General features: G+C 43.7%; 40 protein-coding genes. 12 read left to right on the top strand and 28 right to left on the bottom strand.

The window, feature by feature from the left end; genetic code table 11:
- Positions 1 to 392: 392 nt before the first annotated feature.
- From purL to OFY17_RS14695, 6 genes are all read right to left on the bottom strand, one after another.
- Positions 393 to 4,289: a phosphoribosylformylglycinamidine synthase gene (purL, locus tag OFY17_RS14720; RefSeq protein WP_263531495.1), complete on the bottom strand. Its 3,897-nt coding sequence runs from the start codon at positions 4,287 to 4,289 to the stop codon at positions 393 to 395.
- 113 nt (positions 4,290 to 4,402) lie between these two features.
- Positions 4,403 to 4,894, bottom strand: coding sequence for a tRNA adenosine(34) deaminase TadA (gene tadA / locus OFY17_RS14715; RefSeq protein WP_263531494.1), 492 nt, complete (start codon positions 4,892 to 4,894; stop codon positions 4,403 to 4,405).
- Positions 4,895 to 4,952: 58 nt separating this feature from the next.
- Positions 4,953 to 5,210 carry a cold-shock protein gene (locus tag OFY17_RS14710; RefSeq protein ID WP_263531493.1) on the bottom strand — a complete coding sequence of 86 codons (258 nt, stop codon included), beginning with the start codon at positions 5,208 to 5,210 and terminating at the stop codon, positions 4,953 to 4,955.
- Positions 5,211 to 5,295: 85 nt separating this feature from the next.
- Positions 5,296 to 8,079 (bottom strand): valine--tRNA ligase, encoded by a 2,784-nt coding sequence (locus OFY17_RS14705; protein ID WP_263531492.1) that lies wholly within the window; start codon positions 8,077 to 8,079, stop codon positions 5,296 to 5,298.
- A gap of 130 nt (positions 8,080 to 8,209) precedes the next feature.
- A complete protein-coding gene (locus OFY17_RS14700; protein WP_263531491.1) occupies positions 8,210 to 8,560 on the bottom strand; it encodes a hypothetical protein in 351 nt (116 codons plus the stop codon).
- Between the two features lie 204 nt (positions 8,561 to 8,764).
- Complete coding sequence (locus OFY17_RS14695) at positions 8,765 to 10,225, bottom strand: leucyl aminopeptidase (RefSeq protein WP_263531490.1); 1,461 nt, start codon at positions 10,223 to 10,225, stop codon at positions 8,765 to 8,767.
- A 136-nt stretch (positions 10,226 to 10,361) separates the two neighbouring features.
- On the opposite strand from OFY17_RS14695, the gene lptF reads away from it, so the two are divergent.
- Entirely contained in the window at positions 10,362 to 11,477 is a 1,116-nt protein-coding gene (gene lptF / locus OFY17_RS14690; RefSeq protein ID WP_263531489.1) for an LPS export ABC transporter permease LptF, read from the top strand.
- A gap of 3 nt (positions 11,478 to 11,480) precedes the next feature.
- Entirely contained in the window at positions 11,481 to 12,545 is a 1,065-nt protein-coding gene (lptG, locus tag OFY17_RS14685; protein ID WP_263531488.1) for an LPS export ABC transporter permease LptG, read from the top strand.
- 61 nt (positions 12,546 to 12,606) lie between these two features.
- Here the strand turns inward: lptG and OFY17_RS14680 are convergent, their stop codons facing one another.
- Complete coding sequence (locus OFY17_RS14680; protein ID WP_263531487.1) at positions 12,607 to 13,776, bottom strand: aminotransferase class I/II-fold pyridoxal phosphate-dependent enzyme; 1,170 nt, start codon at positions 13,774 to 13,776, stop codon at positions 12,607 to 12,609.
- Between the two features lie 160 nt (positions 13,777 to 13,936).
- On the opposite strand from OFY17_RS14680, the gene dksA reads away from it, so the two are divergent.
- The 8 genes from dksA to pgi all read left to right on the top strand — a co-directional run bounded on the left by dksA (position 13,937) and on the right by pgi (position 22,577).
- A complete protein-coding gene (gene dksA, locus OFY17_RS14675) occupies positions 13,937 to 14,371 on the top strand; it encodes an RNA polymerase-binding protein DksA (protein WP_263531486.1) in 435 nt (144 codons plus the stop codon).
- 3 nt (positions 14,372 to 14,374) lie between these two features.
- The gene (gene gluQRS, locus OFY17_RS14670) at positions 14,375 to 15,256 is read left to right on the top strand and encodes a tRNA glutamyl-Q(34) synthetase GluQRS (protein ID WP_263531485.1); all 882 of its coding nucleotides are present in this window, start codon (positions 14,375 to 14,377) and stop codon (positions 15,254 to 15,256) included.
- A 76-nt stretch (positions 15,257 to 15,332) separates the two neighbouring features.
- A complete protein-coding gene (locus OFY17_RS14665) occupies positions 15,333 to 16,715 on the top strand; it encodes a sigma-54-dependent transcriptional regulator (protein ID WP_263531484.1) in 1,383 nt (460 codons plus the stop codon).
- A gap of 570 nt (positions 16,716 to 17,285) precedes the next feature.
- The gene (pcnB, locus tag OFY17_RS14660) at positions 17,286 to 18,722 is read left to right on the top strand and encodes a polynucleotide adenylyltransferase PcnB (RefSeq protein WP_263531483.1); all 1,437 of its coding nucleotides are present in this window, start codon (positions 17,286 to 17,288) and stop codon (positions 18,720 to 18,722) included.
- A 12-nt stretch (positions 18,723 to 18,734) separates the two neighbouring features.
- Entirely contained in the window at positions 18,735 to 19,220 is a 486-nt protein-coding gene (folK, locus tag OFY17_RS14655) for a 2-amino-4-hydroxy-6-hydroxymethyldihydropteridine diphosphokinase (RefSeq protein WP_407659454.1), read from the top strand.
- 3 nt (positions 19,221 to 19,223) lie between these two features.
- Entirely contained in the window at positions 19,224 to 20,048 is an 825-nt protein-coding gene (gene panB, locus OFY17_RS14650) for a 3-methyl-2-oxobutanoate hydroxymethyltransferase (protein WP_263531482.1), read from the top strand.
- The gene (gene panC / locus OFY17_RS14645; protein WP_263531481.1) at positions 20,049 to 20,900 is read left to right on the top strand and encodes a pantoate--beta-alanine ligase; all 852 of its coding nucleotides are present in this window, start codon (positions 20,049 to 20,051) and stop codon (positions 20,898 to 20,900) included.
- A gap of 30 nt (positions 20,901 to 20,930) precedes the next feature.
- Entirely contained in the window at positions 20,931 to 22,577 is a 1,647-nt protein-coding gene (gene pgi / locus OFY17_RS14640) for a glucose-6-phosphate isomerase (protein ID WP_263531480.1), read from the top strand.
- Positions 22,578 to 22,667: 90 nt separating this feature from the next.
- Here pgi and OFY17_RS14635 read toward each other — a convergent pair whose 3' ends face one another.
- From OFY17_RS14635 to nrdR, 20 genes are all read right to left on the bottom strand, one after another.
- Positions 22,668 to 23,213: a hypothetical protein gene (locus OFY17_RS14635; protein ID WP_263531479.1), complete on the bottom strand. Its 546-nt coding sequence runs from the start codon at positions 23,211 to 23,213 to the stop codon at positions 22,668 to 22,670.
- Positions 23,214 to 23,230: 17 nt separating this feature from the next.
- Entirely contained in the window at positions 23,231 to 24,418 is a 1,188-nt protein-coding gene (locus OFY17_RS14630; RefSeq protein ID WP_263531478.1) for a DUF3500 domain-containing protein, read from the bottom strand.
- A gap of 124 nt (positions 24,419 to 24,542) precedes the next feature.
- A complete protein-coding gene (locus tag OFY17_RS14625; protein WP_263531477.1) occupies positions 24,543 to 24,872 on the bottom strand; it encodes a zinc ribbon domain-containing protein YjdM in 330 nt (109 codons plus the stop codon).
- Between the two features lie 96 nt (positions 24,873 to 24,968).
- On the bottom strand, positions 24,969 to 25,445 hold the full coding sequence (greA, locus tag OFY17_RS14620; protein WP_263531476.1) for a transcription elongation factor GreA: 477 nt from the start codon (positions 25,443 to 25,445) through the stop codon (positions 24,969 to 24,971).
- Positions 25,445 to 28,660 carry a carbamoyl-phosphate synthase large subunit gene (carB, locus tag OFY17_RS14615; RefSeq protein WP_263531475.1) on the bottom strand — a complete coding sequence of 1,072 codons (3,216 nt, stop codon included), beginning with the start codon at positions 28,658 to 28,660 and terminating at the stop codon, positions 25,445 to 25,447. The genes greA and carB overlap by 1 nt, the downstream gene beginning before the upstream one ends.
- Positions 28,661 to 28,693: 33 nt before the next feature.
- Positions 28,694 to 29,824 (bottom strand): glutamine-hydrolyzing carbamoyl-phosphate synthase small subunit, encoded by a 1,131-nt coding sequence (carA, locus tag OFY17_RS14610; RefSeq protein WP_263531474.1) that lies wholly within the window; start codon positions 29,822 to 29,824, stop codon positions 28,694 to 28,696.
- A 265-nt stretch (positions 29,825 to 30,089) separates the two neighbouring features.
- Positions 30,090 to 30,641: a DJ-1 family glyoxalase III gene (locus OFY17_RS14605; RefSeq protein WP_263531473.1), complete on the bottom strand. Its 552-nt coding sequence runs from the start codon at positions 30,639 to 30,641 to the stop codon at positions 30,090 to 30,092.
- Between the two features lie 25 nt (positions 30,642 to 30,666).
- Positions 30,667 to 31,125: a GNAT family N-acetyltransferase gene (locus OFY17_RS14600; protein WP_263531472.1), complete on the bottom strand. Its 459-nt coding sequence runs from the start codon at positions 31,123 to 31,125 to the stop codon at positions 30,667 to 30,669.
- Positions 31,126 to 31,148: 23 nt separating this feature from the next.
- The gene (locus OFY17_RS14595; protein ID WP_263531471.1) at positions 31,149 to 31,961 is read right to left on the bottom strand and encodes a hypothetical protein; all 813 of its coding nucleotides are present in this window, start codon (positions 31,959 to 31,961) and stop codon (positions 31,149 to 31,151) included.
- 28 nt (positions 31,962 to 31,989) lie between these two features.
- A complete protein-coding gene (locus OFY17_RS14590) occupies positions 31,990 to 32,472 on the bottom strand; it encodes a phosphatidylglycerophosphatase A family protein (RefSeq protein ID WP_263531470.1) in 483 nt (160 codons plus the stop codon).
- Between the two features lie 70 nt (positions 32,473 to 32,542).
- Positions 32,543 to 33,496 carry a thiamine-phosphate kinase gene (thiL, locus tag OFY17_RS14585; protein ID WP_263531469.1) on the bottom strand — a complete coding sequence of 318 codons (954 nt, stop codon included), beginning with the start codon at positions 33,494 to 33,496 and terminating at the stop codon, positions 32,543 to 32,545.
- A 129-nt stretch (positions 33,497 to 33,625) separates the two neighbouring features.
- Positions 33,626 to 33,871 carry a Rho-binding antiterminator gene (locus OFY17_RS14580; RefSeq protein WP_263531468.1) on the bottom strand — a complete coding sequence of 82 codons (246 nt, stop codon included), beginning with the start codon at positions 33,869 to 33,871 and terminating at the stop codon, positions 33,626 to 33,628.
- Between the two features lie 165 nt (positions 33,872 to 34,036).
- A complete protein-coding gene (locus tag OFY17_RS14575) occupies positions 34,037 to 34,528 on the bottom strand; it encodes a hypothetical protein (RefSeq protein WP_263531467.1) in 492 nt (163 codons plus the stop codon).
- Between the two features lie 187 nt (positions 34,529 to 34,715).
- The gene (locus OFY17_RS14570) at positions 34,716 to 35,816 is read right to left on the bottom strand and encodes a YHYH protein (protein ID WP_263531466.1); all 1,101 of its coding nucleotides are present in this window, start codon (positions 35,814 to 35,816) and stop codon (positions 34,716 to 34,718) included.
- A 187-nt stretch (positions 35,817 to 36,003) separates the two neighbouring features.
- The gene (locus OFY17_RS14565; RefSeq protein WP_263531465.1) at positions 36,004 to 36,315 is read right to left on the bottom strand and encodes a DUF6172 family protein; all 312 of its coding nucleotides are present in this window, start codon (positions 36,313 to 36,315) and stop codon (positions 36,004 to 36,006) included.
- 130 nt (positions 36,316 to 36,445) lie between these two features.
- On the bottom strand, positions 36,446 to 37,201 hold the full coding sequence (locus tag OFY17_RS14560) for a class I SAM-dependent methyltransferase (protein ID WP_263531464.1): 756 nt from the start codon (positions 37,199 to 37,201) through the stop codon (positions 36,446 to 36,448).
- Between the two features lie 37 nt (positions 37,202 to 37,238).
- Positions 37,239 to 38,099 carry a DNA alkylation repair protein gene (locus OFY17_RS14555; RefSeq protein WP_263531463.1) on the bottom strand — a complete coding sequence of 287 codons (861 nt, stop codon included), beginning with the start codon at positions 38,097 to 38,099 and terminating at the stop codon, positions 37,239 to 37,241.
- Positions 38,100 to 38,193: 94 nt separating this feature from the next.
- Positions 38,194 to 38,694 carry a transcription antitermination factor NusB gene (gene nusB, locus OFY17_RS14550; RefSeq protein ID WP_263531462.1) on the bottom strand — a complete coding sequence of 167 codons (501 nt, stop codon included), beginning with the start codon at positions 38,692 to 38,694 and terminating at the stop codon, positions 38,194 to 38,196.
- Between the two features lie 204 nt (positions 38,695 to 38,898).
- The gene (gene ribD / locus OFY17_RS14545; protein WP_263531461.1) at positions 38,899 to 40,071 is read right to left on the bottom strand and encodes a bifunctional diaminohydroxyphosphoribosylaminopyrimidine deaminase/5-amino-6-(5-phosphoribosylamino)uracil reductase RibD; all 1,173 of its coding nucleotides are present in this window, start codon (positions 40,069 to 40,071) and stop codon (positions 38,899 to 38,901) included.
- Complete coding sequence (gene nrdR, locus OFY17_RS14540; RefSeq protein WP_263531460.1) at positions 40,071 to 40,556, bottom strand: transcriptional regulator NrdR; 486 nt, start codon at positions 40,554 to 40,556, stop codon at positions 40,071 to 40,073. The genes ribD and nrdR overlap by 1 nt, the downstream gene beginning before the upstream one ends.
- Before the next feature lie 260 nt (positions 40,557 to 40,816).
- Here nrdR and OFY17_RS14535 point away from each other — a divergent pair, with 260 nt between their 5' ends.
- Both OFY17_RS14535 and ettA read left to right on the top strand, forming a co-directional pair.
- Complete coding sequence (locus OFY17_RS14535) at positions 40,817 to 41,722, top strand: DMT family transporter (RefSeq protein ID WP_263531459.1); 906 nt, start codon at positions 40,817 to 40,819, stop codon at positions 41,720 to 41,722.
- A 68-nt stretch (positions 41,723 to 41,790) separates the two neighbouring features.
- Positions 41,791 to 43,452 (top strand): energy-dependent translational throttle protein EttA, encoded by a 1,662-nt coding sequence (ettA, locus tag OFY17_RS14530; protein ID WP_263531458.1) that lies wholly within the window; start codon positions 41,791 to 41,793, stop codon positions 43,450 to 43,452.
- 87 nt (positions 43,453 to 43,539) lie between these two features.
- On the opposite strand, the gene OFY17_RS14525 is transcribed toward ettA, so the two are convergent.
- The coding region (locus tag OFY17_RS14525) for an energy transducer TonB (protein WP_263531457.1) at positions 43,540 to 44,321 on the bottom strand (782 nt) is incomplete at its 5' end.

The raw sequence follows: 44,321 nt of genomic DNA, 5'->3' as shown, positions 1-44,321 counted from the left end.
AAACACCAACTTACTTAATAAAGCGAATTGACGTGTTTGACTCTCGTGTAAGACTTCAATTTTTTTGAAAGTCTCCAGCGAGCGCCCACACAAATTATCTGATTATCTATTTTAAAGAGCGTTGCTATACCACTTGCAGCTACTTGAATCACCTAGTTACTAAATAACTAAGTAGAAGCACTGCCCGTGTCAGCGAGGGCGTATATTAAGGATCTACAGAAACAATGCAAGAACTTTTGGTAGTTATTTTAGCTTTATTCCTATTTAGTTTTAGACACTTAGCAAAACGCCAAACATCGATCAAAAAAACAACAACAAACACACAAACCACCCTTAAAAACAAAAAAGCCCTTAACCAAAGGTTAAGGGCTTTTAAAAAGAGGCTTAGTTAATTAACCCAACCACTTTCTCGCATTTTGGAAAATACGCAACCAAGGTGCTTGCTCCTGCCATTCAGCAGGATGCCAGCTATGTTGAACTGTGCGATAAACACGCTCTGGGTGAGGCATCATAATAGTCACTCGACCATCTTCAGACGTTAAGCCTGTAACACCTTGCGCAGAACCGTTCGGGTTAAACGGGTAACGTTCTGTCGCATTGCCGTAATTATCAACATAACTTAATGCCACTTGTGCTGATGATACCAATGCTGCCATATCACCATCATTACGGTATTCCGTTTGACCTTCGCCATGCGCAACAACAATCGGCATACGAGAACCTTCCATTCCATCTAACAAGATAGAGTTAGATTTCTGAACCTCTACTTGCACCAAGCGAGCTTCGAATTGCGCAGATTGGTTACGAACAAACTTAGGCCAATGATCCGTACCTGGAATCAATTCGTGTAGGTTTGACAGCATCTGACAACCATTACATACACCCAAAGCGAAAGTATCTGTTCGCTTAAAGAAGTTTTCGAATTGATTGCGAGCCACATCATTGAAAAGAATTGATTTAGCCCAGCCTTCACCAGCACCTAGAACATCACCGTATGAGAAACCACCACAAGCAACTAAACCATTAAATTCATCTAGCGTCGTTCGACCGGATAGAATATCACTCATGTGAACATCAACAGGAATGAAGCCTGCTTTATGGAAAGCCGCTGCCATTTCAACTTGACCGTTTACACCCTGCTCTCGTAGAACAGCAATCTTTGGTTTTTTACCATCAATATATGGTGCTGCTACATCTTCATTTAGGTCAAATGTCAGATTAGCTGATAAACCTGGATCTTTAGCATCAAGCAAATTATCAAACTCTTGCTGAGCCAATTCAGGGTTATCACGTAACGCTTGAATGCGGTAACTTGTTTCAGACCAAACTCGCTGCCAGTTAACTCGCGTTTCAGAGAGTACAACTTCACTTGCGAAGCGAACACTAATCTGATCATCACCTGATAAAGTAGCAATTGGAGATACTGATACACCTGCCTGTTGATAAGCAGAGACAACCGCATCTACATCAGATTCATTTACCTGAATCACGGCACCAAGCTCTTCATTAAATAGAGCAGGAGCAACTTGTGATTTATCGCTGATAATGGCATCTAGATCTATATTCAAACCTAGGTGACTTGCAAAAGACATTTCCGTTAGGGTTGCAAAAGCACCACCATCAGAACGGTCATGGTATGCAAGCAACTTGCCTTCTGCATTCAAAGCCTGTGTTGTATCGAAGAAGCCTGCTAGTACAGCAGCATCATCAACATCTGGAGCCTGCTGTCCAAGCTTGTTATAAACCTGAGCGATAACAGAACCACCTAGACGATTCTTACCAGCACCAAGATCAACTAACAACAAACGAGTATCTGCTTTATTTTGCAGCTCAGGTGTTAAGGTCTTACGAACATCAGCCACTGGAGCAAAAGCAGAGATAACCAAAGATAAAGGTGACGTTACCGCCTTCTCTTCACCCTCTTCTTTCCAAACCGTTTTCATGGACATGGAGTCTTTACCAACTGGTATCGCAATATCCAATGCTGGACATAGCTCCATACCAACCGCTTTCACTGTTTGGTAAAGTTTTTCATCTTCACCTTCATGACCTGCAGCAGCCATCCAGTTTGCAGACAGCTTAATATGACTACGTTTTGTCACTTGAGAAGCTGCAAGGTTTGTCAATGCTTCACCTACAGCCATGCGACCAGAAGCCGGCGCATCCAATAAAGCAACAGGGGTTCTTTCACCCATTGTCATTGCTTCACCCGAGTAACCTTCCAAAGAAGAGGTCGTTACTGCAACATCAGCAACGGGCACCTGCCAAGGACCAACCATTTGATCACGTGCAACCATACCAGTAATAGAACGGTCACCAATGGTGATTAGGAAGTTTTTACTTGCCACTGTAGGTAAGCTAAGAACACGTTGCGCAGCATCAGCAAGATCAACATCAACGGCCGTAAAGTCGTCGCCAGAGATATCTGCTTTGGTCGCTTCACGGTGCATTTTCGGCGGCTTGCCGAAAAGCACAGACATAGGTAGATCAACAGGTTTGTTATCAAAATGAGGATCTGCTACTTCTAAATGCATCTCTTCTTTTGCTTCACCAACGATGGCAAATGGGCAACGCTCGCGCTCACAGATGGCCGTAAACTCTTCAATACGATCAGGAGAAACCGCCATAACATAACGCTCTTGCGACTCATTACACCAGATTTCTAGAGGTGACATACCCGGCTCATCATTAAGCACTTTACGCAAATCAAAGTTTCCGCCACGCTCGCCATCTTTTACTAGCTCAGGCAAAGCATTAGACAGACCACCCGCACCCACATCGTGAATGAAGTTAATTGGGTTATTGCTGCCTAATTGCCAGCAGCGGTCAATCACTTCTTGGCAACGGCGTTCCATTTCGGGGTTACCACGTTGAACAGAAGCAAAATCTAAATCTTCATTACCATCCGCAGAGGCCATTGAAGAAGCCGCACCACCACCAAGACCGATCAACATCGCAGGACCACCAAGCACGATCAGCTTGTCGTTTACTTTAATGTCGTCTTTCTCAACATGGTCACGGCGAATATTACCAATACCTCCTGCCAGCATGATCGGCTTGTGATAACCACGCACTTCTTCTTGTGAAGGACCTTGGATTTTTTGCTCGTAGGTACGGAAGTAACCCAATAGATTAGGACGGCCAAACTCATTATTAAATGCCGCACCACCGATAGGGCCTTCAATCATGATATCCAGAGGCGTAACAATACGGCTTGGTTTACCGTAATGACTTTCCCAAGGCTGGGTAAAATCAGGGATTTTCAAATCCGATACTGTGTAGCCACTTAAGCCAGCTTTAGGCTTGGAACCAACACCTGTTGCACCTTCATCGCGAATTTCACCTCCAGAGCCTGTTGCCGCACCAGAGAAAGGAGAAATCGCCGTCGGGTGGTTGTGAGTTTCCACCTTCATCAAGATATCAATATTTTCTTGACTGAAATCGTATTCACGGGTTTCTGGAGATGGGAAGAAGCGGCCACCGAAGTGCCCTTCCATAACAGCAGCATTATCTTTATAAGCAGATAATGTACCGTCTGGATTATGCTCATGGGTGTTTTTAATCATTTTGAACAAAGAGCGTTCTTGCTCTTCGCCATCTAGACTCCATGAGGCATTGAAAATTTTGTGACGACAGTGTTCAGAGTTTGCTTGAGCAAACATCATCAACTCAACATCAATTGGGTTACGCCCCAACTCAATGAAAGACTCAACTAAGTAGTCAATCTCATCTTCAGCTAACGCTAGACCTAAACTTTGGTTTGCCTCAACCAAAGCCTCACGACCACCAGCCAGCACATCAACACTTGTCATTGGTGCAGGTTCAGCCTGAGAGAACATAGTAGGTGCATCATTTACTGACAGTAAGACACTTTCTGTCATACGGTCATGCAACATAGCAGACAACAATGCTACTTCTTCAGTCGTAAGAGCAGCAGAACTATGGATAAAATATTCCACGCCACGCTCAACACGAGCAACCTCTGAAAGGCCACAATTATGAAGAATATCGGTTGCTTTCGACGACCAAGGAGAAATCGTTCCTAGACGAGGAACCACTAAAACATTTTGGTCGGATGAACTGACTTGGGAGGATTTAGGGCCGTAAGCTAATGCTCTCTGTAAAACAACTTCTTGATCAGGTGATAGCACCTTACCTTCAGCTAGTTCCACAAAATGGAGAAATTGAGAGTCTACATCCGTCACAGATGGAACAGATGCTTGCATATTAGCCAATAGCTTTGCCTTGCGAAACGCGGATAGCGCTGCAGAACCATGCAGAGTTAGCATGTCGAGTATTGCCTCACTTGGTAGTTTTGGGGGAAATGACGCGGTATTTTAAATCAATGAGGTGAAAGGAGGCTAGCAATGTGTGAGCTTTCTGCGCAATTTAGTGAAAAAAACTAAATAACTGACTTTTTTGCCTGCTCTTTGAGTTTCTTTTTTTGCTCTCGGCGATAGCGAAAGAATTGCGTCAGCTGCTGAGAAGCACTATCAGCTAAAACACCCGATTCAACAGACACTTTATGATTAAGGAAAGGCGCATCGAAGAATTGCCCCTGACTTTCAACCACACCACTTTTGGGCTCTGTTGCTGCGTACACAACCCGACCGATGCGTGCATGCACAATGGCACCCGCACACATGGAACAAGGTTCTAAAGTTACATAAAGAGTGGCATTGGGAAGACGGTAGTTATTCACTGCCTTACAGGCCATACGGATTGCTTGAATTTCCGCGTGGGCAGTAGGATCACACAAGCTAATAGGCGAGTTATATCCTTCACCTATTATCTCATCATCCAACACAACAATGGCACCGACAGGAATTTCACTCTCCGCAGCCGCTTTATCAGCAAGCTCCAGCGCTTTAGTCATCCATTCCTGATCTGTCATTGCTATCTCGACCTTAATACTAATTTAGGCTTTCACAAGCAATCAAAAAAATAGGTGACTACCCACCAACAAGCCGTTGCTCATTATTGACAGCAACAGGTTTAGCACGCTTTTCAACCCGAACTTCCATTGCTTGTAAACCAAAGTCCGTTTTCGACAATTGAAAACTGACCTGCTGCCCTTTTCTCAGAGTTTTATGCCCATTACACTCAATCGATTTGTAATGAACAAAAACATCGGAATCCTCTTCACGCTGAATAAACCCCATTCCTTTGGCGTCGTTAAACCATTTAACTTTTCCAGTTAATCGCTCCATTTTCGCCTCATTTCTTATTTTTATTTAAATTAGCGCAGGATTGGAAAGCGGTTTCCAATCCCAATTTTATTTTGTTTTATTATATCTATAGAGATTCAATACTTGCTTTCTGCTCTTCTAATTTGCTTACAGTGGCTTGTAAATCATCACATTTTGCACGTTCTTTCTCAACTACCGCAGCTGGTGCTTTGGCTACAAAGCTCTCATTGGAGAGTTTTCCTTGTATACGCTGTAAGTCTTTTACCAATTTATCGATTTCTTTTTGCAAACGAGCTAACTCTGCATCTTTATCAATCAAACCTGCCATTGGCACTAAAACTTCCATCTCTCCAACTAGAGCGGTTGCTGACATAGGTGCTTCTTCACCAACATTCAACCAAGTTATGGTTTCTAGTTTTGCCAGCGTTTTTAGGAAGGTTAAGTTTGCTTGTAAGCGAGACTCGTACTGATCCGTACCGTTTCGGAAAAGAACCGTCAAAGGCTTAGAAGGTGAGATATTCATTTCACCACGAATATTACGGATACCTTCGATCACCCCTTTCAGCCACTCAACATCCGCTTCTGCTTCAGCATCTTTTTTCGACTCATCTGCTGCAGGGTATTGGCAAAGCATTACTGTATCGCCAGATACGCCTACTAAAGGCGCTACACGCTGCCAAATCTCTTCTGTTAAGAAAGGCATCATAGGGTGTGCTAAGCGTAAGAAGGCTTCCAATACGCGAACCAAAGTTCGACGCGTACCAGTCAACTGAGCTGGCGTTGCATTCTCGTCCCAAAGAACAGGCTTGGATAATTCTAAGTACCAATCACAGTACTCATTCCACATGAATTCGTACAACGCTTGCGCTGCAAGGTCAAAACGGTGGGTATCAAATGCACGATTAACCGCTTCTTCTGCAGACTGTAAGCGAGAGATAATCCACTTATCAGCAAGAGACAGTTCAACATCAGCGCCATTTTGACCGCAGTCTTGATCTTCTGTATTCATCAAGACATAACGAGTGGCATTCCAAATTTTGTTACAGAAGTTTCTGTAGCCTTCCAAACGATTAAGGTCGAACTTAATATCTCGTCCGCCTGACGCCAATGAACACAAGGTAAAGCGCAAAGCATCTGTACCGTAGGCCTGAATACCTTCGGGGTAGGTTTCACGAGTATTCTTTTCTACTTTGGCCGCCAAACGAGGCTGCATCATGCCGTAGGTACGCTTAGAGACTAATGATTCGATATCAATGCCGTTAATCAAATCCAAAGGATCGATAACATTACCCTTTGACTTGGACATCTTATCGCCACGTTCATCACGGATCAGCCCTGTGATGTATACGGTTTTGAAAGGTACTTTATCGGTAAATTTCAGCGTCATCATGATCATTCTGGCAACCCAGAAGAAAATGATATCAAAGCCGGTCACCAGCACATCAGACTCACTGAATTCAGCAAAGTCTTGAGTTTCTTCAGGCCAGCCTTGTGTTGCAAAAGTCCATAGTGCTGAGGAAAACCATGTATCCAAAACGTCTTCATCTTGAACCAATGAAACATCGTCCGCTAAACCATACTTGGCGCGCACTTCTTCTTCATTACGGCCAACGTAAAACTTACCTTCCGCATCATACCAAGCAGGGATTTGATGCCCCCACCATAATTGACGAGAAATGCACCAGTCCTGAAGATCACGCATCCAAGCAAAGTAAGTATTTTCCCACTGTTTAGGTACAAACTGGATATCGCCATTCTCAACCGCTTCAATAGCAGGTTTAGCCAAGCTTTCTACGGCCACATACCATTGGTTCGTTAAATAAGGTTCAATAACCGTATTACCACGTTCGCCACGTGGCACTTTCAGCTTATGATCAGCCACTTTTTCAAGCAGACCTAATGCATCAAAGTCAGCAACAACTGCTTTACGCGCATCAAAACGATCCATACCACGATATTTTTCTGGAGCGACATCATTAATGGCCGCATCGTCCGTCAAAATGTTAATCATCGGCATATCATGGCGTTTACCAACTTCGTAGTCATTGAAGTCGTGGGCAGGAGTAATTTTTACACACCCAGTACCGAATTCTTTATCTACATATTCATCAGCTACAATAGGAATACGGCGACCAACAAGCGGAAGTTCAATCTCTTTACCTACCAAAGCAGTGAAACGCTCGTCGTCTGGTGCTACCGCTACCGCAGCGTCGCCAAACATAGTTTCAGGTCGAGTTGTTGCGACAACAATGTAATCTTTACCTTCTGGTGTGGTTGCACCATCTGCCAATGGGTAGCGGAAGTACCACATGAAGCCATTTTCTTCTTCCGACAAGACTTCCAAATCAGAAATAGCGGTATGCAGCACTGGATCCCAGTTAACTAGACGTTGACCACGATAAATAATGCCTTCATCAAACAAGCGGACAAAAACTTCTTGAACAGCTTCGGACATACCTGGGTCCATAGTGAAGCGTTCTTTATCCCACGCTACTGAATCGCCAAGTACACGCATTTGATCTGAAATAGTACCGCCAGATTCCGCTTTCCAGTCCCATACTTTTTCTAAAAACTTTTCACGACCAAGATCATGACGAGTTACATTCTGTGCCGCCAATTGACGCTCAACGACCATTTGAGTTGCGATACCAGCATGGTCACAGCCCGGCTGCCATAAAGTACGACTACCTTTCATACGCTCACGGCGAATCATGGCATCCATTAAAGTATGCTGAAAAGCATGCCCCATGTGCAGACTACCAGTGACATTTGGTGGTGGAATCATGATAGAGAAAGGGGTGCCGTTGCCTTGAGGTGTGAAATAACCACTCTCTTCCCAACGTTTATAAATAGGCTGTTCAATACTCTGAGGTTGGTAAGTTTTTTCCATTATGGTGTCTTAAAGCTCTTATTTAGCGGTAAATTATCGTTATTTTTCGATTATAACTCGTCACGGGCAGATAAAGAATAACGTGGAGGTGATTAATGCAATCTACCGAGAAGGTAAATGAAGTATTTATCTAGTTTCGTTTTTCTAAAACAGTGATCACTTCAGCCACCAGCTCTGGCAAGCGACGCTCAAGCACTTCTGAAATAGCAGCCGCTATTTTTTCCTGAGCCTTCACGTCCTGCTGCTGGGCTTCCTGAGATACAACTTCTTGTGCAGTATCCACAGAATCAGTTTCTGGCGCAGCGCTCAGCCCAACCTCAACAGATTGCGTCATATAGACTTCTTGACTCACTCCTGCCTCTATTTTCTCAGACACAACATCCATAAGAATTGGGATATCATCCTGATTACGCAAAGCAGAAATAAGAACCTCTTCATCAGGTTCTACAGCATCGTCATGTTGGGTAGTAAGATCGGACATAAATAACCATTTAGCAAAAAAGTTCAGGGATAAAAGTCCACTTTCGCACTGAAAAAAGTAAAAGTCTAGCCTCTCGACAAAGAGCCAACCCACTCAACCACCTGACCAAAAAACTAAGCTATTGACTCCTTTAACCTTTTCATAAAAAAAGCAGCGATGAATACCATCGCTGCTTTTAAAAAAATAAATCAGCTATTTTAAAGTTTAAGCTTTATCTAGCAAGTAACGCGTCAGTAAGGCAACAGGTCGACCACTCGCTCCTTTTTGCGCACCACCAGCCCAAGCAGTACCAGCAATATCTAGATGCGCCCAAGGGTAAGACTCAGTAAAGCGAGATAAGAAACAAGCTGCCGTAACCGAGCCTGCTTCAGGCCCACCTATGTTACCAATATCAGCAAAGTTACTATCTAATTGCTTTTGGTACTCTTCATCTAAAGGCATTTGCCAAAGCTTATCTGCAGAGATTTTACTCGCCGCTTTCAACTCTTCTGCCAAGCCATCATTATTGGCATACATTCCAGAGTTCACGCTTCCCAAAGCCACAATACAAGCGCCAGTCAATGTCGCAATATCAACAACAGACTTAGGTTCAAAACGTTCAATGTAAGTTAATGCATCACAAAGCACTAAACGACCTTCAGCATCAGTATTCAGCACTTCTACTGTTTTACCTGACATGGTTTTCACAATATCACCCGGCTTAGTCGCGTGACCACTTGGCATATTCTCAGCCGCTGCGATCACAGCCGTAAAGTTAAGCTTAGGCTTCAATTCACAAATGGCTTTCATGGTGCCGAATACGCTAGCCGCACCACACATGTCATATTTCATCTCATCCATTTTGGCGCCAGGCTTCAAAGAAATACCACCTGTATCGAAAGTAATACCCTTACCCAGTAGAACGTGAGGGGCTTCATTTTCTTCACCGCCACGGTAGTGCATCACAATTAAATAACTTGGCTGATCACTGCCATGACCGACAGACAACAGGCAGTGCATGCCCAATTCATCCATACGACTTTCATCGAGCAACTCCACATCAATCGAGTATTCTTCTGCTAAATGTTGAGCTTTCGATGCTAAGTAGCTTGGCGTACACACATTGCCCGGTAAATTACCAAGCTGTCGAGCAAAGGCCGACCCACTTGCTGTCGCCACACCAACCGCTAACGCTGCGCTGTCATCGCCTTCCAGCAAAATGGACTCTACTTTGATCGCTTTTTCAGCATCATCGCTCTTAAAACCAAGGAACTGATAGAAACCTTCATTCAACCATTGCGCAACCAAGGTAATAGCTTCTGACGATGTATGCCCTTTCATAGGTAAAGCGGCACTTGCTACGGCAACCTTTGCATAAGGCAAGGTTTTGAGCTGTGCTGAAATCGCCGCTACTACCTTGCGCGATTGCATATCACTTAATTCTTTATCTTTGCCGATACCAACCAACAACACAGCTTGGGCAAAATCGGGAGACACACTTGGTAATAATAAGGTTTGAGCAACACCACCAGAAAAAACACTCGTTTCACGTAATTGAGAAATTTGCCCATTGGCATTTTCATCAATCCAAGAAGTCGATTCAGGAAGATCACCTTCACTTGGAACAAAAGCCACAAGCAAGTCAGCCTGCACCGCAGAGAAACGATCAAATAATGCCATATTCATGAAAAAAACCCTCAAATAAGTAACTTATTAAAAAAAACTGGATAATGTCCTTCTTACCGCGAGATAATGGGGGCGTTAAGACGTGTAATCAACTCTACACAATGAAAAGAAAAACGCTAGCAGCATTCATCCAGAGGTGGCTTTGAGACTATTCAGATATTTAGCGAAAGAAGTACTGGTGTCAACAGCAGGCGTCACACTCATTCTACTACTTGTTATCCTTAGCGGCCGTTTCTCTTCTTATCTTGGGCGCATTGCGGAGGGTAAGATGACATTTGAGTTCTTATTCGCCATTTTGGGCTACCACATACCTAGCTTTATCCAGATGATTCTACCTCTGGCCTTTTTTCTATCTTTATTACTAACATTTGGTCGCTTATACATTGAAAACGAGATGTCGGTACTCTTCTCCAGCGGTATTAGCAAAGCCAAATTAGCAATCTATACACTAGGGATTGCAGGTTTAATGTCTATGGCAAGTGCAGGCATTAGCTTTTGGTTAGCGCCAAGTAGTGAATATCGCGCGGCAGAAGCAGCGCAAGAGCAAAGCCAGCTCTCTATTTTTGATTTACTTTTACCCGGTCGCTTCGAAGGAAGGGGCCAAAAAACCACCTATATAGAAAGCTTCACTCCAGATGAAGGCTGGATGAATCAAATTTTCCTATCTGACATAACAGAAAAACAAGGCAAGCAAATACCAATACAGACATTAGCAGCCTACGCGGAGCAAATCCGCATTCCATCTCAGAACAACGATAACTACTTAGTATTTAAAAATGGCAACCGCTATGAAGGCATCCCTGGCACTGCAGAATATCGAGTGACAGAGTTTGATACCTATGCAGTTCGCATGGAGAGCAAACAAGCCAAAGCTATTAATGAGCCATACACAAAAAGCTCTTGGCAACTATTCAACAGCAACCACCTTCTCGATCAAGTAGAACTGCAATGGCGCACATCCCTTGTCATTATGATCCCTATCTTAGCCATCATTGGCCTATCATTAAGTCAGGTAAACCCTAGACAAGGTCGTTTCTTCAAGATGATTCCCGCCATTTTATTGATGATTTTCTACATAGCCCTTCTTATTTGGGGAAGGACAGCGCTCGAGAAAGGGCGAGTCCCTATTGAACTTGGCTTATGGTGGATACACGGTGTCTTTATATTAATTGCAGCTATATTGTTCGCCCAATACAACCAAGTCTTCGACCGGCATAAAGCCAAACTACCTCTCGTCGAGGCAAGCGAATAAAACATGATTAAAAAAATTGATTCTTACATTGCCACCAGCGTTTTATGGGCTTTCTTGATCGTTGCCTTAGTACTACTTGGGCTGGATTTCGCACTCACCTTCATCGAACAAATTAAAAAGGTAAACGATAACTACACTATACAATCCCTGCTTCAAGTCATTGTTTACCGCTTACCGGGGAAACTCGCTGAATACATACCCATAGCTTCATTAATTGGCACCCTTATGGGACTCGGCACCCTAGCCGCCACCTCAGAGCTCACCGTCATGCGTGCTGCTGGCATGCCCATATGGCGTATAGGCATGGCTGCATGCCAACCCATTCTGATCGTTTCCTTGCTTGGCATGGGCATTTCTGAATTTGTTGCCCCTATTACTGAGCAAAAAGCTAACCTAATTGAAAAAATGCGCAACCAAAAAAGTGGCACCTTCTCTGTTACTGGTGGCTTATGGCTAAAAGTAGACAATAATTTTGTTTACATTGATGCCGCAGACAGTTCAGGAAAGCTCTATGGCATAAAGATTTTTTCACCTAACGAGCAGAAGCTAAACAAGATTCAAGCAGCAACAAGCGCTGAGCACATTAAAGACTCCACATGGCAGCTAAATAGCGTAAGTGAAACTATCTTTTTACCTGACAGGGTGGAAACGACACAACGAGAGAAAGGCGAGTGGAATGTAAGTATCAAACCCGAGCACCTTTTCCTTGCGGCTCAAGAACCCGAAACACTTTCGCTAAGCCAACTGCTCAGTTATCAAAATTACCTGAGTCAGCAAAAGCTTGACGCATCTAAGTACCAACTAGAATTTTGGATTACGGTACTGCGACCAATTGCCTCCTTGGCCCTAGTGCTAGTCGCACTGTCTAGTGTATTCGGCCCCCTTAGATCTTCCACCATGGGTGGCCGAATTTTCTCTGGAGTGCTAATAGGACTGGCTTTTCAAAACGCCCTTAATTTATTTGGCAGAATGAGTGTTGCAATTAGCTTCCCACCTGTAGTGGGTGTCAGTATTCCTATCATTATTTGTCTATTAGCCGGCATTATTCTCATGAGACGACGAGGCTAAACTAGCCTCGTCGCTATCAACACAAAAAACTAAACAATAAACCGCAGAAAGACCTAATTGCTTATTTAGATGCGATGAAATGAGCGATTCTTCCCAAAGCCTCTCTCAACCTATCTTCATCACAAGTATAGGCAAAGCGCACATAACGATTGGCATCCTTCACACCAAAGTCAGCTCCCGGTGTCAGCGCTACCTTCTCCTTTTCCAGCAATGACAAACACCACGCCATGGCATCATTTGTCACACTAGATACGTCCACATAAACATAAAAGGCACCATGGGCAGGAGCCACTACTGGCAGACCTATATCAGACAAGCCTTCCAATAGGGTTACACGTCTTTTATTCAATGTTTGGCGACGTTCTTCACACTCAGCCAAAACATCTTCACTAAACGCTCTCACTGCCGCATGTTGAGAAACCGTTGGCGCCGAGATAAACAAATTCTGTGCAAGCTTTGTCGCTCCCCCTACCGCCCATTCAGGTACAACCAACCAACCTAAACGCCAGCCTGTCATAGCAAAGTATTTTGAGAAGCTGTTCACCACAAAAATATCATCACTAATGGATAAGGCGGAAAAATCTTCTCCTTCATACACAAGGCCTTGATAAATCTCATCAACCAATAGGTGACCGCCGAGTTGCTGAACCTTATCCCAAGCAGTCGTTATGTAGTCCCTGCTCAATACCGCTCCAGTTGGGTTAGAGGGTGAGGCTAACCACAAACCAGCCGTATTCTCTTGCCATACATCAGACAATCCATGTAGATCCATCTCAAAGCCATTAGTCGCTTCCGTTTCCACTAACTTAGCCTTTGCCCCAACTTGCACAAGAAAATGACGATTACAGGGGTAGCATGGATCCGGCATCACCACCTCTTCCCCCTCATTAACCATTAATGAAGACATAAGTAAAAGAGCGCCAGATGCACCTGGAGTTACGATAATGCGCTCAGGTGAAACAGTGGCACCGTAACGCGATTGATAATAACCACTGATCGCTGCTTTTAATTCTGGCAACCCGGTAGCAGAGGTGTAACCCGTGTGCCCTTGGTTTATTGCTCGTTCTCCTGCTAACCCAACTGCTTCGGGTGCGACAAAATCAGGCTCACCAATTTCAAGGTGAATAACATCTTCCCCTTGTGCAGCCAACTCTTTGGCTCTTGCCAAGACAGCCATCACTTGAAAAGGCATGATGTTTTCTACTCTTGTCGCTAATTTCCGTTTTCTCATTCGCTTTTATTTTCCTAATGAAGGTTTTCGCAATATTTTACGCAAAAAATCTGGTGAACTGTGCGATTATCTGGTAAGTTTCCGCCCGAAAATTAATCAATCAATCCAATTTTTTTACAGAACGCCTATTTAAAGGCACTCTGCGAAGTGAGGCAATGCAATGCCAAAAATGAACCCTGATTCATTAATGAAAGACTTCACTCCTTACGAAGCTAAGGAAGGCGAAGAATACATGAACGAGAACCAGCTTGAGCATTTCAGAAGCATTTTGCTTGGCTGGAAGCAAGAGCTCATGGAAGAAGTAGATCGTACCGTTCATCACCTTAAAGAAGAAGCAGTGAACTACGCAGACCCAAATGACCGTGCTAGCCAAGAAGAAGAATTCAGCTTAGAACTTCGTGCACGCGACCGTGAGCGTAAACTGGTTAAGAAGATTTCTCAGACTCTTGAGTTGATCGATAACGATGATTACGGCTACTGTGAAGAGTGTGGCATTGAGATAGGTATTCGCCGTCTAGAAGCCCGCCCTACAGCTTCTATGTGCATTGACTGCAAGACTCTAGCTGAAATCAAAGAGAGACAAGTCGGCGGTTAAATCTTGTCGCACTCATATCGTGGCCGTTTTGCTCCTTCGCCTACCGGTCCTCTCCACTTTGGCTCGCTAGTCTGCGCACTAGCGAGTTATCTGGATGCCAAAAAGCACAAAGGCACTTGGCTAATCCGCATCGAAGATGTCGATCAGACCCGATGCAAACCGCTTTTCACAGAGCAAATCATTGCCACGCTACACAGCTACCTACTGTTTTCGGATGAAGAAATACTCACCCAGTACTCACGCTCACCTATCTATGAATCTTTCCTATCAGAACTGAAAGACAAAAACGTACTCTTCCCTTGTAACTGTACTCGTCAGCAACTTAGTCAATTTCAAGGGCTTCACCCAAAGCCATGTGACAGCACACAACAGAAGCCCCACTCTTGGCGACTAGAGGCTAGTCACGCAATTTATCAAATTGAAGACCCTATTCAAGGTACATTGATATTTAAGGGTGACTTAAAAAACAACAGTACCGTATTAAAAAGAAAAGATGATTTTTTCTCTTACCAACTTGCCGTTGTTGTCGACGATCACCTACAAGAGATCACCCACCTAGTTCGAGGTGCAGATTTAATAGAAACCACTGCACAACAACTGCATCTATACCATCTACTCAACTGGACTCCACCTCACATCACCCACATTCCTCTTATCACCAATAGCAAAGGCGATAAAATCAGCAAACAAAATCATGCCAAAGCAGTGAAAAATGGCGACCTAGCCACTTTAATTCGCGCATTGCATTATCTAGGTATAGATATCAGCTCCGCCACTACTATTTCAGACGCACTAGAAGATGCCATAGAGAAGTGGAACCCAGCCATATTAAAAGGCATTAGACACCTCACCCTAGAAGAGCAGGACAGCGACTTTATCGAGTAACTCGTCTGATTTTCATTTATTCGACCAAACCATCATCTTGTGTATAATCGTTACAACAGTTACAAGAGGTGACAAAATGCATCACATAACACTTATCTGCCCAGACCACTCTCTACTTAAAGAGTCGGAGAAATGGCTTTCTAAATACGGCTTTCAAGTCAGCAGTCACTTTTCAATAGAACAAGCCAAAAAGCATCACAAGCGAGTCGAGTCACATTTGTTTCTCATCGACTACGAAGTCATTCGTCAGCTTGATGACTTTACAAAATACGCCGAAGACATTCCTCACCACATAGTCCTAGACGAAAAAGCAAGTTTGAGTGTGGGCGTGAGCGCCATGGCTCAAGGCGCCTCATATTACCTTCCATTACCAACCAACACAGAGACTCTGCTAAAGCATGTCGTTAATACTCTTGAGCAAAATGACGTAGCCGCCTTAGCGCCACAGAACACAGAAAGGAAATCTGTAGAGCCATCGGTTAATGAAGCCCTGCCTTTAGGAACACCAGGGAGCGGCATTATTGGACAATGCCCATTAATGCAAGACTTGTTTAGCGACATGAGAAAAATTGCCAGAACCAATGCCACCGTATTAATCCGTGGCGAATCAGGCACAGGTAAAGAACTCATAGCCAAAGCCCTCCACCATTTAAGTCAGCGACACAACAATCCTGTAGTAAGTGTTAACTGCGCTGCTATCCCTGAAAACCTAATAGAGTCAGAATTATTCGGGCACGAAAAAGGCGCATTTACAGGTGCCACCACTACTCACGAAGGCTTAATACAGACAGCAGATAAAGGCACCCTATTTTTAGACGAAATAGGCGAACTCCCCATTGAGGCGCAAGCTCGATTATTGCGTGTACTGCAGGAAGGCGAAGTAAGGAAAGTGGGTGCAACCACCACTCAAAAAGTCGATATACGCATTGTGACAGCGACCCACAGAGACCTCATGGGCATGGTTGAAGAAGGCTTATTTCGAGAGGATTTATATTACCGACTTTACGTTATGGAGCTTTTATTACCTCCTTTAAGAGAAAGAGGTGAAGACATTTCACTACTAGCCAAAAACCTAGTAGAAAAAACCTGCTTAAAGCACAACATCCCTCCTTATCATTACAGCAAAGCCTTTGATAAGGCTATTCATCAACATAGCTGGCCAGGTAATGTACGAGAACTAGAAAACGCCATAGAGAGAGCAGTCATCCTAAGCCCCCCAGAAAAACTTGAAGCCGCAAATTTAAAACTTGCCCACCAAGAACGCCACACTAAGAAAAACAACTCAAATCCCATAGAGCAGAGCCTGCCAACTTCAGGAACTACACTGGATGACTACCTAAAACACTTCGTTTTAACGCACCAAGACGAATTCACTGAGACCCAAATCGCACATTCTTTGGGCATATCAAGAAAAAGTCTCTGGGAGAGGCGACAAAAACTCAACATACCAAAAAAGTAACAGAAAAAAAGTAACACCTGATACCAAAATACCCAATAAAAATCATCAAAATAACAACCTACACTGCCACAAAAAACATAAAAACCAATAAAAACATATAGTTATATTTTTTGGCACAACAAATGCCTTATACATGGCACAACGATAATAAGATTGACCAAGAATAAGAATAAGTTAGTCGTCGTATGTAAAGTTCTTAACAATAAAAATAAAACCATAAGAACACCGTGACCTCTTCAAATAAAAATAAAAATTTGAGGTCATGGATGGAAAATCGCTTTGGATAATTGATTTTTTTAGATATACCAGCCCTTGTGGCAATGAAAACAATGCAAAAATAAAAATAAATTTGAGTAGAACTGCTGAAGCAGCACCCACTTTGTTTTCGGAACTAGTATCTTCATGTATCCAAAGCGATTATTTTATTTTCTCTATTTTTTTGAAAATAGACCAATCTTTTTCTCAGTTTTACCACCCTCAATTTTCAGTCAAATTAAGCCTTAATTCGTGTAACTTATCGCTTTCACGTGTAGAATGCGTCTTTCGTTAACTTAAAGAAATAGTTGTATAATGCTGACAGGATTCAAATCTCTGGTACGTAAAGCCTCTTCAATTTTTAGCTCCGATAAAGAGCAGGCTTACCCAATTATCATACCTCGCAACAATCATAGCTTATCTAGAAAAAGTCTAAGCCCTAATGCGGTAAAAGTTCTCTATAGACTTAACAAAGCAGGATTTGAAGCACACCTTGTTGGCGGTTGCATTCGCGACCACCTTATAGGTATGGAACCTAAAGATTTTGATATCGTAACAAACGCAACACCAGAGGAAGTTCACAAAACTTTTTCAAACTCTCGCCTAATCGGTAGACGTTTTCGCTTAGTCCATGTCACCTTTGGCCGAGAGATCATCGAAGTATCAACCTTTCGCGCTAGCAGTAAACAAGATGATGAAAGTGCTACCGCCAACACTTCTTTAAAAGGCAAAGATTCCGCTCGATCAGCCCATGGTATCGTATTGCGAGATAACGTCTATGGCAGCATAGAAGAAGATGCAGAACGACGAGATTTTACTTTCAACGCCCTTTATTACAACGTCAAAGACTTTAGTATCCATGACTATTGTGGTGGCCTAAAAGATATTGAAGATAAAAAGATACGCATCATAGGCAACCCTAGAGAGCGTTACCAAGAAGACCCTGTTCGTATGCTGCGAGCTATTCGTTTTGCTGGCAAACTTGGCTTTGACATAGAAGAAGAAACAGCAGCCCCCATTAAAGAAATGGCTCACCTACTAGATCATATCCCGCCAGCTCGACTCTTCGAAGAAGTATTAAAATTACTTGGCAGCGGCAATGGTGTAGAGACTTTTGCACTGCTTAGACAATATGGCCTATTCCGTTACTTATTTCCTGATACAGATGCACTTTTAAACAGTGGCTGGAAACGCTCAGACATCAACCCTGAAGGCTTTATCTTACAAGGCTTGAAAAACACTGATGATCGTATCCAAAGCGGAAAAACAACCGCCCCTTACTTTCTCTATGCAATTCTTTTATGGCCTAGCGTCACTTTGCGCCATGAAGAATTCCAAGCTCAAGGTATTCCTGTCACTCCGGCCCTACATCAAGCAGCAAGTATGGTATTAGACAATCAGGTCGCTTCCACTGCGATCCCTCGTCGCTTCTCTACGCCAATGCGCGAGATTTGGGATATGCAGCTTAGACTGCCAAAACGCTATGGCAAGCGTGCGCTGCAATTACTTGAACACCCAAGATTCCGAGCTGGCTTCGACTTTTTGCTAATAAGAGAACTCAGCGGCACACAGCTTGATGGATTAGGTAAATGGTGGGAAGCCTTTCAGTTTGGAAACGAAGCTGAGCAGAGAGAACTCATTCGTAGCATCGACTCTCGATCTGACTCCAGTAAGAGCGGCCCTAAAAAACGTCGCCCTCGTCGTAGAAAAAGTAACAATAAGAACACAGTTTCCAGTCAGGTAACTGAGTAAAATAGGTTTCCTGTGATTCAAGTTTATATTGGTCTAGGCAGTAATCTTGTCAATCCAATTGCTCAAATTGATAAAGCAATTGATACACTTCAACACCACCAGCACGTAAACCACTTGCTGGTGTCGAAAATATACGGCAGTAAACCTGTCGGCCCTCAAGATCAACCAGATTACGTAAATGCTGTTGCTTGCTTTCAAACATCACTTAAACCTATTGAATTACTTGATGAACTTCAGGCGATTGAACAAGCGCATAGCCGTATTCGTGAACGTCACTGGGGGCCTCGCACATTGGATCTCGATCTCTTACTCTACGGACAAGAGACCATTAGCTCACCTAGACTTACGGTGCCACACTCTTTCATGCTAGAAAGAGGCTTTGTAATGAAGCCGCTTAATGACATAGCTCCTGATATACTGTTATCCAACGGCAATACGGTGAGCAAGCAATTAACACTTTTAGACACCAGCGACTTGGTCTTTATCAAAGAAAGGTAAATTATGTATTCCGATAACTCCCAAAGAAAACTTACCAAGCCGGTCACTTTATCCACTCTCAAACAAATGAAACTGGATAAAGATAAAATCACCATGCTAACTAGCTACGACGCCTCTTTTACAAATGTGATGAACGTGGCTGGCGTTGAGTGTATTTTGGTAGGCGATTCTTTAGGTATGGTCATTCAAGGCCAAGACAGCACCCTTCCAGTCACAATAGAAGATATGTGTTATCACACAGCTGCCGTTAAGCGCGGCAATACGAATGCCTTTATTATTAGCGATATGTCTTTTATGAGCTTTAGTAAGCCCGAGCAAGCGCTAGATAACGCCGCAAAATTAATGCAAGCTGGCGCAAGCATGGTCAAATTAGAAGGTGGCAGCTGGTTAGCCGATACCATTAAACTATTAAGCCAACGTGGTATTCCTGTTTGCGCACACCTAGGTCTAACACCTCAATCCGTACATAAATTCGGTGGTTATCGAGTACAAGGTAAAAGCCAAGAAGCCGCTGACCTTTTAATGGAAGAATCCTTAGAACTTGTTGCAGCGGGTGCCGATATACTGCTCTATGAGTGCATCCCAACAGAGCTTGGCAAAAAACTCAGTGAAGCCGTTCCAGTACCGACAATTGGCATTGGCGCTGGTCCACATACTGACGGGCAAGTACTTGTTTTACATGATATGCTCGGCATCAATTTAGGCCATATTCCTAAGTTCGTAAAAAACTTTTTAACGGATGGCCGCAACATTACACAAGCCTTTGAAGCTTATGTGGACGAAGTAAAAACATTAACCTTCCCAGGCAATGAACACGGATTTAAATAAATGCAAACCTTCCATACCGTCGCTGAGCTTCGCGCTGCCCTGAAAAAAGAACGCCTACAAGACAAAAGTATCGCTTTCGTCCCTACCATGGGCAACCTACATGATGGCCATATGTCCCTCATTCGTCGAGCAGTAAAAGAAAGCGAAGTGGTGGTATCTTCTATCTTCGTTAACCCCATGCAATTTTCTGCTAACGAAGATTTAGAGCGTTACCCTAAGACACTAGAAGAAGACAAAAAAGTCTTAGCAGAGAATGGCTGCCAATATCTGTTTGCACCTGACGCACTTGAAATGTATCCCGACGGCAAACGCAGCCAGACTCAAATTGAAGTTAGCGGCTTATCCGATATACTTTGTGGAGCCTCTCGCCCAGGACATTTTGTTGGCGTTGCAACAGTAGTGACAAAATTATTTAACATTGTTCAGCCAGACTGTGCGATATTTGGTAACAAGGATTTTCAACAGCTTAAAGTCATTGAAAATATGGTTCGTGACCTTAGTTCAAGCATTCATATCATAGGCGTAGATACTGCACGTAATGATGATGGGCTGGCCATGAGCTCACGCAATGGTTACCTAACCACAAAAGAAAGAGAAATAGCCCCAGCCATCTTCAAAACCATGGCATGGGCTAAAGAAGCATTACTAGAGAATCGTGCGAGTCACGAGGACATTCGTGAACAAGCTCAACAGAAGCTTGAAGCGGCTGGTTTCCGTCGTGATTATTTTGAAATACGCGCACAACATAATTTACAAACACCATCAGAGGAAGAGAGAAGCCTAGTCATCTTGGCTGCGGCATACTTGGGCAACGCACGTTTAATTGATAACTTGCGAATTGAACTTGCCTAATCCACTTTCAACAAATTAGGGAGTATTGTAATGGGTTCACCTACAGAACTAGCTGCTTGGCAGGCGTTAACAGAGCACCAGAAAGAAATGGCCTCTGTGGACATGAAATCACTGTTTGAAACTGATCCACAACGCGCTGAAAAACACACAGTACAAGCGGCCGGATGGACATTAGACTACGCAAAAAACCGCGCTAATGAAAAAACACTGTCATTGTTAACTAGCTTGGTTAAAGAAGCAGGCCTAGAAAATGCTATCCAAGGCATGTTTAGCGGAGAGCATATCAATAACACTGAAGACCGCTCTGTATTACACATTGCACTTCGTGCTAGCCAAGCACAAGAGTCACTTATGGTGGATGGCGTAAATGTACTGGAAGAAGTACGTGCCACTCTTAAGCAAATGGAAGCCTTCACCAAACAACTTCATAGTGGTGAATGGCGTGGCTACTCTGACAAGCGCATTACTGATGTTGTATCTATCGGTATTGGTGGCTCTTACCTAGGCCCTAAAGTGGTTGCAGAAGCACTAACACCATTCTCAAGAGAAGACATCAAAGTACACTTTGTTGCCAATATCGATGGTTCAGATATCTCAGGAAAGCTGAAGCAACTGAACCCTGAAACAACCTTATTTGTTGTTTCGTCTAAAACATTCGGCACATTAGAAACCCTATCCAATGCCAATGCAGCACGTGACTGGTTCCTATCAAATGGTGGCTCAGAAGAGACAATCAGCAAGCACTTTGCCGCTGTTAGTTCTAATGTAGAGAAAGCCGTTTCCTTTGGTATGGCTGCAGAAAATATCTTCCCTATGTGGGACTGGGTTGGCGGTCGCTACTCACTTTGGTCTGCTATTGGTCTGCCAGTTGCCATTGCAGTAGGTATGGATAAGTTTTATGAGTTGCTGGATGGCGCCTACCAAATGGATGAGCACTTCCGCACTGCACCATTTGAAAAGAACCTTCCTGTTATTATGGGAGCACTTGGCGTCTGGTACATCAACTTCCATAATGCGCAAACCCATGCACTTATTCCTTACGACCACTACCTACGTGCTATGCCTGCTCACATCCAGCAGCTAGACATGGAAAGTAACGGTAAAGCAAACCTGCTTGATGGTGACGGCGTCGCAACAGACACAGGACCAATCATTTGGGGCGGCGCTGGTACAAATGGTCAGCACGCTTACCATCAGTTATTGCATCAAGGCACACGCCTTGTACCTGTCGACTTTATCGCACCATTGAAGTCTCACAACCCAATTGGTGATCACCACCCTCAGTTGTTTGCTAACTGCCTGAGTCAGTCACAAGCATTGATGGTTGGTAAGAGCTTAGAGCAAGCCAAGCAGGAGTTACGTGATGCTGGAGCAAGTGACGAGCAAGTAGAATTGGTTGCCCCTCACAAGGTAATCAAGGGTAATCGTCCGAGCAACATGCTGCTAACAGAGCAAATGACGCCAGCCACTGTGGGTGCATTAATCGCACTGTATGAACACCGTACTTTTGTACAAGGTACTATCTGGGGTATCAACTCATTTGATCAATGGGGCGTGGAGCTTGGTAAAGTACTAGGCACTGATATATTCAACCGCCTAGTATCCGACAGCGACAACAGCGCTTTGGACTCTTCAACTCAAGCACTGATCGAAGCCTTCAAGAAAGCTCAGTCCTAAACAATTCGCTTTCTAGCATTGAACTAAAAACACCAGCCGAGGCTGGTGTTTTTGTTTTACGCTTAATATCAAAGCTTTGAGTTATTTAACTCACCTTTTCAATAAATGTTTTTGAACTTCACCATTCACTCGGCGGAAACCAAAGTAGGCAATTTTTCGGGCAGATTGATCTGAGTCGGACCAGTAAACATGCGCTCTGTGGTTACGCACCTCATGCATGATTACATCATAACTAAGCTCTAAAGAAGTCGCTGGAGTGATTATTTCTGATGGAAAAATGAGATTTAAAGCTACTAGCGTATAGTATCCTAGATGGTCATGATAAGCGTCTTTGAGAGAGGCGCTCTGGAGAGTAAAAGGTAATTCTTCATCATCCTCCCCAAGAGAAAGATGCTCTTCCACATACGCCTTAAGATCAGACAAGTACTCACCACTAATATCACTTCCTACGGGAAGCGCTTTCAAGCTTTCCAATTGTGGGGAAGCAATAGCCAAATCTTCTAATGGAAATGTAATAGCGAGCTCAAGACCTTTTTCGTGCTGAGAAAAGGTCAACACACTACCCGGTAGAGCATGGGCATAAAGCTTAGACATCCCACAAGAAAAAGCGAGCAGTAGAAAGACTGCGGCTCGCATTATAGACCTAGGCACGATTAAAGCTGACCGCCATAATCACTGGTGATATCACGCCAAACTGAGTGAGGGTGATTGCCCTTTTCATTGGTTGACTTGTTAGACTGAAGAGAGAACTCAATCCATAAGGATGGGCCATGGATACGCACATAATCGTCTTCACTGTCCATATCCGTTGTACCGGAAAAACCAAGCACTGTATCTGCTAACTCAGCCGTGTATCTGTCCATATAAACTTTCGCATCAGCATCATCGATATCGCCCACATAAGTCTGTACGGCAGCTAATAATAATGCCACTTGAGATTCATCCAACTCGGTTACACTTAGACCTTCCTGCTCCTCAGGGATAGCGTCATCGGCCTGAGGGCCAGCGAGAATATCGCGGTAAGTACCATCAAGGGTCGCAGCGCTTTTCTGAGTTTTAGAAAGCGAATTTAGCAATGCAGCAAACGCATCTCGCTCTTGCAACAATGGCACGTTCACTCGACCATTCATTTCAAATGATGGGAAAGGTTCAATACCACGGAAAGAAGGTGTGGCACCGGACAGTTGTCCATCCGTGTAAGTATTTGAGAAAGCGAAGTGATGGCCACCATAATAAAGCTGCCACGTACCTGTACTAGAAGGTGTTCCTAAAAAAGCGATCTTAGAGTTATAAGAAGAGTAGCCCGCTTTATAGTCCGTGCTTACAGTACCAATATAGTCGTCTGCATTTAGCGTTTGTACCATTTCATCAAAGCCTTCGTTTTCAGCAGAGCCTGCCGCTTCCTGCAAAATGGCCTTAACAATACCCAGTTGATCACTTGTTAACTCTCCCAAGAAGACACCCGGTCTAGAGGGAAAAGCCCCTGCTGGCAAATTACTCCAACTTTGCGCTTTCTCTACAGAGTAATCCAATTGAAGCAGTTCCAGCACTTCTGAAGATGCACTCGATTTAAGCAAATCTGTAAGGCAGACTAAACGAGAAAATCCAGCACCTGTTCCGCAGGCTTCTACTGATACAGGTACAACAACGGATCCCATAAGAATACTGGTATCGCCAAGGCGAGCCTGTATTTCTTCATTTTCTGGGCTTGGCGGTCTTCCGCCTGGGCCTCCAGGACCGCCATGCCCACCAGGGCCATTTTGAGGGGCACACCCTGTTAGAAATACCAAGATGGAACTAATTAACACACCTAACAGAACGGATATTTTCCCTTTCATCATCGACTCCGATTAATTATTGGGTATAAGAAGGTAAGACTTTCTATGTTATTTTTTGCACATTAACAAATGGGCACTATATCAACAATGAGACAGATCAAGCATAGCCAAATTCACCTAAAACTGACTAGGCTTTTTTCACAAACTTTGCGGTAACCAGCATTTCACCAGCGCCATCGAGCTTACAATCAAGTTGGTGATCTTTTTTATCGTGAATTCGTTTTACAGTTCCCTTTGTGCCAATTTTTAAAATCAAAGAACTGCCTTTTACTTTTAAATCTTTTGCCAAGGTAATTTTATCGCCCTCTGACAATAGGGTGCCATTGGCATCCTTAACCTTAATAGCCTCATCTTCTTCTAATGGGTCCCATTCATAAGCGCATTCAGGGCAAACTAAAAGATTTTGATCAGGATAAACATATTCCGACTGGCAGCTCGGACAGGGTGGATAAGACATAACAAACACCTATTTCTACAAAAATATACGCTTTATAAAGCCCATAAAAAAACCACCTAGTTCTCACTAGATGGTTTTTTATGAAGTGGCAAAAAATTAAATGTATTCTACTTTTTCTACTTCGTATGTTGCTTCACCACTTGGAATCTTAACGATGACTTCGTCACCCTCTTCCTTTCCTATGATGGCTTTAGCAATAGGAGAAGCGTAAGAGATTTTTTTCTCTTTCACATCTGCTTCATCATCGCCAACAATTTTATAAGTAACCGTACCTTCTGTATCAACATTGTATAAAGTTACCGTGGTACCAAAAATTACTTTTGACGATGCAGTCATTGCTTTCACATCAATCACTTGTGAGTCAGCTAGCTTACCTTCAATCTCTTTAATTCGACCTTCAGTAAAACCTTGCTCTTCACGAGCCGCGTGGTACTCAGCATTTTCTTTCAAGTCGCCATGTTCACGAGCAGTTGCGATATCCGCAATAACTCGTGGGCGAACTACAGATTTAAGGTGGTTTAACTCGTCTCTTAAACGCGCTTCACCTTCTACTGTCATTGGTACTTTTTTCATTATTTCCCCAAGTGTAAATCTTGTAGTCTACGAACTTTCGTCTCGCCTTTTAGGCTAATCGCCAAACTTGTCGCTTCTGCACCAGCCAAGGTAGTAGTGTAGCAAACCTTACGCTGCAATGCCGTACGACGAATCAAGGAAGAGTCCGCGATCGCTTGTGTGCCAGATGTCGTATTGATGATGTAATCAATTTCACCATTTTTCATCATATCAACAATGTGTGGACGACCTTCGTTCACTTTATTTACTTTGTTGATCGCAACACCGCGCTCATGCATGTACTTAACCGTACCTTCTGTACCAACAAGGTCAAAGCCGATGTCGATCAAGCGACGAGCAACATCTACTGCTGCCTCTTTATCCATATCACGCACACTGATGAAAGCACGACCTGATGTTGGTAGTTCAGTACCGCCACCTAATACCGCTTTACCAAAGGCTTCAGCAAAGGTATCACCAACACCCATCACTTCACCTGTAGATTTCATCTCAGGCCCAAGAATTGGGTCAACACCTTGGAACTTGTTGAACGGGAATACGGCTTCTTTAACACTGTAGTAAGAAGGAATAATTTCTTCTGTTAAGCCTAGCTCTGCTAATGTTTTACCCGCCATTACTAAGGCTGCAACTTGAGCCAAAGAGCGACCAATACATTTAGAAACGAATGGTACGGTACGTGATGCACGAGGGTTAACCTCAATCACGTAAATCTCGCCATCTTGAACCGCTAGCTGAGTATTCATCAAGCCAATAACACCTAATTCTAGTGCCATTCTCTTAATCATCTCACGGATCTTATCTTGCGTTTCTGCAGGCAAAGAATAAGGAGGCAAAGAACATGCTGAGTCACCTGAGTGAACACCGGCTTGTTCGATATGTTGCATAATGCCGCCAATCACCACTTCAGTACCGTCAGAAATACAGTCAATATCGATCTCGATTGCCGCATTCAAGAAGTGATCAAGCAATACAGGGCTGTCATTTGATACTTTAACCGCTGTCGACATATAACGATTCAATTCTTTCTCGTTATAAACGATTTCCATTGCACGGCCACCCAATACATAAGATGGGCGCACAACTAGTGGGTAGCCTATAGCAGCTGCTTTAATTGCCGCTTGCTCAGCACTACGAACTGTTGCGTTATGAGGCTGTTTGTAACCTAGGCGCTGGATCATGCTTTGGAAACGTTCACGGTCTTCCGCACGGTCAATCGCTTCAGGTGTTGTACCAATGATTGGCACACCTTCATTCTGCAAAGCGCGAGCAATTTTCAGTGGTGTTTGACCACCAAACTGAACAATAACGCCCTTAGGTTTTTCTGTACGAACGATCTCTAATACGTCTTCCAGTGTTACTGGCTCAAAGTACAAACGATCAGAAGTGTCATAATCGGTAGATACAGTTTCAGGGTTACAGTTAACCATGATGGTTTCGTAACCGTCTTCGCGTAGGCCTAATGCAGCGTGAACACAGCAGTAGTCAAACTCTATACCTTGACCGATACGGTTAGGACCACCGCCAAGAATAATCACTTTATCCTTGTCTGTTGGAGCCGCTTCACACTCTTCTTCATAAGTGGAATACATGTAAGCCGTGTTGGTAGCGAATTCCGCCGCACAAGTATCAACACGCTTGTAAACAGGGTGAACATTCACTAGGTAACGACGTTCACGCATGGACTTTTCAGTGACATTCAGCAAGCTAGCAAGACGAGTATCAGAGAAGCCTTTACGCTTCAATCGACGTAACACATCGTATGACATGTCCACTAAGCCTTTGCTCTCAAGAGCCGCTTCTTCTTTAATCAGATCTTCGATTTGTACTAGGAACCAGTGATCAACACCTGTTGCAGCGTACACTTCATCCACTGTCATACCAGAACGGAAGGCATCACCAATGTACCAAATACGGTCAGCACCAGGAGACTGAAGCTCGTAAGCCAATTTCTCTTTGCTGTTTTCTTCAGAGAAATCTAACTGAGGATTAAAACCATCAGCACCTACTTCTAAGCCACGTAATGCTTTTTGCAAAGACTCTTGGAAAGTACGGCCAATCGCCATTACTTCACCAACGGACTTCATTTGCGTTGTTAAACGATCGTTGGCAGTTGGGAATTTCTCGAACGTGAAGCGAGGGATCTTAGTAACAACATAGTCGATTGCAGGTTCAAAACTTGCTGGCGTTTGGCCACCAGTAATGTCATTTTGCAATTCATCTAGTGTGTAACCGATTGCTAGTTTCGCTGCGATCTTAGCAATTGGGAAACCCGTTGCTTTCGATGCCAAAGCAGAAGAACGAGATACACGAGGGTTCATCTCGATAACCACTAGACGGCCAGTTTTTGGATCCATACCGAACTGAACGTTAGAACCACCGGTTTCTACACCGATCTCACGCAATACCGCCAAAGAAGCGTTACGCATGATTTGATATTCTTTGTCTGTCAAAGTTTGCGCTGGCGCTACTGTGATGGAGTCACCTGTGTGAACACCCATAGCGTCAAAGTTTTCAATTGCACAAACAATGATACAGTTGTCTTTTTTGTCACGGACAACTTCCATCTCGTACTCTTTCCAACCGATTAGAGATTCATCGATTAGCAGTTCGTTAGTTGGAGATAAGTCCAAACCACGAGTACAGATTTCTTCGAACTCTTCCATGTTGTAAGCGATACCACCACCGGTACCACCCATAGTGAAAGAAGGTCGGATGATACATGGGAAGCCAACTTCACGTTGTACGCCTAGCGCTTCTTCCATGTTATGAGCAATACCAGCACGAGGACATTCAAGACCAATGGCTTTCATTGCTTCATCAAAACGATGACGATCTTCCGCTTTATCAATAGCGTCAGCGGTTGCACCAATCATCTCAACATCGAATTTTTCTAGAACCCCATGACGCTCTAGGTCAAGCGCACAGTTCAATGCGGTTTGACCACCCATTGTAGGTAGCACAGCATCTGGACGCTCTTTTTCGATGATCTTCTCAACCGTTTTCCATTCGATTGGCTCAATGTATGTTGCATCGGCCATCACAGGGTCTGTCATGATGGTAGCTGGGTTTGAGTTCACCAGAATAACGCGAAAGCCTTCTTCACGAAGCGCTTTACACGCTTGCGCACCCGAGTAGTCAAATTCACAAGCTTGACCAATAACAATAGGGCCCGCACCTAAAATTAAGACGCTTTTTATGTCAGTACGTTTTGGCATAATCTTTTCGTTCCGCTCCTATTTAGGGTTTGGTTAGGCTTTTGCAGCTTTAATGTTGTCAATAAACAAGTCGAACAAAGGCGCAACATCGTGCGGACCTGGGCTCGCTTCAGGGTGACCTTGGAAACTGAAGGCACTCTTATCTGTGCGCTTGATACCCTGCAAAGAGCCATCGAACAAAGATTTGTGTGTCATCACAAGGTTAGCTGGCAAGGTATCTTCATCTACTGCAAAACCGTGGTTCTGGCTGGTAATCATTACCGTGCCTTCTTCGGTAGCTTGTACAGGATGGTTGGCACCATGGTGACCAAATTTCATTTTCTTCGTTTTTGCACCAGAAGCCAAAGCAAGCAGTTGGTGACCTAAACAGATACCGAATACAGGAATCTCTGTTTCTAAGATTTCTTTAATCGCTTGAATTGCGTAATCACATGGTTCTGGGTCACCTGGACCATTTGATAAGAAAACGCCATCAGGGTTCATATCTAGTACTTCGCTTGCTGGGGTTTGCGCAGGCACTACCGTTAGACGGCAACCGCGTTCAACCAACATACGTAGGATGTTACGTTTCACACCGAAGTCGTATGCCACAACGTGGAATTCAGAACTTGTAGGAGTCGTATGACCTTTAACTAAATCCCAAGTGGACTCTGTCCACTCGTAAGTCGTATCAACAGTCACTTCTTTCGCAAGGTCCATACCTTTCAAACCGGGGAAAGCTTTCGCCGCTGCAACCGCTTTGGCTTCATCAATATCTTCGCCCGCCATGATGCAGCCAGCTTGCGCACCTTTTTCACGTAAAATACGTGTTAGCTTACGGGTATCGATATCCGCTATACCTACAACACCTTTGCGTTTTAAGTATGCATCCAAAGTTTCTTCTGAACGCCAGCTACTCGCGACCAAAGGAAGATCTCGGATAATCAATCCTTCACACCAGATTCTGGTAGATTCTTCATCTTCAGAATTAATACCAGTGTTGCCGATATGAGGGTAAGTTAGAGTGACCATTTGTCGAGCGTAGGAAGGGTCAGTAAGAATTTCTTGATAACCAGTCATCGAAGTATTGAATACTACTTCGGCTGTTGAGGAGCCATCTGCTCCGATCGACACCCCTTTAAAAATAGTGCCGTCTTCTAGAGCAAGAATCGCTGATGTTGCCAAAGGAACCTCCCATTTAGAGCCTGTCAGGTTGCAAAAAAGCGAGACAAACCTATGGTTTATCTCGCTTTTCAGAATATATGCTTTTGCCGCTTACCTAAAGCTTATCTTAAGATAGACAATCAATAGATCTAACGTCCAAAAAATCTGCCTAATTTTACTCGAGAAGGCCGTTTTCGTCCACCAAATTACAGACAAAACCGACAAAAAAAGGCAGAAAAACCGACACTTTAACTGACCTTTTGGTCAGCAATAATATATGGGCGATTTAGCACAACAAACCATCTGCCACTTCTTGCGCTACTTCATAACCTTTTAAGTTACCTAGGATAGATAATGCAAACACCATGGCGGAAGCTGGGCCCTGACCTGTCAAAATATTTCCATCCATCACCACAGGTTGATCCGCAATGTATTCCGCTCCTGTTAGACCAGATTCAAAACCGGGGTAACAGGTAGCTTGTTTATCCATTACAAAACCATGGGTACCAAACACCATAGCAGGTGATGCACAAATAGCTGCCAACAAAGCATCTTCTATATCGTGCTTTTCTAGCATATCCACCAGCAGTTTAGAGTCTCGTAGATGTTCTGCTCCGGGCATGCCACCGGGTAAAACAATGGCATCGTAGAGCGTATCTGACACTTCCTCTAACAATACGTCCGCAACAATATTAGATCCGCGCGCAGCGAGAATTTGTTTTTCCTGATGAACGCTTGCTACCGTGACATCTATATCGCCACGACGCAGTACATCAATAATAGTTACTGCCTCGATGTCTTCACTGCCATTGGCGATAGGTACTAATACTTTTGTCATCGTAAATTTCCTTTTGAAGTTACAATCAAATCTTTAAGGTAAATAAACAAGCCGCTTCTCGACCTTGCTGTAATTTATAGTAGTTTTTTCGGTAACCGACCTGCTCAAAGCCCATTGATATATACAAAGCAATCGCCCCTTCATTGGACTCTCGCACTTCTAACAGTAGCTCTTTTACATCACTTTCTTGCGCATCTTGTTGCCATGTATTTATAAGCTTTCTAGCCAAACCTTGGCGACGGGCTTTCTCGTCAACCACAATAAGCTCTAATTCTGATTGGTCAAAACAATGGGAAGCCGTAAGCCAAGCCAAAATACTTTTTTGACCCTCTTGAACTGACTCAACTAACCAGCTCTTTCGAGTACGAAGCGCATCCGCAATATGAGACTCTCCCCAAGGATAAGGGTTAGAAGATAAATCAAGCTCAATAAGGGCAGGCAAATCTGATTCTTGAGCCGGACGGATGACAAAAGAAAAAGACATATCAGGTTCCAATTCTAAAGGCATTAACGAAAAAGGTTCGCTTGCATCACATCCCATGCTTCTTTTCTCAGCTCAGGAATTCGATACAACTCGGGAAGACTTTGAATACGTGCTGTAGGGTACTGTTTTAGAGGACTATTTTCTGGCAGACCGCTCACTAGAATCGATACTTTCTCTCCCGCCAACACCAACAAAGGTGGCTCGGGGAACTCTTTAGACAAACGCAAAACATAACTCTCTAACGCACCAACTAACCAGTCGCTACGATCCAGAAAATGAGGGTTTTTTAACGCTCCCGGCCAAGAAAACGCACTGCCATGCCACTCATCTATTGAGCTCTTTAATAGTGCCTGTCCCATTTTCAAGGCTAGACGTTCAACCTCTTCCGCTTGGGAAAAAATCTGCGGCACATCAGTCAAAATAAGCAATCGATTCGACAAAGCATAGCCATGGAGGTCAACTTTAGTAATACCACCACTAGCAACAACTTCTGGCTCCACCTCAATATCAACCGCAAGCTCTTCTATTGGTTGCATGTCTTCAACAATAATCTCAGGCCCTGCATTCAATTGTTCACGTAAGTTATGAACAGACTGCTGTTTCTCTTCAGGCGCTAGCGTCACTTCTGGTTTTGTTATAACAGGCTCAAAGCCGAAATCCTCAGGTACCTCAGATAAATCAAGTGCGCTACTAGTATGACTCTCTATCACCCATGGTTGTGCAGGCATAAACACAGAACCACTAACACCTTGCGGTGCAGATAGCCACGACACAACTCCCATTTGCGCTAAGCAATGAGTTTGGAACGCTTGTTCTGTGCTTAATTCTCGAGACATAACAACCTTAATAACGTTTCAAATAAACCTATAAAACAAATGTCACCAATGCTTGCAAGACGACAAAGGACATTAAGCCCGCTAAGATGTCATCCAGCATAATGCCAAAGCCACCGTGAACGTGCTTATCAATCCAAGAAATCGGCCAAGGCTTTAAAATGTCGAACAATCGGAACAATACAAAACCTAAAAGGATATAGAGCCAACCGGTCGGTGCCAGCCACATGGTGATCCAGAAGCCAACAAATTCATCCCATACGATACCTGAGTGATCATGCACTCCTAGATCTTTGGAGGTTTTTCCACACAGATAAATACCAATAACCGATGTCACGACAAGAGCACCAAAGTAGTGAAGCGGCTCTAATCCCTGCAAGAAGAAAATAAAAAAAGGAATCGCAGCCAGTGTGCCAAAGGTGCCCGGTGCTTTTGGAGCGGCACCAGAGCCCAAGCCAAAAGCAAGGAAGTGTATTGGATTACGCCATACCGAAGCGGGTGCTGAATTTGCCATAAATAAAATTGCCTAATACTCGTCTATTATGCTTCAAACAATGAAATTCGTTGTATAAAGCGCCTATTATCTAGAAATGTTGCCAGCCAGACAAATCGCCATCAAATCCTTCGATTGAGAACCCATCATTCACCACTTCCCCTACTTTTGAACAAGATAAGCCGAGTGTTTGAGTGATTAATGCCACATCATGGGATGCCGATTTAGGAGCAGTAAAACACAACTCATAATCATCGCCTCCAGTGAGTGCTAGTTCAGCAGCTCGCTCTGGCTGCCATTGCCTTAATTCTGGAGACACAGGTAGATAACCAGCATCCAACTTAGCCCCAACGCCTGAAGCTTTCAGTATGTGCTGAATATCCTGCGCTAGTCCATCGGATATATCCATCATTGCAGAGGCAATATTTTTTAATGCCATACCTGCTATCAGCCTTGGTCGAGGACGCCAGAATCGTTCATAGAAATAATCAAATTGCTCATTGGCTACTTGAATATCTCCTGTCACTATCGGTACCGCCGCAGCGGAATCGCCCAATACGCCCGTGACATAAATATCGTCACCCACTTTCGCAGAGCTGCGTTTCACAGCTAAATCAGGTTCCACATAGCCATGTACTTGCAAACTAATAGTAAGGGGGCCTTTAGTTGTATCCCCTCCCACCAGCGCCAAACCAATAGGTTCAGCCAATTCCGCCATACCTTGGGCAAAGCTTGTTAACCATTGGGCATCCGATTCTGGAATCGTAAGAGCGAGAGTAAAAAACGCGGGCTTCGCGCCCATTGCCGCCAAATCACTAACGCATGTGGCAACCGCTCGATAACCTATATCGACTGGGTCAGCACCAAAAGGAAAATGCCGTCCTTCGACCAGTGTATCCATCGAAAATACCAAGCTCTGACCTTGGGGAACCATAATCTGCGCACAGTCATCGCCTATGCCCAGCAAAATATCATCACGCTCTGCTGTGTTTGCCATAACAGAGGATTGGAAAATCTGCTTTATTAACTCAAACTCTTTCAACACACTTCCCTTATTCTCTTTAGAACGCACATTATCATAGGGGGCATAATAGCCAGTTATCTCCTATAGAGCCATCCATAAACAAAGTGGCAGGTGAATTTGCTATTAAACATAGTGAAGTGAGTCTAAGACTTAATCGAAGTTAACCTGTTTAAAATGAGGGTTGTCGATAGAGACAGTTAATTGTGAAATTTTATCTAACTCCAACTCGGTATTTACACCCTCTACCGTGAGGCGAATACATTCAACACGGCTTGCATTCAACATTGTGTCTACCGCTATACCTTCCACCATTTGACCGGATTTAAGAGTCAAGCACACAGGATAACTATGCATACAAACAATTTCTATGTAGTCATAATAATGACAAGAAATCATGGCATTATTTCACCCTAAAACAATATATTTATTGGTCTTTATGAGATCCTAAACCTTTTAATTACAGTTTTTTTTCAAATTTCATTTTTTAGCAAAAAAATCGTAGAACATATCAGAAAGTAACGCCAATATTCGTGGATTCAACTAATAATTATTCGAGTTTCTTTATGTTTTATTCCACCGATAAATAAAGAACAAATATGCGCAAAAAATAGAAATAAAAACACCTATTATTGCAACGCTTGATAGAAAACCAAATGAGAATAGCACTGTAGGAAAAATTAAAACCAACAGTGCTGATTTAAGCTTGATCGATTTGAGTATGTAATAGAAACCTAATCCCCAAATCACCATTAAAAAGAGGGTAGCGCTATCGCTTTTATTTCTAAAAGCCTCAAAAACAGCTGACCCACCTTCTTTCAAAGTGGGTCTAGTCTGCTTCTCAAACCACGCATTATTCTTTTGAATCAACTCTCTACTAAGGTTCCACTCTGGAGCATCTATAGGTAAGCCTTTACTAGTCTTAGCGTGTAATTCGTCTAGTTGAGCTCTATAAGGCGAAGGCCCGATGTTTTTTTCTAAACTAGCCGGAGTAAAAGCAATTACAGTAATACTTAATACAGATAATAAAAGAGTTAAAAATAGAACTTTGACCATAAATTGGTTCATCCATAACAGTTAAACAAAAACACCCGATTTTCTACTAGTCCTAGTTGCCAAGCCTTCCATAGGTTAAAAGCATAATCTTTAAAAAATATCTTAAAACATAAAAAATCGGATGCGATTGAAAGTCACATCCGATTTATCAGGTTAGCATAAACTGCACAAACATTAGCTGAGTGACTTATCGTCTTCTCTGCTGTGTAAAATCTGTTGAAGGCGTTCCTTTGTAACAACGAGGAATAACAGGAAACTCGTCTGTTAAGAAGTAAGCATAAGTGCCGTTTGGAAATTCAGGAGTTACGGTAAACTGCCCGTTACACTCATCCAAGGTACCTGCACCTTTTATGTATTCAAAGTCGGCAACAAAAGTACCATCATAATGACCGCCTGGGTTGCTTCCACCCTCTGGTCTATGGCCTAATTTCACACGGTAACTAGAGCTCAGCCCTACAATATCCGATGTACTATCCTTTGGGTTTTTATAGCCATACAAAGCGTAAATAGGAAAACCATCTGCAGCCCAGCCAATTAAAGGTGAATGAGCTTCTGAAGAAAGGTTCAGCTTCTCAATTAGCAAGGTTGGTAGAGCATGGTAATGGTAGGCACCTGTCGGTTGAACATGGGCATGGTTTTCATCCAAGCCTAAAGGCACAGCCCCAGACATAGCTTCATACTGCCAACCACCATTTCTATCCCCTAGATACCATTCTGCAGCCACTGGATCAAAGGGCACACCATTTAAACCAAGGCCAAAATCGTGCAAACCGAGTGGCGTAATTTTGTTCGCTAACTCAGGCTCAGCTGGAACTCTAAAACTGTAATCTTGCTCTTTGATTTCATTTGGATTTCCCGGGTTAGGGAAAGCGCCCGTTAAATGTTCAGAAACGCCATTCGCTGTAAGAACTCGCCATTTCCCTTGGATTTTTGAAGCAATAATATTGTCTGCGATGGGGCTCACGTTAGCTTTAACCGTTTGCACCTCACCGTCAGATTGGACTGTAGTATGTTTTCTCGGAGAACGGCCGCCCGCTGTACGCTCAGAACTCTGACCTGCTCCAGCAAGACTTTTACTGCCTTGCCCGCCTCTTCTTTCCGGCATACACACTAGTTCTTTCTGTCTCGGTGGCTGGCCACACACGCCCTCTACCGCGCGGTCTCGCATACTAAAACTACAGCTATCGCCTGATTGAGCGCTTGCACACGCCTCAATCGCCATAGGTGGTGCTTTGGCAAAAGCAAAAAAGGGAATGCCGAACAAGACGGCACACTTCAACAATTTCATAACGTCATCCTCAATAATTTTATATTGTCTACAACAGTCCTGTACGATTTGTTCTATTAAACTAGCATGCTAAATATACTTATGAAGCGTTATTTTACTTAAATTTACACCTGAAAATTCCTATAAATAAAAGCAAATAATCAAGAAAACCTTGCAGTAAAGGATCACAATATAGCCAACAAAAAACTTAAATGTCGTCTTCCGTTTTTGGTTCAGGACGCTTAGCTCGTGTCTTTGGAGTTGCCTCTATTTCAAGGTAGAAAGATTTCCAATGCTGGCTCTGCGCTGAGCTGATATTAAGATTGATATCGCCCTCATGAATGACTCGTGCCTTATCGGCTGTTTGGCCAAACTTACAATTGAACCCCCAAAAATCAGCATTCTCAGGCAAAGCTTTAGTTCGCTCTTTCTTAATGTACTTCTTAACTTCATTTTTGGCGTTTTCAATAATGCGCTGATAAGTGATTTTGGGGTGGGATAGTACGAAGGTCTTTTTCATTAGGATCCTAAAACGTTGGGGAAGGCAGCGTTGCTACCTCAATGTGCCACATGATAACGGGTTACTGATAAAGCAGCCAATGATATTAATAGGTACGAGAGACTTGCACTAAAGGCAGGCCTATAACCTATCAATAACTTCCAGACAGATAGAGCTTAGTTAAATACGAAAACGCCACCACACCATCTTTTTCATATTTATGGAAAAGCACTTCCGCAGCGGCGTTTAGATTTTTTGCAGCGTTTGAACCTTGCTGAGGCGTATAAGATGAGGAGTACATACGGCCTAAGAAGCCTGCTTTATCAAAAAGCTGCTCATAAGGAAAAGTGAATATTTGATAACTAGCAGGATCAAGAAAAGCTTTAATTTCCTGCTCGGAAACATTGCGGTGATTTAGCTCTGTATAGCCATCACAATATTCTTCTAACAGCAGGTCGTATTCCTTTTGAAAAGGCGTAGAAAGGTCTCGCTCATTCCACACTAGCCCAACACGACCTCGCGGCCTTAGAATACGTTGAAACTCTATTTTTGTTGGTTCCTTATCAAACCAGTGAAAAGCCTGTGCTGCTATAACAAGATTAACTGTTTTCTCTTCCAGACCAGTATGTGATGAGTCACCCTGTACACTTGTAAACTTGGGGTGCCCAACCAGTAACTGCTCTGCTGCCGTTCTCATTTCTTTATTAGGCTCAACCCCATACACACAAAGGTCTTTATCTAATAGTAACTCCGATAGTTTCCCTGTTCCTGACCCGATATCCGCAATAACAGAATTTCTATCCAAACCGCATTCGGTCATTAGCACTTCTATCAACTCAAGGGGATAAGAAGGTCGATATTTAAGATAGTTATCCGCCCGATCTGAAAACCTTTCCGTAGACTTCATACATTTTCCTTTCGTTTTGACATACCCAATATTCAAGCTATTTTGCTTGTACACGAATCGCTAACGCTCTTTCATCTTTTTTCTTCGCTGGATGTCTAACCGCGTGCCGAATTAGCCATTTCACTTCTTTTGATGCCCCTTCTTCAAGCCAGCTTTCGCATAAAGAAAACACCGTGTCTGGGTGGTCTTTCGCGATATCACCAAGGTGGTTAGCGACACTACGGCGTACATATAGGGACTCATCATTTCTTAAGGCTTCGAGAATAAACAATGTCGGCGTAGGGTCAGTGACAAAAGCCGCTAGGCGTTTGCCCCATGGCAGTTTGGGACGAGTACCCTCGGAACATAAGCGGCGTACATGGGGGTTAGAGTCCACCAGCCAAGAAGCCAGTGTTGCTAATGTTCGCTCTTGTTGATCTATGAGAAAGGGACGAATGGCAAACTCTGAGGTAAAGCGTGTGGTCAACTCATATAAGGCTTTCATTGAAGTATCAAAAGGGTCAACACCATGATTGTATTCTGGGTTTTGCCCATACTCGGCGATAAAAGCACCGTGGGGAAGGTAGAAGAAAGCGGCTAAACCAAACTCTTCCGCGTCTATTTTCACAGGCGTAAAAGAAGCCACTAACACAGCAACCGCATCAGAATAATTATCTGGCAGAAAGCGCCTTAAGGCTTTCGCGATATGCTGCCCCCGCTGCATTAAACTAAGGGGCTCTAACCCATCTTTTGCGAACTCACAAAAGGCTTTTACCTCAAACTCCCTATGCACATAAAAAATATTTTTCGCTAAACACTCAATCGCCTCGATATCGAGTAATGAGGTTAATGGCGTTCCCTTCTGAATCGCCCTTGGTGCATCAGGAACATAAGGCTCTCGTACTTCAATGTTATCCATTCTCTCCTCCCTACCATGATGAAATACAGACCAAAAAAAACCCTGTTACCAATGAGATAACAGGGTTTCTAGAATTTCTTTATAGCAAGCCAACTTAGCTATTCCTACGAGCCGCGATTTCTTCACGACGCACACGCTGTGCAAGCTTGTCTAGAATACCGTTAATGTATTTATGACTTTCTGTAGCTCCAAAACCTTTTGCTAGCTCAACACCTTCGTTAATGGCCACTTTGTAAGGCACATCAAGGCGCTCAGCTAATTCAAATGAGCCAATACGCATTACCGCAAGCTCGATAGGATCTAACTCGCTCAACGGACGGTCTAATAACTCTTCAAACAAGTCATCCAATTTTTTAGCGTCTGCCGTTACACCTTGTAGAATTTCGTGGAAATAGGTTTTATCGCAAGTCGCCATGTCTTGATCCATGACAAACTGAGTTTCTATTTCACTAACCGCTGTTTTATTCATTTGCCATTGGTAGACAGCTTGTAATGCTAGACGACGAGAAGCACTGCGCATTTGCGAACGAGAAGGTTTCTTAGCCTTACGCTTTGGTGCTGGTGATTGGTCGTTTGTTGTTTCCACTTCGCTCATTTTGTGCCTCAATTAACTAGACTTCAAAAAGAAAAGCCTAGGGATTCTCGTCCGATGGTAGTACAGGTTAGTTTGGGCGGCGATTATAACAACATTTATACGAGGTTTCTCTGCTAACTTTCTAAAATACCGACTAAGAAAGTACTTTTTTTTGAGCTCGCACAAAAACCTGAATAAAAACACTGAATAAAAAACAAAAGCAAGCTACTCGCCTTCTTCGTAATCCTCTTCTAGATAAGTCGGTTTATAAACTAAGCGCAAGTCTTGCCCTACCTTACGAACAGACGAAAATTCTAAATCCACCGCTTCATCCATCAGATCAAGTGGCAATTGAAATAAAGGTCTCGCCGTAGAGCCTAATAATTTCGGTGCCATATAAACAACAATTTCATCAACTAAGCCTGCTTGTAAGAAGCCGCCCGCCAATTCTGCCCCTGTTTCAAGCAAGACTTCGTTAACACCAGAATCTGCTAATTGCTCCATGGCATCCAATAGGTCTAAACGACCATCTTCTCCCCTAGGAGAAAAACGCACATCCACTCCCTTCTTGTGAAGAACTTTAAGATGCTCTTGTTCAATGTCCTCTTCAATAGAGAAGACACAAGCTTGAGAAGAAGGATAAAGAATTTTCGCTTCTGGCAAAATAGATAAAGCCGAATCCATTATTACTCTTAATGGCTGGCGAACTTGTTTGCTATCCACTTCTTGATCTTGGCTATCAATACGGACTGTCATACTCGGGTTATCGGTAATCACAGAACCAATCCCTGTGACTATGGCATCACTTTGCGCTCGTAAACGCTGCACATCATGACGCGCCTCTGCCCCAGTAATCCATTGGCTTTCCCCAGATTCCATGGCAGTACGTCCATCAAGGCTCATGGCCAGTTTGACTCGAACATAAGGCAAACCTTCGCGCATGCGTTTAATAAAGCCCGGATTCAATGCTTCACATTCCGCTTCCATGACAGGACCAACCACTTCGATACCTGCCGCTTTCAACTTGGTGATACCGCGACCCGATACTTCAGGATTAGGGTCTTGCATACCAAAAACGACTTGAGCGACACCGGCTTTAATCAAAGCCTCCGCACAAGGTGGTGTTTTGCCTTGGTGACTGCATGGTTCCAAGGTGACATAAGCGGTAGCACCTTTTAGTTGCGCTGCATGATCTTTTGGGAAATTTTCCAATACATTGGCTAAGGCTTGAACTTCTGCATGACCTTCACCTGTTTTCAGATGAAAACCCTGACCTATTAGCTCGCCACCTTTAACTAAAACACATCCCACTCTAGGATTAGGGTGAGTGGTATAAAGGCCTTTCTTTGCTAACTGAAGCGCTTTCGCCATCCAGTATTGGTGATTTTGAACCGTCATTATTTATCTTCTTTTAAAATTGTATCTTCTGTTTTAGTACTTTCGAGGCGGTCGATTTCATCTCGAAATTCACTAATGTCTTTGAAGCTTCGGTAAACAGAAGCGAAGCGTACATAAGCCACTTGATCCAGACCTTGCAGCTCGACCATTACCGCTTCCCCAGTCCAACGGGATGGTAACTCTCGTTCACCTGTGGCTTGCATCTTCTCTTTAATACTCGCAATCGCCGTTTCTACCGCTTCACTACTGACTGGTCGTTTCTCTATGGCTTTCAAAATACCATTACGCAGTTTGTCTTCATCAAAGGCTTCTCGACTGCCGTCGCTTTTTATCAGTTTCGGCATTTGTAGCTCTGCCACTTCAAACGTTGTGAAGCGTTCATGGCATTGAATACAGCTACGACGGCGGCGCACTTGAGCTGATTCAGAGACTAATCGAGAATCCAATACTTTAGTGTCTAAAGTTCCACAAAAAGGGCATCGCATAAGGCTTCCAAAATAACGTTTTTGATGTGAGAATGTCTGCAATATATGCAGGCTTTAAGCTATTAATATAGAGACAAAAAATAGCAAAGGCGATGCTAAGCCTTTCTTTTTTGTCATCATTTCTGGCAGAAATCATACCAACCTCGCAATTATATAGCTACCAAACCCCATACTGCGTTTACAGCCTTTGATATTAGGGCTATGTAAATTGTATAACTCATTAATTTAAGTATTAAAGAAGCAAATGAAAGGAACACAATATGCTTTTTGCCGAACTATCAGGACTCGTTGTCGCACTGTGTTGGACTATTACCAGTCTAATGGCTCCCACACTGATAAAACGCTTTGGCATCATGCGCTTCAACACTATCAGAATTTCTATTGCCACCGCCCTGCTCGTCTTCATCTGTCTCGTAACTCAACGCTTCAACAACAGCTTATGGCAACATGCCGATCTGGTCATGTTATCAGGATTACTGGGGATTTTTGTTGGCGACACTATGCTATTTAGTGCAGTACATCGTTTAGGCCCTAGGCGTACAGGAGTGCTATTTGCAACAAACGCCCCTATGTCCATCTTGCTCGGTTGGATATTCTTCAATGAACAGCTTTCGTTGCAACAACTTTTTGCCTGTGGCCTCGTTATCTCAGGGGTTGTCATCGCTATTTTATTTGGCAAACGAGGCAGTCAACACGAGTGGGAGCAAACCAAAGGCAAATTAAGTATTGGTATTCTAATGGCTCTAGCAGGTGCACTCAGTCAATCTAGTGGTGCCTTACTCAGTAAACCTGCCTTATTGAGTGGCGCAGACCCTATTGCTGTGTCTGCATTACGTGTTGCAACGGGAGCGGTCGCACTGCTCGTTGCCTATTTCTTTTTCTATCGACACAAAAAGTCAAACAATGACCTTGCTTTCAATATGCTGACTCGAAAAGATTTTCTTGGAGTCACAGCGATGGCCACGATTGGTATGGTCATAGGGATGAGTGTCTTGGTTTGGGGTGTCGGTAATGCGCACGTTGGTATTGTCACCACACTGTCAGCAACCGTTCCCGTATTATTTTTGCCCGGACTGTGGATCACCACAGGACAACGCCCCGCTTTTGGCGCCTGGTTAGGCGCCATATTAGTCGTGTTCGGTGCCGCGCTAATTATTCTTCATTAGCTTGGGCTGTGCTATTCTTAGGGCACTTTTTTCAATCGTATTTCGATAAATAGGATAGTTGATTCTTTATGGCTCAGTTTGTATACAGCATGAACCGCGTTGGGAAGGTTGTTCCTCCTAAACGTGAGATTCTTAAAGACATTTCTCTTTCATTTTTCCCCGGCGCTAAAATCGGTGTTTTAGGTCTAAACGGCTCTGGTAAGTCGACGCTATTGCGCATCATGGCAGGTGTGGATAAAGAGCATAACGGTGAAGCACGCCCAATGCCGGGCATCAAGATTGGCTACTTAGAACAAGAACCTCATCTTGACCCTAATAAAAATGTTCGTGGCATTGTGGAAGAAGCTTTCTCAGATGTGATTGAAGCCATAGCTCGTCTTGATGCTGTTTACGCTGAATACGCCGAGCCTGATGCTGACTTTGATGCCCTTGCTAAAGAACAAGGACAGCTAGAGGCGTTAATCGAATCAAAAGATGGCCATAACTTAGAACGCGCACTCGAAGTAGCTGCCGATGCATTACGCCTACCACCATGGGATGCCAGTGTTGAGCATCTATCAGGTGGTGAGCGTCGTCGTGTTGCCCTATGTCGTCTATTGCTTGATAAGCCTGACATGATCCTACTGGATGAGCCGACCAACCATTTGGATGCCGAATCTGTCGCTTGGCTAGAGCGCTTCTTGAAAGATTATCCGGGCACTGTGGTTGCCATTACCCATGACCGTTACTTCCTAGACAATGCTGCTGGCTGGATTCTGGAACTTGACCGTGGTCACGGTATTCCTTACGAAGGCAACTACTCTTCTTGGCTAGAACAAAAAGACGCTCGTTTAGAGCAAGAAGCGAAACAACAAGCTTCCCATAAGAAAGCGATTAAATCTGAGCTGGAATGGGTTCGTCAAAACGCTAAAGGCCGCCAGTCTAAATCTAAGGCGCGTTTGGCTCGCTTCGAAGAAATGAACTCTCAAGAATTCCAAGATCGTAACGAAACCAACGAATTGTACATTCCACCGGGGCCTCGCCTAGGTTCAAAAGTCATTGAGATCCAAGGCGTTAAGAAGAGCTTTGAGCACAAGGTATTGCTAGAAGACTTCAACATGGTCGTACCACAAGGCGCTATCGTGGGTGTTGTTGGTGGTAACGGTGCAGGTAAATCGACTCTATTCAAAATGATTGCCGGTACAGAACAACCAGACGAAGGGACAGTCACACTAGGTGAGACAGTACAGCTAGCTTATGTTGATCAAATGCGTGAGTTGGATGGTGACAAGACCGTATGGGAAGAGATTGCCGATGGTCAAGATATGATTACGGTACATAATTACAAAGTACCTTCTCGTGCTTATATTGGACGCTTTAATTTCAAAGGCTCTGATCAGCAAAAATTCGTTAAGCACCTTTCAGGTGGTGAACGTAACCGCTTACACCTTGCCAAACTATTGAAAGAAGGCGGCAACGTTTTACTACTGGATGAGCCGACCAACGACCTTGATGTGGAAACCTTGCGTTCATTAGAGGATGCCTTGTTGGCCTTCCCTGGTGCGGCGATTGTTATTTCCCATGACCGTTGGTTCTTGGATCGTATTGCGACCCATATCTTAGCTTATGAAGGCGATTCAAAAGCGGTATTCTTCGAAGGTAACTACGCAGAATACGAAGCGGATTATAAAGAACGTACAGGTAAAGATGCGACACCAACAAGAATCAAATACAAACGCATTGATGCTTAATTAAGCTCCGACATTTTATCCAGAAGCAAAAAAACCGCTTACAGAAATGTAAGCGGTTTTTTATTGTGTCAAATACAGGTGAACCTACTAACGTTCGTTTAAGTTAAAGGCTACAGGTAAATCAATACGCATGCTTTTCTCTGTCATATCTGGTGTGAACTTAGGCAGTGGCGTTGCTCTACGGATCATATCCAGTACCGCTTTGTCTAAACGCTTATAGCCTGAACTCTTGGTAATTTTTACATCTGATACCGAGCCATTGGCATATACGACAAAAGACAGCGATACCACGCCTTCCTCATTACGCCGACGAGAAGCTTTCGGGTAACGACGATTTTTCGCCAACACAGCATTTAACGTAGTGAAATAACTGGCTTTCGCCCCCGCATTACCACCATTGTTAGCAGAGTTAGAAACACCTGTTGACGCTTTCAAGTTCGCTTCTGAAGGCGCTTCAGCAACGGCTTTTTGCTGTTTTACAACTTTTGGCTGTTCTTGCTTAACTTCTTCTACTTTTTTGGATTCTGATTCTGGTTCTGGTTCTGGTTCTGGTTCTGGTTCTGGTTCTGGTTCTGGTTCTGGTTCTGGTTCTGGTTCTGGTTCTGGTTCTATTTTCACAATAGGCTTAGGCTCGACCTTTTCAACCTCAATGGGGGATTCTTGTTTCACCTCCACTGGCTCTGGCTCTGGCTCTGGCTCTGGCTCTGGCTCTGGCTCTGGCTCTGGCTCTGGTTCTGGCTCTGGCTCTGGCTCTGGCTCTGGCTCTGGCTCTGGCTCTGGCTCTGGCTCTGGCTCTGGCTCTGGCTCTGGCTCTGGCTCTGGCTCTGGCTCTGGCTCTGGCTCTGGCTCTGGCTCTGGCTCTGGCTCAA

It is taken from the genome of Marinomonas sargassi, assembly GCF_025716875.1.
Taxonomy (GTDB): domain Bacteria; phylum Pseudomonadota; class Gammaproteobacteria; order Pseudomonadales; family Marinomonadaceae; genus Marinomonas; species Marinomonas sargassi.
The sequence above is the reverse complement of the archived record's forward strand: the minus strand, read 5'-3'. Positions and strand labels throughout refer to the sequence as shown.

Coding starts and splice junctions, on each gene's coding strand:
- ettA (WP_263531458.1), top strand. CDS start 41,791: ATGGCTCAGTTTGTATACAGCATGAACCGCGTTGGGAAGGTTGTTCCT.
- OFY17_RS14580 (WP_263531468.1), bottom strand. CDS start 33,871: ATGATTTCTTGTCATTATTATGACTACATAGAAATTGTTTGTATGCAT.
- nrdR (WP_263531460.1), bottom strand. CDS start 40,556: ATGCGATGCCCTTTTTGTGGAACTTTAGACACTAAAGTATTGGATTCT.
- OFY17_RS14600 (WP_263531472.1), bottom strand. CDS start 31,125: ATGTCTTTTTCTTTTGTCATCCGTCCGGCTCAAGAATCAGATTTGCCT.
- ribD (WP_263531461.1), bottom strand. CDS start 40,071: ATGACGGTTCAAAATCACCAATACTGGATGGCGAAAGCGCTTCAGTTA.
- OFY17_RS14595 (WP_263531471.1), bottom strand. CDS start 31,961: ATGTCTCGAGAATTAAGCACAGAACAAGCGTTCCAAACTCATTGCTTA.
- panB (WP_263531482.1), top strand. CDS start 19,224: ATGTATTCCGATAACTCCCAAAGAAAACTTACCAAGCCGGTCACTTTA.
- OFY17_RS14565 (WP_263531465.1), bottom strand. CDS start 36,315: ATGAAAAAGACCTTCGTACTATCCCACCCCAAAATCACTTATCAGCGC.
- OFY17_RS14575 (WP_263531467.1), bottom strand. CDS start 34,528: ATGGTCAAAGTTCTATTTTTAACTCTTTTATTATCTGTATTAAGTATT.
- panC (WP_263531481.1), top strand. CDS start 20,049: ATGCAAACCTTCCATACCGTCGCTGAGCTTCGCGCTGCCCTGAAAAAA.
- OFY17_RS14605 (WP_263531473.1), bottom strand. CDS start 30,641: ATGACAAAAGTATTAGTACCTATCGCCAATGGCAGTGAAGACATCGAG.
- OFY17_RS14680 (WP_263531487.1), bottom strand. CDS start 13,776: ATGAGAAAACGGAAATTAGCGACAAGAGTAGAAAACATCATGCCTTTT.
- OFY17_RS14630 (WP_263531478.1), bottom strand. CDS start 24,418: ATGATGAAAGGGAAAATATCCGTTCTGTTAGGTGTGTTAATTAGTTCC.
- carB (WP_263531475.1), bottom strand. CDS start 28,660: ATGCCAAAACGTACTGACATAAAAAGCGTCTTAATTTTAGGTGCGGGC.
- tadA (WP_263531494.1), bottom strand. CDS start 4,894: ATGACAGATCAGGAATGGATGACTAAAGCGCTGGAGCTTGCTGATAAA.
- OFY17_RS14700 (WP_263531491.1), bottom strand. CDS start 8,560: ATGTCCGATCTTACTACCCAACATGACGATGCTGTAGAACCTGATGAA.
- OFY17_RS14695 (WP_263531490.1), bottom strand. CDS start 10,225: ATGAATATGGCATTATTTGATCGTTTCTCTGCGGTGCAGGCTGACTTG.
- pcnB (WP_263531483.1), top strand. CDS start 17,286: ATGCTGACAGGATTCAAATCTCTGGTACGTAAAGCCTCTTCAATTTTT.
- purL (WP_263531495.1), bottom strand. CDS start 4,289: ATGCTAACTCTGCATGGTTCTGCAGCGCTATCCGCGTTTCGCAAGGCA.
- OFY17_RS14570 (WP_263531466.1), bottom strand. CDS start 35,816: ATGAAATTGTTGAAGTGTGCCGTCTTGTTCGGCATTCCCTTTTTTGCT.
- lptG (WP_263531488.1), top strand. CDS start 11,481: ATGATTAAAAAAATTGATTCTTACATTGCCACCAGCGTTTTATGGGCT.
- OFY17_RS14555 (WP_263531463.1), bottom strand. CDS start 38,099: ATGGATAACATTGAAGTACGAGAGCCTTATGTTCCTGATGCACCAAGG.
- pgi (WP_263531480.1), top strand. CDS start 20,931: ATGGGTTCACCTACAGAACTAGCTGCTTGGCAGGCGTTAACAGAGCAC.
- dksA (WP_263531486.1), top strand. CDS start 13,937: ATGCCAAAAATGAACCCTGATTCATTAATGAAAGACTTCACTCCTTAC.
- greA (WP_263531476.1), bottom strand. CDS start 25,445: ATGAAAAAAGTACCAATGACAGTAGAAGGTGAAGCGCGTTTAAGAGAC.
- OFY17_RS14635 (WP_263531479.1), bottom strand. CDS start 23,213: ATGCGAGCCGCAGTCTTTCTACTGCTCGCTTTTTCTTGTGGGATGTCT.
- OFY17_RS14705 (WP_263531492.1), bottom strand. CDS start 8,079: ATGGAAAAAACTTACCAACCTCAGAGTATTGAACAGCCTATTTATAAA.
- OFY17_RS14665 (WP_263531484.1), top strand. CDS start 15,333: ATGCATCACATAACACTTATCTGCCCAGACCACTCTCTACTTAAAGAG.
- OFY17_RS14710 (WP_263531493.1), bottom strand. CDS start 5,210: ATGGAGCGATTAACTGGAAAAGTTAAATGGTTTAACGACGCCAAAGGA.
- nusB (WP_263531462.1), bottom strand. CDS start 38,694: ATGAGCGAAGTGGAAACAACAAACGACCAATCACCAGCACCAAAGCGT.
- OFY17_RS14625 (WP_263531477.1), bottom strand. CDS start 24,872: ATGTCTTATCCACCCTGTCCGAGCTGCCAGTCGGAATATGTTTATCCT.
- OFY17_RS14560 (WP_263531464.1), bottom strand. CDS start 37,201: ATGAAGTCTACGGAAAGGTTTTCAGATCGGGCGGATAACTATCTTAAA.
- OFY17_RS14535 (WP_263531459.1), top strand. CDS start 40,817: ATGCTTTTTGCCGAACTATCAGGACTCGTTGTCGCACTGTGTTGGACT.
- OFY17_RS14590 (WP_263531470.1), bottom strand. CDS start 32,472: ATGGCAAATTCAGCACCCGCTTCGGTATGGCGTAATCCAATACACTTC.